At 65.8% G+C, this 57,298-nt stretch carries 50 protein-coding genes (2 of these 50 cut by a window edge); 23 read left to right on the top strand and 27 right to left on the bottom strand.

Annotation, left to right across the window (positions count from 1 at the left end):
• Positions 1-258: the 3' portion of an acyl-CoA thioesterase gene (locus BRX37_RS09805; RefSeq protein WP_004209127.1), read on the top strand. The gene continues 123 nt to the left of window position 1, outside the view; the window shows 258 of its 381 coding nt (coding positions 124-381); the start codon falls outside the window, past its left edge; the stop codon is at positions 256-258.
• A 5-nt stretch (positions 259-263) separates the two neighbouring features.
• Here the strand turns inward: BRX37_RS09805 and BRX37_RS09800 are convergent, their stop codons facing one another.
• The 6 genes from BRX37_RS09800 to hisS form a co-directional block, all read right to left on the bottom strand.
• Positions 264-1,814 carry a DUF4139 domain-containing protein gene (locus BRX37_RS09800; protein WP_125986617.1) on the bottom strand — a complete coding sequence of 517 codons (1,551 nt, stop codon included), beginning with the start codon at positions 1,812-1,814 and terminating at the stop codon, positions 264-266.
• Positions 1,815-1,827: 13 nt separating this feature from the next.
• The gene (locus BRX37_RS09795; protein ID WP_125986615.1) at positions 1,828-3,231 is read right to left on the bottom strand and encodes a DUF4139 domain-containing protein; all 1,404 of its coding nucleotides are present in this window, start codon (positions 3,229-3,231) and stop codon (positions 1,828-1,830) included.
• Between the two features lie 121 nt (positions 3,232-3,352).
• On the bottom strand, positions 3,353-4,120 hold the full coding sequence (locus BRX37_RS09790; RefSeq protein ID WP_125986613.1) for a DUF4167 domain-containing protein: 768 nt from the start codon (positions 4,118-4,120) through the stop codon (positions 3,353-3,355).
• 311 nt (positions 4,121-4,431) lie between these two features.
• The gene (gene prmC / locus BRX37_RS09785; protein ID WP_125986611.1) at positions 4,432-5,253 is read right to left on the bottom strand and encodes a peptide chain release factor N(5)-glutamine methyltransferase; all 822 of its coding nucleotides are present in this window, start codon (positions 5,251-5,253) and stop codon (positions 4,432-4,434) included.
• Complete coding sequence (gene prfA, locus BRX37_RS09780; protein ID WP_125986609.1) at positions 5,250-6,341, bottom strand: peptide chain release factor 1; 1,092 nt, start codon at positions 6,339-6,341, stop codon at positions 5,250-5,252. Before prfA ends, prmC begins: the two co-directional genes overlap by 4 nt.
• Positions 6,341-7,678 (bottom strand): histidine--tRNA ligase, encoded by a 1,338-nt coding sequence (hisS, locus tag BRX37_RS09775; protein ID WP_235654614.1) that lies wholly within the window; start codon positions 7,676-7,678, stop codon positions 6,341-6,343. Before hisS ends, prfA begins: the two co-directional genes overlap by 1 nt.
• A gap of 140 nt (positions 7,679-7,818) precedes the next feature.
• Between hisS and BRX37_RS09770 the strand changes: the two genes are divergently transcribed.
• Together BRX37_RS09770 and ppa are read left to right on the top strand one after the other, a co-directional pair.
• The gene (locus BRX37_RS09770) at positions 7,819-9,750 is read left to right on the top strand and encodes a M61 family metallopeptidase (RefSeq protein WP_125986607.1); all 1,932 of its coding nucleotides are present in this window, start codon (positions 7,819-7,821) and stop codon (positions 9,748-9,750) included.
• A 37-nt stretch (positions 9,751-9,787) separates the two neighbouring features.
• Positions 9,788-10,330: an inorganic diphosphatase gene (ppa, locus tag BRX37_RS09765; protein ID WP_004209136.1), complete on the top strand. Its 543-nt coding sequence runs from the start codon at positions 9,788-9,790 to the stop codon at positions 10,328-10,330.
• 69 nt (positions 10,331-10,399) lie between these two features.
• Here ppa and yczR read toward each other — a convergent pair whose 3' ends face one another.
• Positions 10,400-11,863 carry a MocR-like transcription factor YczR gene (gene yczR / locus BRX37_RS09760; protein WP_125986605.1) on the bottom strand — a complete coding sequence of 488 codons (1,464 nt, stop codon included), beginning with the start codon at positions 11,861-11,863 and terminating at the stop codon, positions 10,400-10,402.
• Between the two features lie 88 nt (positions 11,864-11,951).
• Between yczR and yczE the strand changes: the two genes are divergently transcribed.
• The 3 genes from yczE to BRX37_RS09745 all read left to right on the top strand — a co-directional run bounded on the left by yczE (position 11,952) and on the right by BRX37_RS09745 (position 14,413).
• The gene (yczE, locus tag BRX37_RS09755; protein WP_125986603.1) at positions 11,952-12,557 is read left to right on the top strand and encodes a membrane protein YczE; all 606 of its coding nucleotides are present in this window, start codon (positions 11,952-11,954) and stop codon (positions 12,555-12,557) included.
• Positions 12,558-12,696: 139 nt separating this feature from the next.
• On the top strand, positions 12,697-13,890 hold the full coding sequence (locus tag BRX37_RS09750; protein ID WP_125986601.1) for an NHL repeat-containing protein: 1,194 nt from the start codon (positions 12,697-12,699) through the stop codon (positions 13,888-13,890).
• Positions 13,891-13,906: 16 nt separating this feature from the next.
• A complete protein-coding gene (locus BRX37_RS09745) occupies positions 13,907-14,413 on the top strand; it encodes a DUF1993 domain-containing protein (protein ID WP_048938049.1) in 507 nt (168 codons plus the stop codon).
• Here the strand turns inward: BRX37_RS09745 and BRX37_RS09740 are convergent, their stop codons facing one another.
• The gene (locus tag BRX37_RS09740; RefSeq protein WP_048938048.1) at positions 14,414-14,893 is read right to left on the bottom strand and encodes a hypothetical protein; all 480 of its coding nucleotides are present in this window, start codon (positions 14,891-14,893) and stop codon (positions 14,414-14,416) included.
• Positions 14,894-14,978: 85 nt separating this feature from the next.
• Here BRX37_RS09740 and gyrB point away from each other — a divergent pair, with 85 nt between their 5' ends.
• The 4 genes from gyrB (at position 14,979) to BRX37_RS09720 (ending at position 19,464) form a co-directional block, all read left to right on the top strand.
• A complete protein-coding gene (gene gyrB, locus BRX37_RS09735; RefSeq protein ID WP_125986631.1) occupies positions 14,979-17,486 on the top strand; it encodes a DNA topoisomerase (ATP-hydrolyzing) subunit B in 2,508 nt (835 codons plus the stop codon).
• A gap of 121 nt (positions 17,487-17,607) precedes the next feature.
• Positions 17,608-18,165, top strand: coding sequence for a DNA-3-methyladenine glycosylase I (locus BRX37_RS09730; RefSeq protein ID WP_125986599.1), 558 nt, complete (start codon positions 17,608-17,610; stop codon positions 18,163-18,165).
• Complete coding sequence (locus BRX37_RS09725; RefSeq protein ID WP_125986597.1) at positions 18,141-18,668, top strand: membrane-like protein; 528 nt, start codon at positions 18,141-18,143, stop codon at positions 18,666-18,668. Before BRX37_RS09730 ends, BRX37_RS09725 begins: the two co-directional genes overlap by 25 nt.
• 52 nt (positions 18,669-18,720) lie before the next feature.
• Complete coding sequence (locus BRX37_RS09720) at positions 18,721-19,464, top strand: DJ-1/PfpI family protein (RefSeq protein WP_099233903.1); 744 nt, start codon at positions 18,721-18,723, stop codon at positions 19,462-19,464.
• 103 nt (positions 19,465-19,567) lie between these two features.
• On the opposite strand, the gene BRX37_RS09715 is transcribed toward BRX37_RS09720, so the two are convergent.
• Positions 19,568-21,979 (bottom strand): ligase-associated DNA damage response DEXH box helicase, encoded by a 2,412-nt coding sequence (locus BRX37_RS09715; RefSeq protein WP_125986595.1) that lies wholly within the window; start codon positions 21,977-21,979, stop codon positions 19,568-19,570.
• Between the two features lie 163 nt (positions 21,980-22,142).
• Here BRX37_RS09715 and BRX37_RS09710 point away from each other — a divergent pair, with 163 nt between their 5' ends.
• From BRX37_RS09710 to BRX37_RS09695, 4 genes are all read left to right on the top strand, one after another.
• Positions 22,143-24,500, top strand: coding sequence for an arylsulfatase (locus BRX37_RS09710; RefSeq protein ID WP_125986593.1), 2,358 nt, complete (start codon positions 22,143-22,145; stop codon positions 24,498-24,500).
• Positions 24,501-24,702: 202 nt separating this feature from the next.
• Complete coding sequence (locus BRX37_RS09705) at positions 24,703-26,043, top strand: cystathionine gamma-synthase family protein (protein ID WP_206434142.1); 1,341 nt, start codon at positions 24,703-24,705, stop codon at positions 26,041-26,043.
• Positions 26,043-26,975, top strand: a complete 933-nt coding sequence (locus tag BRX37_RS09700; protein WP_125986589.1) for a 2-hydroxyacid dehydrogenase — start codon at positions 26,043-26,045, stop codon at positions 26,973-26,975. The genes BRX37_RS09705 and BRX37_RS09700 overlap by 1 nt, the downstream gene beginning before the upstream one ends.
• A 67-nt stretch (positions 26,976-27,042) precedes the next feature.
• The gene (locus tag BRX37_RS09695) at positions 27,043-28,896 is read left to right on the top strand and encodes an AsmA family protein (RefSeq protein ID WP_125986587.1); all 1,854 of its coding nucleotides are present in this window, start codon (positions 27,043-27,045) and stop codon (positions 28,894-28,896) included.
• 4 nt (positions 28,897-28,900) lie between these two features.
• On the opposite strand, the gene BRX37_RS09690 is transcribed toward BRX37_RS09695, so the two are convergent.
• A complete protein-coding gene (locus tag BRX37_RS09690) occupies positions 28,901-29,575 on the bottom strand; it encodes an HAD family hydrolase (protein ID WP_164522441.1) in 675 nt (224 codons plus the stop codon).
• Between the two features lie 98 nt (positions 29,576-29,673).
• Here BRX37_RS09690 and BRX37_RS09685 point away from each other — a divergent pair, with 98 nt between their 5' ends.
• From BRX37_RS09685 to BRX37_RS09670, 4 genes are read left to right on the top strand one after another with little or no spacing between them, the layout of a single operon-like run.
• Positions 29,674-30,786, top strand: coding sequence for an MlaE family ABC transporter permease (locus BRX37_RS09685; protein ID WP_125986585.1), 1,113 nt, complete (start codon positions 29,674-29,676; stop codon positions 30,784-30,786).
• Complete coding sequence (locus tag BRX37_RS09680) at positions 30,786-31,661, top strand: ABC transporter ATP-binding protein (protein ID WP_004209157.1); 876 nt, start codon at positions 30,786-30,788, stop codon at positions 31,659-31,661. The genes BRX37_RS09685 and BRX37_RS09680 overlap by 1 nt, the downstream gene beginning before the upstream one ends.
• A 3-nt stretch (positions 31,662-31,664) precedes the next feature.
• The gene (locus BRX37_RS09675; protein WP_125986583.1) at positions 31,665-32,627 is read left to right on the top strand and encodes an MlaD family protein; all 963 of its coding nucleotides are present in this window, start codon (positions 31,665-31,667) and stop codon (positions 32,625-32,627) included.
• 11 nt (positions 32,628-32,638) lie between these two features.
• A complete protein-coding gene (locus BRX37_RS09670; RefSeq protein WP_010335754.1) occupies positions 32,639-33,253 on the top strand; it encodes an ABC-type transport auxiliary lipoprotein family protein in 615 nt (204 codons plus the stop codon).
• Between the two features lie 42 nt (positions 33,254-33,295).
• On the opposite strand, the gene pepN is transcribed toward BRX37_RS09670, so the two are convergent.
• The 7 genes from pepN to BRX37_RS09635 all read right to left on the bottom strand — a co-directional run bounded on the left by pepN (position 33,296) and on the right by BRX37_RS09635 (position 41,808).
• Positions 33,296-35,899: an aminopeptidase N gene (pepN, locus tag BRX37_RS09665; RefSeq protein WP_125986581.1), complete on the bottom strand. Its 2,604-nt coding sequence runs from the start codon at positions 35,897-35,899 to the stop codon at positions 33,296-33,298.
• Between the two features lie 81 nt (positions 35,900-35,980).
• The gene (locus BRX37_RS09660; RefSeq protein WP_125986579.1) at positions 35,981-36,910 is read right to left on the bottom strand and encodes a ParB/RepB/Spo0J family partition protein; all 930 of its coding nucleotides are present in this window, start codon (positions 36,908-36,910) and stop codon (positions 35,981-35,983) included.
• The gene (locus tag BRX37_RS09655; RefSeq protein WP_004209162.1) at positions 36,907-37,689 is read right to left on the bottom strand and encodes a ParA family protein; all 783 of its coding nucleotides are present in this window, start codon (positions 37,687-37,689) and stop codon (positions 36,907-36,909) included. The genes BRX37_RS09660 and BRX37_RS09655 overlap by 4 nt, the downstream gene beginning before the upstream one ends.
• Positions 37,686-38,327, bottom strand: coding sequence for a 16S rRNA (guanine(527)-N(7))-methyltransferase RsmG (gene rsmG, locus BRX37_RS09650; RefSeq protein ID WP_125986577.1), 642 nt, complete (start codon positions 38,325-38,327; stop codon positions 37,686-37,688). The genes BRX37_RS09655 and rsmG overlap by 4 nt, the downstream gene beginning before the upstream one ends.
• Positions 38,324-40,174: a tRNA uridine-5-carboxymethylaminomethyl(34) synthesis enzyme MnmG gene (mnmG, locus tag BRX37_RS09645; RefSeq protein WP_125986575.1), complete on the bottom strand. Its 1,851-nt coding sequence runs from the start codon at positions 40,172-40,174 to the stop codon at positions 38,324-38,326. Before mnmG ends, rsmG begins: the two co-directional genes overlap by 4 nt.
• An 89-nt stretch (positions 40,175-40,263) precedes the next feature.
• Entirely contained in the window at positions 40,264-41,550 is a 1,287-nt protein-coding gene (gene mnmE / locus BRX37_RS09640; protein ID WP_125986573.1) for a tRNA uridine-5-carboxymethylaminomethyl(34) synthesis GTPase MnmE, read from the bottom strand.
• Complete coding sequence (locus BRX37_RS09635; protein WP_004209166.1) at positions 41,551-41,808, bottom strand: DUF6489 family protein; 258 nt, start codon at positions 41,806-41,808, stop codon at positions 41,551-41,553.
• Positions 41,809-41,972: 164 nt separating this feature from the next.
• Between BRX37_RS09635 and BRX37_RS09630 the strand changes: the two genes are divergently transcribed.
• The 3 genes from BRX37_RS09630 (at position 41,973) to BRX37_RS09620 (ending at position 44,814) form a co-directional block, all read left to right on the top strand.
• Positions 41,973-42,674: a dienelactone hydrolase family protein gene (locus tag BRX37_RS09630; RefSeq protein ID WP_125986571.1), complete on the top strand. Its 702-nt coding sequence runs from the start codon at positions 41,973-41,975 to the stop codon at positions 42,672-42,674.
• Positions 42,674-43,645 carry a quinone oxidoreductase gene (locus tag BRX37_RS09625; RefSeq protein WP_318276653.1) on the top strand — a complete coding sequence of 324 codons (972 nt, stop codon included), beginning with the start codon at positions 42,674-42,676 and terminating at the stop codon, positions 43,643-43,645. Before BRX37_RS09630 ends, BRX37_RS09625 begins: the two co-directional genes overlap by 1 nt.
• A gap of 146 nt (positions 43,646-43,791) precedes the next feature.
• Entirely contained in the window at positions 43,792-44,814 is a 1,023-nt protein-coding gene (locus BRX37_RS09620) for a phytanoyl-CoA dioxygenase family protein (RefSeq protein ID WP_164522442.1), read from the top strand.
• Between the two features lie 39 nt (positions 44,815-44,853).
• On the opposite strand, the gene BRX37_RS09615 is transcribed toward BRX37_RS09620, so the two are convergent.
• Positions 44,854-45,573: a YjbE family putative metal transport protein gene (locus BRX37_RS09615; RefSeq protein WP_004209170.1), complete on the bottom strand. Its 720-nt coding sequence runs from the start codon at positions 45,571-45,573 to the stop codon at positions 44,854-44,856.
• Positions 45,574-45,689: 116 nt separating this feature from the next.
• Positions 45,690-46,946 (bottom strand): transcription termination factor Rho, encoded by a 1,257-nt coding sequence (rho, locus tag BRX37_RS09610; RefSeq protein ID WP_004209171.1) that lies wholly within the window; start codon positions 46,944-46,946, stop codon positions 45,690-45,692.
• A 278-nt stretch (positions 46,947-47,224) separates the two neighbouring features.
• Here rho and BRX37_RS09605 point away from each other — a divergent pair, with 278 nt between their 5' ends.
• Positions 47,225-48,190, top strand: coding sequence for a retroviral-like aspartic protease family protein (locus BRX37_RS09605; RefSeq protein ID WP_017499460.1), 966 nt, complete (start codon positions 47,225-47,227; stop codon positions 48,188-48,190).
• 9 nt (positions 48,191-48,199) lie between these two features.
• On the opposite strand, the gene BRX37_RS09600 is transcribed toward BRX37_RS09605, so the two are convergent.
• The 6 genes from BRX37_RS09600 to BRX37_RS09575 form a co-directional block, all read right to left on the bottom strand.
• Positions 48,200-50,293: a transglycosylase domain-containing protein gene (locus tag BRX37_RS09600; RefSeq protein ID WP_037519233.1), complete on the bottom strand. Its 2,094-nt coding sequence runs from the start codon at positions 50,291-50,293 to the stop codon at positions 48,200-48,202.
• A 190-nt stretch (positions 50,294-50,483) separates the two neighbouring features.
• Complete coding sequence (gene msrB / locus BRX37_RS09595; RefSeq protein WP_004209174.1) at positions 50,484-50,888, bottom strand: peptide-methionine (R)-S-oxide reductase MsrB; 405 nt, start codon at positions 50,886-50,888, stop codon at positions 50,484-50,486.
• A 43-nt stretch (positions 50,889-50,931) separates the two neighbouring features.
• Positions 50,932-51,960 carry a DNA polymerase III subunit delta gene (holA, locus tag BRX37_RS09590; protein ID WP_125986567.1) on the bottom strand — a complete coding sequence of 343 codons (1,029 nt, stop codon included), beginning with the start codon at positions 51,958-51,960 and terminating at the stop codon, positions 50,932-50,934.
• Positions 51,957-52,502 carry an LPS assembly lipoprotein LptE gene (gene lptE, locus BRX37_RS09585; RefSeq protein ID WP_125986565.1) on the bottom strand — a complete coding sequence of 182 codons (546 nt, stop codon included), beginning with the start codon at positions 52,500-52,502 and terminating at the stop codon, positions 51,957-51,959. The genes holA and lptE overlap by 4 nt, the downstream gene beginning before the upstream one ends.
• A gap of 64 nt (positions 52,503-52,566) precedes the next feature.
• Entirely contained in the window at positions 52,567-55,128 is a 2,562-nt protein-coding gene (leuS, locus tag BRX37_RS09580) for a leucine--tRNA ligase (RefSeq protein WP_125986563.1), read from the bottom strand.
• A gap of 103 nt (positions 55,129-55,231) precedes the next feature.
• Positions 55,232-55,678, bottom strand: a complete 447-nt coding sequence (locus tag BRX37_RS09575) for a DUF3576 domain-containing protein (protein ID WP_004209178.1) — start codon at positions 55,676-55,678, stop codon at positions 55,232-55,234.
• A gap of 234 nt (positions 55,679-55,912) precedes the next feature.
• On the opposite strand from BRX37_RS09575, the gene BRX37_RS09570 reads away from it, so the two are divergent.
• Complete coding sequence (locus BRX37_RS09570) at positions 55,913-56,641, top strand: hypothetical protein (RefSeq protein WP_004209179.1); 729 nt, start codon at positions 55,913-55,915, stop codon at positions 56,639-56,641.
• A 61-nt stretch (positions 56,642-56,702) separates the two neighbouring features.
• Here the strand turns inward: BRX37_RS09570 and BRX37_RS09565 are convergent, their stop codons facing one another.
• Together BRX37_RS09565 and BRX37_RS09560 are read right to left on the bottom strand one after the other, a co-directional pair.
• Positions 56,703-57,125, bottom strand: coding sequence for a putative quinol monooxygenase (locus BRX37_RS09565; RefSeq protein ID WP_318276651.1), 423 nt, complete (start codon positions 57,123-57,125; stop codon positions 56,703-56,705).
• Positions 57,109-57,298 carry the 3' portion of a carboxymuconolactone decarboxylase family protein gene (locus BRX37_RS09560; RefSeq protein ID WP_125986561.1) on the bottom strand. The gene runs 134 nt beyond the window's last position, so the window shows 190 of its 324 coding nt (coding positions 135-324); its start codon lies off the right edge, out of view; the stop codon is at positions 57,109-57,111. Before BRX37_RS09560 ends, BRX37_RS09565 begins: the two co-directional genes overlap by 17 nt.

Here is a 57,298-nt window from a genome sequence, read left to right as displayed (position 1 = left end):
GTCGCGGGCCGAATCGCCCAGGGCGCGGTGGCGACGGTCGCGATCGAGAGCATGAAGTTCATCTCGCCCATCCTGATGGGCGACCTGGTGTCGGTCTATGCGCAGGAAGAGAAGCGCGGCCGCACATCGGTGGCGATCCGCATCGACGTGGTGGCGACTCGCGGCGGCGGCGCGGAAACGGTGGCGCTGACCAGCGGCGTCTTCACCTTCGTCGCACTGGACGAGACCCACCGGCCCCGCCCCATTCCCGGCGACTGAGGATTTCAGCGCAGCTTCTGGTCGTAGCTGTAGCTGACCTGCCCATTGGCAGGGATGATGGCGCGCCACACCCAGCTATTGCCGCGGCGCTCCATCTGCGTCGGACGCGGCGCGATGTCGTGGGGAATGAGGATTTCCGCCGTCGCATCAAACGGCCGCGCATTGGTGAGGGTCAGCGTCCAGCGCCGCGCCCTGGACGACTGGCCGCCGATGAGCGCCATGATGCGAACGTCGGCGCTCTGGGCGATGTCATAATCGACCCGTTCCCCTTCCGCCTTGTCGCCAATGTCGGTTTCGCCCGCGAGCAGGCGCCGGCCATCGACGGTTTCGAACAGGGCGACCCGGCCCGAAGGCATGGCGAGCCCCAGACCGTCAGCCTTGCGATTCTGCAATCGCAAACGCAGCGTCATCGGGCGCGACCGGCCATTGCCGTCGCGATAGTCGAGGGTCGCGGCATAGAGGCGCTCGACCAGCACGTCGGGCTGGCGCAGCAGGGCGACCTGTTTCTGGCCTTTCGCCGCGACATCCACCGTCACCGGGACGCGATAGAGTTTGAGGTCGCCGACATCCTCCGGCGGTGGAGGAGGTGGAGGCGGCGGCGGGGGTGGCGGCGCAGCCATCATCGGCGCGGGAACGCGACGCGCGGTCAGCACGATCTCCTGCGCCGAATCCATCATCGCCTCGGCCTGTGGCATGTCGATCGGGAACAGCGCCCACTGCGGATGGGTACTGGTGATGTCCATCGGCCAGCAGCGCAGCGACAACGGACCGCCGGTCGGACGGGGTTGCACCTTGCGACCCTGTTTGTTGGGCTGGCCGGCGATGACGCTGAGCCGGGCGTCGGCAAAGCCGGTGACGCCGCCATTGGCCACGGTCAGCCAGGCCATGAGGTCGAGATGGCGGCCATCATCCTGCATGTCGGCGACATAATTGGCGGCCCAGTCGAAACCCTCGGCCAGATAGGTGAGTTGCAGCGTGACGCGGGCGGACCGGGCGCTGGTGGCGATCACCGATAGCGTCGGACGCGGCGACAGGTCGGTCGGCACGCGCGGATAGAGCATGCGTTCGGGCAGGCCGCTGCACCCCAGTGCCTCATAGCCCTGCGCCGTCTGGACGATGACGCCGCCCATCGGCCCGGCGCTGATGATCGCGTCCTGCTCGCTGACCTTGCCGGTCTTGCGATCGGTGCGGCGCAGGGTGACGCTACGCTTGAGATAAGCATCGACCAGGCCGGCGGGCGAGAGCAGCCGGGCATCGCGATTCTTCTCCCGCGCGCCCTGCGGCATGCCGGAGAGGATCGCGGTTTCGGGCATCAGTCCCTCTGCCACGCCCTCGAATCGCACCACCGTGTCGCCCTTCGGCAGGTCGATGATGCGAGTCTCGTTGATCAGCGCATAGCCGCCGGGCCATTTGGGATCGATCGCCCCTCTGACACGATCAGGCTGGCGATAGACGGTTACCGAGACCGAATCGGCCTTGGCCGAAACCACCGTCCCCGCCCGCGCTGGCGCGATGCCGAGGCAGAGCATAAGAAGGACAAGGACGCGCAGCAGCACGGCGCCGGCCCGGTCAGTAGCGCGAATCGAAGGTGACGCTGAGATCGACCGAGCCATTGGCCGGCACCGGCACGCTCCATTCCATCCGGTCGGCGGAGACGCGCCTGCCTTCGAGGCTTTGTGCAGTGACGCGGGTGTCACCCCACAGCCCCTGCTGGGCCAGGTCGACCGTCACCGCTTCGGGCCGGGCGTTGGTGAGCGTGTAGCGCATCCGCGTTTCCCAGCGCTGGCTGCCCTTCTTCGTGCGCTGCTCGACGGTCGGGCGCACCTTGACGTCGAATGCCTCACCGGTGCGCAGCGCCATGGAGGACCCCATCGGCGTATGGTCGATGCTGTTCTCGCCGATGAACTGCGGATCGCCCCGCGCGTCGCGCATGTAGACGCGGATCGTGCCGGCGGGCAGTTGATCGCCAAGGCCGCCCTGTTTCGAGGTCGAGAATTTGAGCACGCTCGACGCGCTCATCGGCTCGGTCGAACTGCCCATCCAGCTATTGAGATATTCATAGGTCGCACGCGCCGGGGCGCCCTTCACGTCGAGGAAGCTGACCTGCTTCTGCTGGGCATTGGCGATGGTCGTGCGATCGGCCAGCGGATAGAGATAATAGTCGCCCAGCCGCTCGCGCGGGCCGCTTTCGGTGCCGGCCTGGTCGATCGTCCCACTCGACGACTGCCACCAGTTATGCCTTCCGCCACCATTGGCCGGATTGCCGGCGACCAGGATGGTCTTCGCATTGGTGAAGCTCGTGCCCGTATTGTTGGTGAGCGTGACCCAGCCCTGCATGTCCATCGCGCCCTTGGCCGCGTCGAACAGCGCGACATAATCGGCGGTCCAGCCCAGATTGGGCGTCAGATAGGATAATCGGGCGGGCACGGTGCCGCCGCGCGCGGCCTCGATCGTCACCGACAGGGTCGGGCGCGCACGCAGATTGGGCGGCACCCGGTCGAAGATCACCCGGACCGGCAGGCCATCGTCGCGCAGCACCTCGATCCGCGAACCGATCTGCATGACGATGCCGCCATTGGCCGCGAGTATCTTGGCGCGCTCGCGCGTCTCGGCGCCGGTCGCGGGATTGGTGCGCACCAGCGTCACCTCCTGCCCCACCGCCTTGTCCATCAGCTTGTCGGGCGAGAGCAGGTCGAAATCGAAATTCTGTTCGACGATCGAGAAGCCGGGGCCGGACAGGTTCACCGTCTCGGGCCGGATGCGGGCGGACACGTCGGGAAATTCGATGCGGTTGCGGCCGGCATTGACGCTCAACTGCCGGTCATCCTGCACCAGCGACGGACCGCCATTATAGATGGTGACGGCGACATCGCCCTGGGCGGTGGCGCCGGTGGGATCGACAGCAGCGGTCTGGGCAACGGCGGCGGCCGGCAGCAGCAGCGCCAGACCGGTCAACAGGCGGACAGTCGTCATCAGGTCTGCACTCCCCTTATGTGACGATCTTCTGCCCCAAGCGGCTATATTTGCAAACAAAAAGGGGCGGCGCCGGGATGGCACCGCCCCTTTTGCTTTAGGGGTTGCTCGAAAGCCGCGCTTATTCGGCGGCTTCGGTCGCCGGACGGGCGCGACGGGTGCGCTTGCGGGGCGCTTCCTCGGTCACGTCCGTGTCGCTGTCATTATCGGCGCGGGCGATCGAGGGGGGCAGGATGCTGACATCCAGGCCTTCATTCGCTTCGGTCGGCGCGGCATCGGCCTTGCGCGGGCGACCGCGACGCGGCTTGGGCGCTTCGGCGGCCGGTTCGGCTGCGAGTTCTGCGGGCTGTTCGGCTGCCACCGGCTGCTGCTCGGTCGCGTCCTCGGCCACCGGGCGGTCGCGGCGATTGCGATCGCGACGATTGCGGTCGCCCCGGTCGCCACGATCATTGCGGTCACTGCGATCCTGGCGCTCGCCGCGCGGTTCGCGACGGTCATAATCGCGTTCGGCGCGCTCGGGCTGTTCGGTGCGGCCCTCTTCGGCGCCGTCCTCATTGCCCTCGAACTCTTCGCCCTCATCGTCGAAATTCTCGTCATTCCGGCGGAAGCGCTGCTGCTGCTCCTCCTGGCGCGAACGATTGTCGGCCAGCACGCGGAAATAATGATCGGCGAACTGCAGATAATATTCGGCGTTCACACGGTCGCCGGCCATCTGGGCATCGCGCGCCATATTCTTGTATTTCTCAAGAAGCTGGGCCGCATTGCCGCGGGCGCGGTTGTCGATACGGTTGCCGTTGTCGCCACCACCCCGGTTACCGCCATTGGGACGACCGTTGTTGTTATTATTCCGGCCGCGATTGCGGCGACCGGCCTGCCGGTTGTTGATCAAGACATGATCCTTGCGTTCGCTATGATAATATTCACTGAAAACACTGTTCAGCTGCTATCCCCAAGCACCGCCCCTTCCGTGGGGCCGGATGTGGCTCCGCCAGACATGATCCGAACCGGACCACGCCCTCAGCCACCAGAGGCGCTTGCGCAGCAGCGCCATCTTGACTTTCAGGAGCAGGAAAATGCCTTATCCATCAATGGCCTGATAAGGCCATGTCGCCGGAATGACGGTTTTCCTGATCCCGATGTAATGGCATTCACGCGATAAACCAAGCAATTTTCGCTGTGGTGGCGTGAAATCCCGCCTTCTTATTCGCCCGGCGTGGCGACGAGGCAGCGATCATGCCCCGCAAGGTCACGGCGCAGCGAGACGCCCAGCCCCTGTGCCCGCAGCAGCGCCGACACGCTTTGCCCCTGATCATAGCCGATCTCGATCGCGGCCATGCCGCCCGGCGCGATCAGCGCGGGCAGTTGCGGCGCGATGCGGCGATAATCGTCCAGCCCATCGGCACCGGCGAACAGGGCGCTGGCCGGATCATGCAGCACATCGCCGGCGAGCGGCGCGTCGGTCGCGATATAGGGCGGGTTGATCAGCAGCAGGTCGAACGGCCCGGTCACGCCGGCCGCCCAATCGCCCAACTGGAAGCGCGCGCGGCTCGCCATGCCCAGCCGATCGGCATTCCCCTGCGCCACCGCCAGCGCGGCGGCCGATGCGTCGATGCCCAGCCCTGTCGCATCGGGCCACTGGTCGAGCGCGGCGAGCAGCAGCGCGCCCGATCCGGTGCCCAGATCCAATATGGTCGTGGGCGACCGGTCAAGGAAATGATCGACCGCCGCCTCGATCAGCGTCTCGCTGTCCGGGCGCGGGATCAATACGTCGGGCGTGACGGCCAGGCTGATCGTCCAGAAATCGCGACTGCCCAGAATATGGGCGATCGGCGCACCCGCCAGTCTTTGCCCTAGATGGACAGCGAAAGTGACAGGCACATCCAGTTCACGCTGGCGCAGCAACAGGTCGTTGCGACCGATGCCCAGTGCATGGGCCATCAGCAGTTCGGCGTCGAGCCGGGGGGTGTCGCTGATCGCGGCTAAGCTGACAGTGGCGTCGCGCAGCGCATCGGCGACGCTCACGCCACCCCGTCCAGCTGGGCGAGGCGCGCGGCCTCATCCTCGGCCACCAGCGCGTCGATCACTTCGGCAAGGCCCGGCCCTTCGAGAATCTCCGGCAGGCGATGCAGGGTCAGGTTGATGCGATGGTCGGTCACGCGGCCCTGCGGGAAATTATAGGTGCGAATGCGCTCCGACCGGTCGCCCGATCCGACCATCGCCTTGCGTGCGCCGGCCTGTTCGCTCTGGGTGCGCTCGCGCTCCGCTTCATAGATGCGGGCACGCAGCACCTGCATCGCCTTGGCCTTGTTCTTGTGCTGCGAACGCTCATCCTGCTGGGTCACGACGATGCCGGTCGGCAAATGGGTGATGCGCACGGCGGAATCGGTGGTGTTGACGTGCTGACCGCCAGCGCCCGACGCGCGATAAATGTCGATCTTCAGGTCGCTATCGGCGATCTGGACATCGACCTCCTCCGGCTCGGGCAGGATCGCAACGGTCGCGGCGCTGGTATGAATGCGGCCGCCGCTTTCGGTGACCGGCACGCGCTGCACGCGATGCACGCCGCTCTCGAACTTCAGCTTGGCGAAGACGCCGGTGCCGTTGATGCTGGCCACCACTTCTTTGAAGCCGCCCTGTTCCGAGGCGTTGGCGGAGATCATCTCCATCTTCCAGCCCTGGGTATCGGCATAGCGCTGATACATGCGGAACAGGTCGCCGGCGAACAAAGCCGCCTCGTCCCCGCCGGTGCCGGCGCGGATTTCCAGCATCGCCGGGCGGGCATCGGCCGAATCCTTGGGCAGCAGCTGCAACGCCAGCGCGCGCTCGGCATCGGGCAACTGCCCCTTGAGCAGCTGCATTTCCTCCTGCGCCATTTCGCGCATCAGCGGATCGGCGTCGCTCTCCTCGCCGCCGGCCATCTGTTCGAGCGCGCGCAGCTCCTGACGCAGCCGGCGCACTTCATGCGCGGCCCGCGCCACCGGCTCGATCTCGGCATATTCCTTGGACAGTTTCACGAACGCATCGGGCGCGAGGTCGGCGCGCGTCATCGACGCCTGCACCTCGTCCCGGCGCGCCTCGATCTGCGCGATGCGTTCGGCGGAGATGTGCATCAGAGCTGAAACGGCTCTTGGACAACGACACCATCGGCGTTCGTCGTTACCGCATCTGGAAACTCATTCCGCATCACCTGCGCCCACATGGCGTCGGTAAGGCCGGCGAGAGCAGCCGTTGCTTGTGATCCTTGTTCAAGATCTTTGATGGCCACTTCGCCCCGCGCCAGCTCGTCATCGCCGAGGATGATCGCATAGCGAGCGCCTGACGCATTGGCGCGCTGCATCCGCTTCTTCATATTGCCGCGATAGCCCATGTCGCAGGCGATGCCGGCGCGGCGCAGATCGGCGATGATGCCGGTCGCCTTCGCCTCGGCCGCCTCGCCCATCGGGATCAGCACGACCTGCGGCTTGTCGATCGCCGGCTGGTCGATCAGCATCGCCAGCCGCTCGATCCCCGCTGCCCAGCCGACCGCCGGGGTCGACGGACCGCCCAGATTTTCGATCAGACCGTCATAGCGACCACCGCCCAGCACCGTGCCCTGTGCGCCGAGCCGGTCGGTGATGAACTCGAACGCGGTGTGGCGATAATAATCGAGCCCGCGCACCAGCCGCGAATTGCGTTCCCATGCGACACCGGCAGCGTCGAGGCCGCTCGTCACCTTGTCGAAGAAGCTGCGCGCCTCGTCGGTCAGATAGGCGTCGATGTCCGGCGCGCTGTCGGCGATCGGGCGGTCGCGCGGATCCTTGGAGTCGAGGATGCGCAGCGGATTCTTCGCCAGCCGGTCGATGCTCTCTTCCGACAGCTCGCCACGATGCGCCTCGAAATGGGCGATCAGCGCGGCGCGCCAGGCTTCGCGGCTTTCCGCGTCGCCCAGCGTGTTGAGGTTCAGGGTCACGCCTTCCGACACGCCCAGTTCACGCAGCAGCTGATCGGCCAGCACCAGCAGTTCGACATCGGCTGCCGGCTCGCCCGCGCCCAGGATTTCGGCATCGAGCTGGTGGAACTGGCGGAAGCGGCCCTTCTGCGGGCGCTCGTAACGGAACAGCGGACCATGGGTCGCGACCTTGAGCGGCGCATATTGCTGCCAGCCCTCGGTAATATAGGCGCGCGAAATGCCGGCGGTGAATTCGGGGCGCAGGGTGATGCTGTCGCCGCCGCGATCCTCGAACGTGTACATTTCCTTCGACACGACGTCGGTGCTTTCGCCCAGCGAACGGGCGAACACCGCGGTCGATTCAAAGACGGGCACTTCAACCCGCTGGAATCCATAGAGTTTGCGCACCCGGTCAAAGGTGGCGACGACATGGGCGAAGCGTTCCTGAAACGCCTCCGCCGTGCCGCCCAACATGTCCTGCGTTCCGCGCACCGGGCGCGGCGTTTCGATCTTCGCCATGGGGCAGCGCCTTTAACGATAATCGCGGCCCAAGGAAACGCGCTTTTTATGGCGGCATAAGGGGTGGACGCGGGCGATTCGCCCCGCCATGCTTGGGACAGACGGGCCGTCCGGCCCCCGTTCCTTTTCTGGAGACCGTCATGATCCGCAGCCTTGCTGCCGCCCTTTGCCTTTCGACCGCGATTGCCAGCCCGTTGCTGGCGCAGGATGTCATCCGTTCCAAGCCGACCGCCCTGCCCGTCGACAGCGCCAAGCCGATGCCCAAGGATGTCCCCTATCCGGGCGGCACGATCCGCCTTGACGTCGACGCCACCGACACGATGCAGCGCATCTTCCGCGTGAAGGAAACCATTCCCGTCGCGGCGAGCGGCCCGATGACCCTGCTGATGCCCGAATGGCTGCCAGGCAATCATGCCCCGCGCGGCCCGATCGAGAAGCTGACCGGCCTGACCTTCACCGCCGACGGCAAGCCGATCAGCTGGAAGCGCAATCCGCTCAACGTCTATGCGTTCGAGATCGACGTGCCGGCCGGCACCAAGCAGGTCGTGGCGCAGTTCCAGTTCCTGTCGGCAACCGCGACCAACCAGGGCCGCGTCGTCGTGACGCCCAAGATGCAGAATATCCAGTGGGAAGATGTCTCGCTCTACCCGGCCGGCTATTATACCCGCCAGATCCCGGTGCAGGCCAATGTCACCTATCCCGCCGGCTGGCAGGCGGCGACCGCGCTGCGCGGCAAGCGCAGCGGCGACACCATCGCCTATGACGTGATCGACTATGAGGCATTGCAGGACTCGCCGGTCTTTGCCGGCACCCATTTCAAGGCAGTGGACCTGGGCCACAACGTCACGCTGAACATCGTTGCCGACGATGCCGACGAACTGGTGTTCAACACCGACCAGATCGCCAAGCACAAGAAGCTGGTGGCCGAAGCCGGCGCCGCGTTCGGCACCTATCATTTCGACCATTATGATTTCCTGCTGTCGATCACCGACGAGATGGGCGGCATTGGCCTGGAGCATCATCGCTCGTCCGAGAATCAGGTCGAGCCGGGCTATTTCAAGAAGTGGGATTCGGGCGAGGCGCTGCTCGACCGCAACCTGCTGCCGCATGAATTCACCCATAGCTGGGACGGCAAGTTCCGCCGCCCCGACCTGCTGTGGACGCCCAATTTCGACGTGCCGATGCAGGACAGCCTGCTGTGGGTCTATGAAGGCCAGACCCAGTTCTGGGGCTATGTGCTGGGCGCCCGTTCGGGCATGTTCTCCAAGCAGGAGACGCTGGACGCCTATGCCCAGATCGCGGCGAAACTGGACACCACGCGCGGCCGCGAATGGCGCCCGATGGTGGACACGACCAATGATCCGATCATCTCGGCCCGCCGTCCCAAGGGCTGGGCCAACTGGCAGCGGTCGGAGGATTATTATAATGAAGGCCTGATGATCTGGCTGGAGGTCGATGGCATCCTGCGCCAGCAGACCAGGGGCGCCAAGGGCATCGACGATTTCGCCAAGGCCTTTTTCGGCATCAAGCCGGGTGACTGGGGCCAGGTCGTCTATAATCGCCAGGACGTGATCGACACGCTGAACGGCGTCGCCCCCTATGACTGGGCCGGCCTGTTCCACAAATATGTCGACAGCCCCACCACGGAAACACCCAAGGGCGGCTTCACTCTGGGCGGCTACAAGCTGGTCTATACCGATACGCCCAATGCCATCACCAAGGCGGCCGAAGGTGCGCAGAAGACGGTCGACCAGAGCTTTGGCGTGGGCCTGACGGTCAAGAATGACGGCGATATCGCGGCGGTGATCTGGAACAGCGCAGCATTCAAGGCCGGTCTTGCGGTAGGATCGAAGATTATTGCGGTGAACGGCAATGAATATTCGAGCGACGCATTCAAGACGGCGCTGACCGAGGCTAAGGACGCGAAGAAGCCGATCCAGCTTATCCTAAAGCAGGACAAATATTATCGCACCCTGACCCTCGCTTATTCGGATGGCCTGCGCTATCCGCACCTCGAAAAGACCGGCACCGGCGAAGGCAGCCTCGACAAGCTGCTGCAGCCGCGCACCTGAAGATTTCCAAGCAACCGCATGTAAAAGGCGAAGATGCATGAATATTGACCTGATCCCCGTCGGCGAAGATCCGCCAAACAGCCTGAACGTCATCATCGAGGTGCCGGTTGGCGGCGAACCCGTGAAGTACGAGTTCGACAAGGCCTCGGGCGCGCTGTTCGTCGATCGCATCCTGCACACGCCGATGCGCTATCCGGCGAATTACGGCTTCGTGCCGCACACCCTGTCGCCCGATGGCGATCCGCTCGACGCGCTGGTCATCGCCCGCTCGCCGTTCGTGCCCGGCTCGGTCGTGCGCGCACGCCCGATCGCCGTGCTGAACCTGGAAGACGAAGCCGGCGGCGACGAGAAGCTGGTCTGCGTGCCGGACAACAAGACCTTCCCCTATTATAATAATGTCGGCGAGAAGGACGATCTGCCCACCATCGTGATGGAGCAGATCGAGCATTTCTTCACCCACTATAAGGATCTGGAAAAGACCAAGTGGGTGCGCATCGGCACCTGGGGTGGCGCGGAAGACGCCAAGCGGATCACGCTGGAAGCGATCGAACGCTATCAGGCCGAGAAGAAGAAGGGCTGAGTCCCTTCTCGGTATAGCCGATTGAAAAGGGCCGCGCGGTGATGTTCCGCGCGGCCCTTTTCTTATGGGTCAGATCAATCGGTCGGCCTCCAGGGCGAGGGCCAGCGGATCGCGGCCGCGCGGGGTGCGGGCGTGAAGCCGGGCATCCGCCTCCACCAGCCGGGCGACGCCCATGTCGAGCTGCGCTTGCGGCAGGGTGAAGGGCAGGCGCAGGAAGCGCTCGAACGCGCCATTGACGCCGAAGCGCGGCCCCGCCGCAATGCGCACGCCATGATTGCCCGCCAGCGCGGCGAGCGCGCTCGCCTCCGCGCGGGGCAGTTCGGCCCAGAGCGACAGGCCGCCGGCCGGCGATTCCACCCGCCAATGCGGCAGATGTTGTTCCAGCTGCGCCAGCAGATGGTCGCGCCGGTCGCGCAGCATCGCCGCGCGTGGTCCCAGCCCTTCGTCCGCGTCCATCAACTGGGCGACGGCCAGCTGCTCCACCACGGGGCTGGCCATGTCCATCGTCGTGCGGATGCGGCCGAGCGCGGCCACGGTCTGCGGATCGGCGCGGATCCAGCCAACCCGAAGCCCGCCCCAGAAGATCTTGCTGGCCGACCCCAGGGTGATGACATGGCGGCCGGACGGATCATGGCAGGCGACCGGCGGCGGCGGCGATCCGTCAAGCCCCATTGCCACCATCGTCTCGTCGATCACCAGCGGCGTGTGGGTGCGCGCCGCCACCGCCACCAGCGCGCGACGGGTCGCCGGGTCCATGCTGCGTCCGGTGGGATTGTGGAAATCGGCGATGATATAGGCAAAGCGCGGCGCGGTCTGGCGGAAGGCCGCATCCATCGCGTCGATATCCCAGCCATGGACCGGCAGGCCGACCGGCACCGGCACGACATTGGCCCGCTGCAACGCCTGGATCGCATTATGATAGGTGGGATGGTCGATCACGGCCCGGTCGCCCGGCCCCGCCAGCCATTGCAGCAGCAACGAGAATCCCTGCTGCGCGCCGTTGGTGATCATGATCTGGTCGGGATCGGTCGGGCAGCCGCGCCGCTCATAATGGGCGGCGATCGCCCGGCGCAGCACCGGCAGGCCAAGCGGATCATAGCCAAGGTCGCCCAGATAGGCCGGCAGCGCCTCGACCGCATGGGCATAGGCCAGGCCCACGCCGGGCGCGGCCGGCAGCGCGGCATGGGTCCAGTTGAGCAGATTGTCGCCGGTGACCCCGTCGATGTCGGGCGTCGGCGTTTCGACCCGGCCGGGTGGCAGGCGGGTGACGCTGCCCGACCCCTGCCGGCTTTCCAGATAGCCCTCGTCGCGCAGCCGGTCGAAGGCAGCGGCGATGGTGGTGCGGCTGAGCCCCAGCGCGGCGGCCAGCTCCCGCTCGCCCGGCAACCGGACATTGAGGCCGATCCGCCCGTCCAGCACCAGCATCCGCAGCGCCTGCGCCAATTGGCGATAGGCCGGCTCGGCACTGTCCTGCGCGCGCCAGGCGCCCAGCAACCGCAGCAGCGAGGGGGGCCGAAGGAAGGAAGTGGACATGGCGATCAATCCAATCAGAGAGATTTGAAGGCCACTTACGCGCCATTGGTCCTTTTGTAAAAGGCCAATTCAACTACCCCTGATGCCCATGATGATGACCCGCCGCCTCTTCCAGCTCTTCTGGGGCCTTGTGCTCTACGGCTTTGCCATGGCGCTGATGCTGCGCGCCAATCTGGGGCTCGATCCCTGGGATGTGCTGCATCAGGGGCTGGCGCCCAAGCTCGGCCTCAGCTTCGGCATGACGGTCAACCTGGTCGGCGCGGTCGTGCTGCTGCTCTGGTGGCCATTGCGGCAGCGGCCGGGGATCGGCACGGTCTGCAACATCTTGGTGATCGGCACGGCGGTGGACATCAGCCTGTATTTCCTGCCGACGCCGGACGGCTATGCGATGCGCGCCGCCTGGCTGGGCGCGGGGATCCTGCTCAATGGCATTGCCGGTGGCGCCTATATCGGCGCCGGTCTTGGGCCGGGGCCGCGCGATGGATTGATGACGGGCCTGTGCCGCCGCAACGGCTGGCCGGTCAAATGGGTGCGCACCGGTATCGAGATCGCGGTCCTGGCGACCGGCTGGATGCTGGGCGGCACCGTCGGCATCGGCACCATCGTCTATGCCGCGACGATCGGCTGGATCGTCCACCATGCCCTGCCCTTCTTCACGATCACAGCGCCCGAGCGCCCGGCGATCGCGGGATAAGTTGCCCCCTGACCGGCCGACAGGAACCCGTCGGCCGGTCCTTTTCCTGTTGAAAATGCGTTGCATCTTCCTTGACCGGACCGGGCAGTCGGGCATGATCCCGCCTCCGCCATTCCCGACGATCAAGGAGTCCCCGCCGATGCGCGCCTTCCTCGCCGCTGCTCTCGCCCTGCCCTTCGCCGTCGCCGCCTCCGCTGCGCCGCCGGAACAGGCGCTCGCTCCCCTCGCCTTCGAACAGATTGCGCCCGCCGGCACCAAGATGCCGCGCTTCAAGGTGGATGCCGCCTGGCCGGCCATGCCCGATGACCTGCTGCTGGGTCAGGTCAGCGGCGTTGCGGTCGGTCCGGACGATTCGGTCTGGGTCGTGCATCGGCCGCACAGCCTGACCGCGACTGACACCGGCCTGGCCGAATCGCCCGCCACCGCCGTCTGCTGCAAGCCGGCCCCGCCGGTGGTGCGCTTCGCCCAGGATGGCCGCTATCTGGGCGGCTGGGGCGGCGCCGACAGCGCGCCCACGGTCGACGGCGTCAATCAATGGCCCGCCAGCCTGCACGGCATCTTCGTCGACAAGGCCGGCAGCGTCTGGTTCGGCGGCAATGGCAAGGGCGACCATGTCGTCATGAACTATACGCCGGAGGGCAAATATATCCGCAGCTTCGGCCGGCGCGAGAAGACCGGTGGCAATGACGCGACCGACCAGCTCGGCAACCCGTCCGACGTCAATCACAGCGACGGCATGGTGCTGATATCCGACGGCTATGTGAACCGACGGGTGATCGGCTTCGACGACCGGACCAATAGCTACAAGGGCCGCTGGGGCGCCTATGCCAAGCCGCCGAGCGGACCGGTGCTGCAGGGCACGTTCGACCAGAGCCATGCCGTCGATCCCAGCCGGGTCGCCGATCCCAAGTCCGCCATCTTCAACAGCATCGTCCATTGCGTGGTGCCGACGAAGGACGGCCACCTCTATGTCTGCGACCGCAACAATAACCGCGCGCAACTGTTCAAACGCGAGAAGGATGGCGGCCTGACTTTCGTGCGCGACCTGGCGATCGCGCCGGAGACCGGCGGCACCCATACGGTAACCGACATCGCCTTCTCGCCCGATCCGGACCAGACCTATCTCTATGTCGCCGACATGATGAACGGCCGCATCTGGGTGCTGGAGCGCAAGACCCACACCGTGCTTGGCGCCTTCGGCCGGATCGGGCGGCAGGCCGGGCAATTCACCTGGCTGCACAGCATTGATACCGACAGCGCCGGCAATATCTATGCGACCGAGGTGAATACCGGCCGCCGCGTGCAGAAGCTGGTCTTCACCGGCATCGAGTGAAGGGAATCCTCCTCACGTGGCGACCGAACTCTACGACCTGACCGTCCCCGCCTTCCTGCGTGGCCTGCGCGTCCTCTCCACCCTGCTGGACAAGGGCGCCGCCTTTGCCGCCGAACAGGGGATCGATCCCGCCACGCTGACCGACGCCCGCCTGATCGAGGATATGCGCCCGCTGACCGCGCAGGTGCAGCTTGCCACCGACAGCGCCAAGGGCGCGGTCATCCGCATCGGGGAACTGGAACCCTTCCCCCTGCCCGACACGGAAGAGACGTTCGCCGACCTGCAGGATCGCATCGCCCGCACCATCGCCTTCCTGGAATCGGTGCCACGCGACCGGATCGACGGGCGCGAGGAGGCGACCGTCATCCTCAAGACCTCGCGCGGTGAATTTTCCTCCACCGGGCGCAGCCATGTGCTCACCTTCTCGCTGCCCAATTTCTATTTCCACCTGACGACCGCCTATGCCCTGCTGCGTCAGGCCGGCGTGCCGCTGGGCAAGCTGGACTATCTGGGCGGGCTGTAATCAGCCCGCCACCAGCCGGACATAGGCGCTGGAGACCCAGCCGCTGGTGCAGGGGCCAGCATAGGCCTGCTTGCGGTCGACCGGTTCGCGCACGCCGCAATCGGTCGGTGCCGCGCCTTCAGTCACTGGCGGCGGGATCACCACGCCCAGCCATTTCTGATCGATGCTGCGGGTGCAGACATGCACCCGTGCGCCTTCGGCCAACTGCGCCAGCGCCTTCGCCTCGGCAAAGGGGGCGGACCGGACGCTCAATCCCTGCGGCCCGACACGGGTCGCCTGCCCCATCGCGCCGCAGGCATCCAGCCGGGGGCCATCCTCGCCGATCGTCACCGGCCGGGCGAGGGTCGCCTCGATCCGGGTTTCGGGCATCGCTTCGCGCGGGGCGCCGGCCAGCGAGCTGTTGGGCAATTCGTCGGCCACTTCGCTGCTGCGCGAGCAGGCGGAAAGCAGCATCAGGGCAAGGATCGGGACAACACGCATGAGCGCCTGATAAACCGCCCCAAAGCCGGGTGGAAGACGCCATGTTTCGCTTTAGTTTCGAGGCGCCATTCCCTATATGCTGGGTATGAGCGACGAACAGCAGAACAGCCCCAACAGCAATGAATATGGCGCCGACAGCATCAAGGTGCTGAAAGGCCTCGACGCCGTGCGCAAGCGGCCCGGCATGTATATCGGCGACACCGACGACGGGTCGGGCCTGCACCATATGGTGTTCGAGGTCAGCGACAATGCGATCGACGAGGCGCTGGCCGGCCATTGCGACCGGATCGTCATCACGCTCAACCCCGACAACAGCGTCAGCGTCGAGGATAATGGCCGCGGCATCCCGACCGGCATCCACAAGGAAGAAGGCGTGTCGGCGGCCGAGGTCATCATGACCCAGCTGCACGCGGGCGGCAAGTTCGAGAACACGTCGGACGACAATGCCTATAAGGTATCGGGCGGCCTGCACGGCGTGGGCGTATCGGTGGTGAACGCCCTGTCCGAATGGCTGGACCTCAACATCTGGCGTGACGGCAAGGAACATTGGATGCGCTTCGCCTATGGCGATGCCACCGCGCCGCTCAAGGTGATCGGCGATGCGCCCGAGGGGAAGAAGGGCACGCGCGTGACCTTCCTTGCCTCGACCGAGAAGGTGCCGGGCGATGGCGGCACGTTCAAGAACCAGACCGAATATGATTTCGACAAGCTGGAGCATCGCTATCGCGAGCTGGCTTTCCTCAACAGCGGCGTGCGCCTGTTCCTGGTCGATGCGCGCCATGAGGAAAAGAAGGAAGTCGAGCTTTATTATGAGGGCGGCATCGCGGCCTTCGTCAAATATCTCGATCGCAACAAGAATGCGCTGATGCCCGATCCGATCGCGATCGCCGGCACCCGCGACGATGTGACCATCGACGTCGCGCTGGAGTGGAACGATTCTTATTATGAGAACGTCCTCTGCTTCACCAACAACATCCCGCAGCGCGATGGCGGCACGCACCTGGCCGCATTCCGCGCGGCGCTGACCCGCACCCTCAACAGCTATGCCGAAAAGACCGGCCTGCTGAAGAAGGAGAAGGTGAGCCTCACCGGTGAGGATATGCGCGAAGGCCTGACCGCGATCGTCTCGGTCAAGCTGCCCGATCCCAAATTCAGCTCGCAGACCAAGGACAAGCTGGTCAGCTCCGAAGTGCGCCAGCCGCTCGAAAGCCTGATGGCCGACAAGATGGCCGAATGGCTGGAAGAAAATCCCGGCCATGGCAAGATGATCGTCCAGAAGGTGATCGACGCCGCCGCCGCCCGCGAGGCGGCCAAGCGTGCGCGCGAACTGACCCGCCGCAAGGGCGCGATGGACATCGCCTCGCTGCCCGGCAAGCTGGCCGACTGTCAGGAACGCGATCCCGCCAAGTCCGAACTCTTCCTGGTCGAGGGTGACTCGGCCGGTGGTTCGGCCAAGCAGGGCCGCAACCGCCACAATCAGGCGATCCTGCCGCTGAAGGGCAAGATCCTGAACGTCGAGCGCGCACGCTTCGACAAGATGCTCTCGTCCAAGGAAGTCGGCACGCTGATCCAGGCGATGGGCACCGGCATTCGCGACGATTTCAACCTGGACAAGCTGCGCTACCACAAGATCGTCATCATGACCGACGCCGACGTCGACGGCGCGCATATCCGCACGCTGCTGCTGACCTTCTTCTATCGCCAGATGCCCCAGATCATCGAGGCGGGCCATCTCTTCATCGCCCAGCCGCCGCTCTACAAGGCGAGCCGGGGCCGGTCCGAAGTCTATCTGAAGGACGAAGCCGCGCTGGAGCAATATCTGGTCGACAATGGCGTTGACACGATGGCGCTGGAAACCACCGGCGGCGCCCGCACCGGCGACGATCTGCGCAGCCTGATCGACCATGCCCGCCGCATGCGCGCGGTGATGCGCTATGTGCCGCGTCGCTACGACCCGGCGATCATCGAGGCGCTGGGCCTGACCGGTGCGCTTGATCCCGAACTGTCCGAAACACAGCTGGCCGAACGGCTGGCCACGGCGGTCGCGTGGATCGCATCGCATGATCCCGAGGGCAAGTGGACCGGCCGCATCGCCGAGGGCGGCGGCTTCCATTTCGAACGGCTGTGGCGCGGCGTGACCGACCATCATGTCATCGAACATGGCTTCCTGGGCTCGGCCGAGGCGCGCAAGCTGCACGGCACTGCCAGCGAAGAGGCGGAAAGCTATGCCAGGGGCAGCCGCCTGGTCTCGGCCAAGGCCGTCGCCGCGCAGGACGAACTGGGCGAGGACGAACTGCCCGCCGTGTCGGCCAAGGGCGTCAACATCTCGCGGCCCAGCGAATTGCTGGAAGCGATCCTGACTGCCGGCCGCAAGGGCCTGTCGATCCAGCGCTACAAGGGTCTGGGCGAAATGAACGCGGAACAGCTGTGGGAAACCACGCTGGACCCGGACAATCGCTCGATGCTGCGCGTCGAGGTGGAACAGGCCGACGTCGCCGACGAAATCTTCACCAAGCTGATGGGCGACGTGGTCGAACCGCGCCGCGAATTCATCCAGGACAATGCGCTGAACGTCGCCAATCTGGACGTCTGATAAGGATGACGATGCCAGCCCGCACCCCCACCCGGCCACCCAATCAGGATAATCTCTTGGGCGGCCGAGTGGGGGCGCGGACCGGTGCGGCGCCGTGCGCCGTCAGGCGCACCCAAAACCGATGACCGATTTGCCACGCTGCAGCTGGGTAGGGCCGGACCCGCTCTACCGGGATTATCATGACGCGGAATGGGGCGTACCCCAGCATGATTCGCGCATGCTGTGGGAAATGCTGATGCTGGAGGGGTTCCAGGCGGGGCTCAGCTGGATCACCATATTGCGCAAGCGCGAGGGGTTTCGCGTCGCCTTTGCCGGCTTCGATCCGGACAAGGTCGCCGCCTTCGGTCCCGACGATGTCGAGCGGCTGATGGCCGATCCCGGCATCGTCCGCGCCCGCGCCAAGATCGAGGCGACGATCAGGGGCGCGCACATCTATCGCGCGATGCGTGACGCCGGTGAGGATTTCGCCGCCTATGTCTGGTCCTTCGCGCCCGACGGGCCGATCATCGGCGACGGCAAGAGCTTCCCGACCCAGACGCCGCTGTCGGAGGCGATCTCCAAGGATCTCAAGAAGCGCGGCTTCAAATTCGTCGGGCCGACCATCGTCTATGCCTGGATGCAGGCGATCGGCATGGTCGACGATCATGCCGTCCATTGTTTCCGGCGGGCCGGCGCGTGAAAGTGACGGCGATGGTGACAGGGCTGCTGGCCCTCACCGCCTGCTCGGGCGATCCGGTGCCGCCGAACAGGGTCGACAATGTCATCGCCAACGCCGCGCCGGCGCTCAACCAGGCGATCGTCGCCAATGAAAGTGCCGCGCCCGAACCGGCCCCTGCCCCGGCTGCGCAACCGGCACCCGCCACTGTTTCCCGTGAAACACCCGCCGCCCCTCCTCCCCCTGAGGAGTATCGCGCGATCGGCACCGAGCCTTTCTGGGCGGTGACCGTTACCGGATCGGTCGCGACCTTGCAGCGGCCCGATCATCGTCCGCTGCGCTATCCCGTCACCCGCACCAATGATCCCCGCGCCATCCGCTTCATGGGCGATGGCTTCGCCATGACCGTCACCGAAGGCCCGTGCCGCGACGGGATGAGCGACGCCATCTGGTCCGACCGGGTGCAGTTTTCCTTCGGTGAAGGCGTGCTGAAGGGCTGCGGCGGTATCAAGGACGGCGGCGAATAGGCGGGATCGCCGCCATCGCTCGTCTAACCCGGCAAACAGGGAGCATGTGACGATGAGCGACCAGCCCAAAGCCGATGTTGCGCGGCGCAACTTTCTCCTGACCGCCGGAATCGCGCTCGCCGCGACCGGCACGACTGTATCCGCGCAACTTTCCGTCCAGCCGCCCGTGCCGCCAAGCGGGCCGAAGAAGAAGCTCGGCATGGTGTTGTTCGACGGGTTCGAACTGCTCGACGTGTTCGGCCCGCTGGAAATGTTCGGCATGCTGAAGGACCGGGTCGAGATTGTCATGATCGCCGACAAGGCCGGGCCGGTGCGCAGCGGCGCCGGGCCGCAGACGATCGCCGATCATGGCTTTGCCGATGCCCCCAAACTCGACATCGTGATGATCCCCGGCGGCCTTGGCACCCGGCGGGAGGTCAATAATCCCGACTTCCTCGCCGCCGTCCGCACGCTGGCACAGGATACGCCGCAGGTGGCGACCATCTGCACCGGATCGGGGCTGCTGGCGAAGACCGGGCTGATCGACGGGGTGAAGGCGACCAGCAACAAGATGGCCTGGGCCTGGGCGACGGCGCAGGGGGCCAAGGTCGCCTGGATTCCCCATGCGCGCTGGGTGGAGGATGGCAAATATATCTCCTCCTCCGGCATTTCGGCGGGAACGGACATGGCGCTGGGCCTGATCGCCAAGCTCTATGGCAAGGAGATGGCCCGCTGGGTCGCCAACCGCACGGAGTATCGCTGGCAGGAAGATGCGAGCGACGATCCCTTTGCCAAGCTGAACGGGTTGCCGGGGTAAGCCATCTTCCATTCCGTTCGGGCGGAGCGAAGTGCCCTCCCTTCGGTCGGGTGAGCCCTTCGACTTCGCTCAGGGCGAACGGTGTTGGGACGGTCGCCCCCCCTCAATCCGCGCGCATGGCCTCCGCCACCAGCGCCTCGGCCTCGATCAGCAGCGCGTCCTCGGCATCGCGCTGCGCCACCTGTTCGCGGCCGATCAGGATCAGGAGCGGCACCGCGAGCGGGCTGACCCGGTCGAGCGGCACATGCAGCATGGTCGATGCCGCCCGGTCGATCAGGTCGCCCAGCCGCCCGACATCGGTCATCCGTGCCCGCGCATCGGCCCAGGCGGCTTTCAGCAGCAGATGGTCGGGCTGATATTTGCGCAGCACATCATAGATGAGGTCGGTGGAGAAGGTGACCTGCCGCCCGGTCTTGCGCTTGCCGGGATGCTGGCGCTCGATCAGGCCGGAGATCACGGCGACATCGCGGAACGCGCGCTTCAATAGGCTCGACTGCTCGACCCAGTCGACAAATTCATGGTCCAGGATATCGGCGGAAAACAGGCTCTGCGGATCGGTCATGGGCTTGAGGCCATAGACCGCCAGCGCATAATCGTTCGACACGAAGCCCAGCGGCATCAGCCCTTGGCTCTCCATCCGCCGGGTCAGCAACATGCCGAGCGACTGGTGCGCGTTCCAGCCCTCGAAACTGTAGCAGACCATATAATGGCGCCCCTCATGCGGGAAAGTTTCGACCAGCAATTGCCCCGGCTGCGGCAGGGCGGAGCGGGCGCGCTGCACCTCCAGCCATTCGCGCACATCGTCGGGGAAACGGTGCCAGGCGTCGGGTTCGACCAGGAAATGGCGCACCCGGTCAGCCAGCCGCGTCGACATCGCCATGCGGGTGCCGCCCCAGCTGGGGATGCGCGCGCTCTTGCTCGTCGCGCGGACCACCAGGTCGCTGGTGTCCATCCGCACCACTTCCAGCGCCATGCCGGAGAAGAAGAAGCTGTCGCCCGGCCGCAAGGTGGCGGCAAAGCCCTCCTCCACCGTTCCGAGCTTGCGCCCATTGGCGAAGCGCACCGCCGGCGCGGGCTGATCGACGATGATGCCGGCATTCATCCGGTGCTGCTGGATGAACTTCGGGTGCGACACCCGCCATGTACCATCGGATTCGCGCACCAGCCGCTTGAACCGGTCATAGGCGCGCAGCGCATAGCCGCCCCCCTCGATGAAATGCAGCACATGGGCAAAGCCCTCGTCGGTCAGCGCGCTATAGGGGGTGGCGGAGCGGACCTCCGCCAGCAATTCCTCCTCGCGGAACGGCCCGGCACAGGCGATCGCCATCACATGCTGGGCCAGCACGTCGAGCGCGCCGGGGCGGAAATCATCGGCGTCCCGTTCCCCCGCCTCGACCGCGTCCAATGCCGCCCGCGCCTCCAGATATTCGAAGCGATTGCCGGGGATCAGGATCGCCTCCGACGCCATGTCGAGCCGGTGATTGGCGCGGCCAATGCGCTGGAGCAGGCGCGAGCTGCCCTTGGGCGCGCCCATCTGGATCACGCAGTCGACATTGCCCCAGTCGACACCGAGGTCCAGCGAAGCGGTCGCCACCAGCGCGCGCAGCTTGCCCGCCGCCATCGCCGATTCGACCTTGCGCCGCGCCTCGATCGACAGGCTGCCATGATGGATGGCGATCGGCAGGTTCGCGTCATTGACCGACCATAATTCCTGGAAGATCAGCTCGGCCAGGCCGCGCGTGTTGCAGAAGACCAGGGTCGTCTGCCGCACCGCGATCTCCGCCATCACCTGGCTGGCGGCATATTTGCCCGAATGGCCCGACCAGGGCACCCGCCCCTCCGGGATCAGGATAGTGACGTCGGGCTCCGCCCCCGCCTCCCCCAGCACCGGCGTCACCGCATCGATATCGCCATCAGGCGCCAGCCAGGCGCGATAGGCATCGACATCGGCCACCGTCGCGGACAGCGCCACCCGGCGCAGGTCCGGGTTGATCGCCTGCAACCGCGCCATCGACAGGTTGAGCAGGTCGCCGCGCTTCTGCGTGGCAAAGGCATGGACCTCATCGACGATGACGGTGCGCAGATGCTCGAACAGCAGCGCACCGTCGGGATAGCTCAGCAGCAGCGACAGGGATTCGGGCGTGGTCAGCAAGATGTGCGGCGGCCGCACCCGCTGCCGCGCCTTGCGGTCGGACGGGGTGTCGCCGGTGCGCGTTTCCACCCGGATGGGTAGCCCCATCTCCTCGATCGGCGTCAGCAGGTTGCGCCGCACATCGACCGCCAGCGCCTTCAAGGGCGAGACATAAAGGGTATGCAGCCCGTCGGCAGGATTGGCGATCAGGTCGGCGAGCGTCGGCAGGAAGCCCGCCAGCGTCTTGCCCGCCCCGGTCGGCGCGACCAGCAGCGCATGTTCCCCCCGCTGCGCCGCCATGAGCATGTCACTCTGATGCCGCCGCACCCGCCAGCCGCGCGATGCGAACCAGTCGGTGAGGATGGAGGGAAGAACCGGCGGCATTGGGGGAGATGTAGGGGCTGTGGCGGATGGGGGAAAGTGGTGCATGCGTTCACCCCGCGCACCGGACATCAGGCATCGGGCATCGGGGGAAACCCCAATAGCCAATATGGCCGCCCCGACTAGGCTTCGCTCCATCACGTCCATCGCGAACGAGGATAGCAGCATGTCGACCCGCAAGAGCCCGCCCGAACTCAATCGCTATGTCCTGCCGATCCCCGAGCGCGTGCCGCCGCACGACACGCCGATGAACGCCAAGGAAGCGCAGAGCCCGCCGGCCAAGGAGTTTCTGCGCCCGCCGGCCGGCGCCCCCAATGTGCTGATCGTGCTGATCGACGATATGGGCTTTGGCGCCAGCAGCGCCTTTGGCGGCCCCTGCCTCATGCCGACGGCCGAACGAGTCGGGAAGGAAGGGATACGCTTCACCCGTTTCCACACCACCGCCCTCTGCTCGCCCTCGCGCCAGGCGCTGCTGTGCGGGCGCAATCATCATACGGTGAACATGGGTGGTGTTACCGAGGTTGCCACCGCCATGCCGGGCAATACCGGCCTGCGCCCGGACACCTGCGCGACCGTCGCCCAGATCCTCAAATATAATGGCTACAGCACCGGCGCCTTTGGCAAGATGCACCAGACGCCGACCTGGGAAACCAGCCCGTCCGGCCCGTTCGACCATTGGCCGATCGGCGACGGGTTCGAGAAATTCTATGGCTTCCTGGGCGGCGACACCAATCAATATGCCCCGCCACTGGTCGATGGCGTGACGCCGATCGAGCCGCCCAAGACCATCGAGGAGGGCTATCACCTGACCGAGGATCTGGTCGATCAAGTGCTCAACTGGACCGGATCGCTCCAGACCTTCACCCCGGACAAGCCCTGGTTCGCCTATCTCTCCTTCGGCGCCACCCACGCGCCGCACCATGTGCCCAAGGAGTGGGTCGACAAGTATAAGGGCAAGTTCGACCATGGCTATAACAAGCAGCGGGAGATCACCTTCGCAAAGCAGAAGGAACTGGGCGTCATCCCCAAGGATGCGGAACTGACCGCGCCGACCGAATGGCTGCCCGAATGGGACGAACTGACCGACGATGATCGCAAGGTTTCCTGCCGCCTGGCCGAAACCTATGCTGCCTTCGCCACCCATACCGACCATCATGTCGGCCGCCTGCTCGACACGCTGGAGGCACGAGGCGTGCTGGAAGACACGCTGGTCATCTATATCCTGGGCGACAATGGCGCCTCGGCCGAGGCCGGCCCCTATGGCACCTTCAACGAACTGGCCTATCAGAACAGCATCGGCATGACGACGGCGGACATCCTGCCGCGGCTCGACGAGATTGGCGGGCCCAATTCCTTCAACCATATGCCCTCGGGCTGGGCCCATGCGATGAACGCCCCCTATCAGTGGAGCAAGATCGTCGCATCCCACTGGGGCGGCACCCGCGTCGGCATGACGATGCGCTGGCCCGAGAAGATCAAGGCCAAGGGCGAATTGCGCCACCAGTTCCACCATCTGATCGACGTCGCGCCGACCATCCTCGAACTGGCCGGGGTGCCCGAACCCGATTTCGTCAACGGCATCCAGCAAAAACCGCTGGAAGGCGTCAGCATGGCCTATCTGTTCGACGAGGCCGAGGCGGATGACCGGCACACGACCCAATATTTCGAGATCGGCTGCAACCGCGGCATCTATCATGACGGCTGGACCGCCATGACGATGCATCGCCTGCCCTGGCCCGACAAGCGCGAGACGGTGGGCGAGATCGAGGATGATACCTGGGAACTTTATGGCCCGGACGACTGGACCCAGGCCCATAATATCGCGGACCAGAATCCCGACATGCTGCGCAAGTTGCAGGACCGCTTCCTGATCGAGGCGGCCAAATATAATGTCCTGCCGCTCGACCCGCGCCAGCGCGAACGCTTCGACGCCCGCGTCGCCGGCCGGCCCGACCTGCTCAACGGCCGCACCTCCATGACCTTCCTGCCGGGGATGACCCGGATGAACGAGAATACGGTCCCGAACGTCAAGAACACCAATTTCACCGTCACCGCGAAGGTGGAGCTGGGCGCGGAGCCGGCCAATGGCGCGATCATCGCCCAGGGCGGCAAGTTTGGCGGCTGGAGCTTCTACATGAAGGACGGCGTGCTCGCCTATGCCCATAACTGGGTGGGGCTGGAAACCTTCATCGTGCGCGCGGACGAACCGCTGGGCAAGGGCAGCCACGACCTGCTGCTCGACTTCGCCTATGATGGCGGCGGCGCCGGCAAGGGCGGCACGGTGACCTTCACCGCGAACGGCAAGGCGATCGGCTCGGGGCATATCGAAAAAACCGTGCCGGCCATCTTCTCCTTCGACGACTTCATGGACATCGGCCACGACAATGGCGAACCGGTGGTGGAAGATTATGGCCCGACCGGCGGCACCTTCACCGGCGCGATCGAAATGGTCCGGATCGACCTCAATGGCGAATCCCACCATGACCATGATCTGTCGCTGAAGGCGAAATACGCCAAGCAATAAGGGGCGATGCCCGCGCACGGGGACATGCGGCCCCGTGCGCCGGTGCCTTGACGGACCGAGATTCCGTCGATCTCGTTCGAAACAATCATACCCCGACAAGAAAGATTATATCACTCTCCGCTGGCCCCCAGCCCCGATCCTGCGTTACACTCCCGCCATCCATGAGCGGCACAGCAGAGGCCGCCAGATGCAGGAGAATGACATGACCGGCGAAACCCCGCCCCCCGTCACCGAAGCCGACCTGACCGGCGTCGAGCCGACCCATAATCGCCGCCGTCCCAAGGCGCCGATCCTGGAGATTGACGGCCGCAAGCTGAAGCCCGCGACCCTGATGATGGGCCATGGCTATGACCCGACCCTGTCGGAAGGATCATTGAAGCCCCCGATCTTCCTGACCTCCACCTTCGCCTTCGAGAGCGCGGCCGCGGGCAAGCGCCATTTCGAGGGGGTGACCGGCATCCGCCCCGGCGGCGCCGAGGGCCTCGTCTATTCGCGCTTCAACGGCCCCAATCAGGAAATCGCCGAGGATCGGCTGTCGGTGTGGGAGGAAGCGGAGGATGCCCTGCTCTTTTCCAGCGGCATGTCGGCGATCGCCACCACCCTGCTCGCGCTGGTGCAGCCGGGTGACGTCATCGTTCATAGCGCCCCGCTCTATGCCGCGACCGAATCGCTGATCGGCCGCATCCTCGGCCGCTTCGGGGTGCAGTGGCTCGATTTCCCCGCCGGCGCGACCGAGGAAGAGATTGGCGCGGTGATCGAGAAGGCCAAGGGGCTGGGCCGGGTCGCCATGCTCTATCTGGAAAGCCCGGCCAATCCGACCAATGTGCTGGTCGATCTGGAGGCGGTGGTCGCGCGCCGCGATGCGCTGTTTGCGGGCGAGGATCATGTTCCGCCGATCGCGATCGACAATACCTTCCTGGGGCCGCTGTGGCACCGACCGATCAACCATGGCGCCGACCTCGTGATCTACAGCCTTACCAAATATGCCGGCGGGCATAGCGATCTGGTCGCCGGCGGCGTGCTCGGCTCCAATGCGCTGATCAACAGCATTCGCCTGATGCGCAACACGATCGGTACGATCCTCGACCCGCACAGCGCCTGGATGCTGTTGCGGTCGCTGGAGACGCTGGAATTGCGGATGAGCCGCGCCGGCGAGAATGCGGAGAAGGTCTGCACCTGGCTGAAGGACCAGCCGCAGGTGGAGAAGGTCGTCTATCTCGGCTTCCCCGAGACCGAGCGGCAGGCCGACATTTATCGCCGCCACTGCACCGGCGCCGGCTCCACCTTCTCGCTCTATCTGAAGGGTGGCGAGGCGGAGGCCTTCGCCTTCCTTGACGCGCTCAAGATCGCCAAGCTGGCGGTGAGTCTGGGTGGCACCGAGACGCTGGCCAGCCATCCCGCCGCGATGACCCATTTGTCGGTGCCGGCCGAGCGCAAGAAGGCGCTGGCGATCGGCGACAATATGGTGCGCATCTCGATCGGCTGCGAGGATGCCGACGATCTGATCGCCGACTTCGCCCAGGCGCTGAAGGCGATAGGATAATGGAGCGCCTGCGCCCGGTCATCCTGATCGCCCAGCCCCATCTGGCGCCGCTGCTGCCGATCCTGGCGATGCAATATGACGTCATGGGGCTATGGGAGGAGGCCGGGCGCGCCCGCCTTGCCGAGGCGGAGATAGTGGTGACAGCCGGCGAGTTCCGGCTCGATCCCGCCATGCTGGCGGCGATGACGCGGCTGCGGCTGATTGCCTGCTTCACCGTCGGCTATGACGGGGTGGACCTCGACTGGGCGCGGGCGAACGGCATCGCCGTCAGCCATGCGGGCGACGCCAATGCGGAGGATGTCGCCGACCATGCGATCGGCCTCATCCTCGCCCATCGGCGGCAGATCGTCAGCGGCGACCGGGCCTTGCGCGCGGGCGAATGGCTGCCCGGCGGCAAGACCATCACCCGATCGGTCGCCGGCGCCCGGCTGGGCATCGTCGGCATGGGCAGCATCGGCATCGCCATCGCGGCGCGCGCCGATGTGCTGCGCATGACGACCCGGTGGTGGGGGCCGCGCGACAAGCCCGGCCTTGCCTGGCCGCGCAGCGAGAGTTTGGAAGCGCTGGCGGCAGAGAGCGACATATTGGTCGTCGCCGCGCGCGCGACCGACGACAATCGCGGCATGATCTCCGCCGCTATCCTCGATGCGCTCGGCCCGAATGGCCTGCTCGTCAATGTCGCGCGCGGGCAATTGGTGGACGAGGATGCGCTGATTGATGCCTTGCGCGCCGGGCGGCTGGGCGGCGCGGCGCTCGACGTCTATGCGCAGGAACCGACCGATCCGGCGCGCTGGGCCGATGTCCCCCATTGCATCCTGACCCCCCATACCGGCGGCGCGACCGACGCGGCGGTGGCCCAGATGGCGCAGATGCTGCTCGCCAATATCCGCGCCTTCGTGGCGGAAGAACCGCTGCCCAATCGCGTGCTCTGAACCAAGCCGCAACGCCGCGCGTTGAGCGCCGACACGGCCGATCGGGCCGGACGGGAGAGCGACAGGGATGGCCAGCGGGGCAAAACGATGGGCGGTGCGCGGGCTGGTAAGCCTGATCCTGCTCTGTGCGATCCTGCTGCTGGTCCTCGCCGCCTTTCCCTGGGGCTGGATGAAGGGGCCGATCGAGCGCCGCCTGTCCGACCGTATCGGCAAGCCGGTGACGATCGGCGCGATGGCGCGGGCGGATAGCCTGTCCTTCCACCCTATCGTCACCCTGCGCGACCTGCGCGTGCCGCAACCCGGCTGGGTGAAGCCAACCCTGCCCGACCTGGCCCGGATCGGCGAGATCCGCGCCGGTTTTTCCGTCTGGGGCCTGCTGACCGGCGGGCCGGTGCTGGAGCGGCTGGAAGCGCGGCGCGCCCGGCTCCATTTCTATCGCGACGCGCAGGGCCGCGAAAATTGGAGCGGCGAGCGCAGCAAGGGCAGCGACAGGCGCGGCGGCCGCCCGGCGCTGCACAGCCTGATCGTTACCGACAGCCGCATCGCCTATCGCGATGACAAGCGCGGGCGATCGGTCGATGCCGCGCTGACCGTCGATCCGCGCGGCCTGCGCCTGTCGGGCAGCGGCAATGTGCGTGGCCATCCCGTGATCGTCACCGCGACCGGCGGCCCGATCCTCGACAGCCGGCCGGGCCAGCGCTGGCCGTTCGACGCGGCGATCAGCGGCGACGCGGTCGGCTTCACCCTCAAGGGCACGATGGATGGCCCGCTCGACATCGGCCATCTGCGCGGCGAAGCGACCGCCCATGGCGCCGACCTTGCCCTGCTCGACGCCATCATCGAGGCCGGCCTGCCCGGCACCCAGCCGGTCAGGCTGACCGCGCGGGTGACACGCGAGCGGCCGGACTGGATCGTCGAGGGGCTGAAAGGCACGATCGGCTGGTCCGACATTGCCGGCCATGCCACCATCCGCAAGCGTGACGGCCGCACCCGGATCGACGGCGCGCTCAGCGCCGACCGCTTCGATTTCGACGATCTGTCGAGCAATGCCGGCAAGGCGAAGGCGGCGGCCAAACGCGCACAGCTCGGACCGCGCCTGATCCCCGATACGGCGATCGACCTCTCCACCGTCGATCGCACCGACGGCAAGTTGGACCTCAAGGTGCGGCAATTGCTGTGGCCCGGCCCCAGCCCGTTCCGCTCGCTCACTGGCACGATCAGCCTGGAGCGCAGCCGGCTGTCGGTCGAGCCGCTGACGCTGGGCCTCACACGCGGCACACTGTCCGGCCGGATCGGCATCGACCAGCGCGACGGCGGGCCCCTGCTCGACATCGCCATGGCGATGCGTAACGCACGGCTGCTCGATTTCTTCCCCGACGCCCGGATCGACGGCGCTCTGATCGGACGGGTCGCGATCAAGGGACGCGGCAGAACCATCCGTCAGGCACTGGGCACGTCGACCGGCACGATCGCGCTGGTCGCCCGCGACGGCCGCATCCCGGACCGCACCGCCGCGCTGATGGGGCAGGATGTCGGCCGCGGCCTGACCCTGTCGAAGCGGAAGGAAGCCGTCCTGCGCTGCATCATCACCCGGCTGGATGTGCGGGACGGTATCGCCCGGCCGGGTCCGGTGCTGATCGACACATCCCGCGCCCAGACCCATGCCACGGGCACGATACGCCTGTCGGACGAGCGGCTGGCGCTGGCGCTGAGCGGCGTGCCCAAGCAGGACAGCCTGTTGCGGCTGAAGGGCAGCGTGCCGGTCGCCGGCACGATCAAGACGCCCGATATTCAGCTGCCCAAGGACGCCCGTTCGGCCAAGGGCATAATCAGGATGATCGGCGATGCGATCGGCGGCGAGAAGCAGCCGACCGTGGGCGACGCCGATTGCGACGCGCTCGCCCGCACCGCGATGCGCTGATCCCTTAGCTCCAGTCCACCCGCGTCCAGCCGCGCTCGGCCGCCATCTTGGCGAGCGGCGGGTGCGGGTTGGACGCGAAGGCCTCGTCAGCAAATTCCAGCATCGGCGCGTCCGACACATGGTCGGAATAGGCGCGGATATGCGCCTGGCTGCGGTCGATCGCCTCGGCCGCCATCCACGCCTTGATCATCCGCAGCTTGCCGGTGTCATAGCAATTCTCGCCGGAAATCTTGGCACGGACATAGGGCAGATCCTGCCCGACATGGTCGGTCGCGATCACCGTGTCGAAGCCCAGCCGCCGTGCGATCGCCTCGACATAGAGGCGATAGGAGGCGGTGGCGAGCACCAGCCGATAACCCGCCGCGCGATCCTGCGCGATCTGCTCCAGCGCGCCGGCGCGGACATTCTTCGCCATCACCTTGTCGGCATAGCTTTCGATATGCGGCTGCAGCTTCGCCCGGTCGGCGCGGCCGCCGATCATCAGCCACTGGTTGGTTTCCTTCAGCGTCTGGCGGCTGATCAGCTTCACCACATAGGCCAGCATGACGAAGGGAATGAGCGGCAGGAAGATCAATCGCCAAGGCGCCATATGGGCGGCCACATGGATGAGAAAGCCGGTATAGGTGCCCGAAAAGGTCACCGTGCGGTCCATGTCGTAAATCGCCAACCTGTATGTCATGCCGTGTCCGAAACTTTTATCCCTGCCCGTCGTTCTGTCTGGCGGATGGGCCGTTTCGGCTTGCCGCGCAACCGATAATGGACCACTAATCCCTCCACATGAACAAAGCCGCTGATCTCGTTGAGGAAAGCCGCGACGACGGCGGCAAGGTCATACGCCTGTCCGGCACCTGGTCGATCGCCTGTTTGCACGACATGCCGAACCGGTTGGACGCCATTTCCGGCCCCATCGCCTGCATCGACGTCGCCGATATCGACCATATGGACACGATCGGCGCCTGGACCATCCATCGCACCGCCAAGCGGCTGGAGACGGAAGTGTCCGGCGGCAGCACGGACTGCAAGCGACTGATCGGCGCGGTCGGCAAGATCGACGAACCGGTGGATATCCGCCCGACCTATGTCTCCCCCATCAACCGGGTATTGGGCCAGATCGGCGAGGCGGTGATCAATTCCGTCAATACGCTGGTCGGCCTGCTCGGCTTCTTCGGCGGCGTGCTGGTCACGGTCTGGGGCCTGATCCGTCACCCCAGCCGCTTCCGCATCAACGCCGTGGTCCAGCGGTTCGAAGTGGTCGGCGTCTCGGCGCTGGGCATCATCGGCCTGATGAGCTTCCTGATCGGCATCGTCATTGCCCAGCAGGGCGCGGTCCAGTTGCGCCAGTTCGGCATGGAGATGCTGACCATCAACCTGGTCGGTCGCCTCACCTTCCGCGAACTGGGCGTGCTGATGACCGCGATCATGGTGGCGGGTCGCTCCGGCTCGGCCTTCGCGGCCCAGCTCGGCACGATGAAGCTGACCGAGGAGGTCGACGCGATGCGCACCATCGGCGTGTCGCCGATGGAGGCGCTGGTGCTGCCCCGCACCCTGGCGGTGGTGGTGATGATGCCGCTGCTCGGCTTCTATTCCTCGATCATCGCGATCATCGGCGGCGGCTTCCTGTGCGCCGTGTCGCTCGACATCCCGCCGATCACCTTCGTCCAGCGCCTCCGCGAAGTGGTGCCGATCCACGATCTGTGGGTGGGCCTGATCAAGGCGCCCGTCTTCGGCCTCATCATCGGCATCAGCGGCTGTTTCCAGGGCATGCAGGTCAAGGCCAATGCCGAGGAAGTCGGCCTGCGCACCACGGCGGCCGTGGTCCAGGCGATCTTCCTGGTGATCGTGCTCGACGCCTTCTTCGCCGTCTTCTTCACCTGGGTGGGCTGGAACTGATGACCACCGATGAACGCCAGGCCAAGGAAGAGCGGATCGAACGCGCGGTCGCGTCCGACGACATCGCCATTTCGGTGCGCGGCCTGAAAAACAGCTTCGGCGACCAGACCGTCCACGAAAATCTCGACCTCGACGTGCGCAAGGGCGAGATATTGGGCGTGGTCGGCGGATCGGGCACCGGCAAGTCGGTGCTGATGCGGTCGATCATCGGCCTTCAGGTGCCCGACGAGGGCGAAGTCCATGTCTTTGGCGAAGACATGGTCGGCCGCCTGGACGATGACGAGGCACTGGCGATCCGCAAGCGCTGGGGCGTGCTGTTCCAGGGCGGCGCGCTCTTCTCGACCCTGACCGTGGCCGAGAATGTCGAAGTGCCGATCCGCGAATATTATCCCAATATCGGCCCGGTGCTGCGCGACGAGATCGCCGCCTACAAGATCCGCATGACCGGCCTGCCGGCCGAGGCCGGCCCCAAATATCCGGCCGAACTGTCGGGCGGCATGAAGAAGCGCGCCGGCCTGGCCCGCGCCCTGGCGCTGGACCCGGACCTCTTGTTCCTCGACGAGCCGACCGCCGGCCTCGACCCGATCGGCGCGGCCGCGTTCGACGACCAGACGCGCAAGTTGCAGGAGACGCTGGGCCTCACCGTCTTCCTCATCACCCATGATCTCGACACCCTCTATTCGATCTGCGACCGTGTTGCGGTGCTGGCCGACAAGAAGGTGATCGCGGTCGGGACGATCGACGAATTGCTGGCGCTCGATCACCCCTGGATCCAGGAATATTTCAACGGTCCGCGTGGCCGCGCCGCAACCGCGGCGGTCACGCGCGAACGCGGCAAGGCCGCTGCCGAAAAACAAGCGGACGGAAGGCAATAGGATATGGAAACCCGGTCCAATCATGTGCTGGTCGGCGCGGTCACGCTGCTGCTGCTGGCCGCCATCATGGCGGCGGCCTTCTGGTTCTCGCGCCTGTCGCAGGGCGACAACAAGGAATATGACATCTTCTTCAAGCAGTCGGTGAACGGCCTCGCCAAGGGATCGGGCGTCAATTATTCCGGCGTTCCCTCCGGCCAGGTCGAGAAGATCGAACTGTGGAAGCGTGATCCCAGCTTCGTGAAGGTCCGCATTTCGGTGAAGGACGGCACCCCGGTGCTGCAGGGCACGACCGCGACCATCGCTGGCGTCGGCTTCACCGGCGTCAGCGAGATCGTGCTGGACGGCGCGGTCAAGGGCGCGCCGCCGATCGTCTGCCCCGCCGACAACAGCCAGTCCGCCTGCCCCGACGGCGTGCCGGTGATCCCGACCAAGCCGGGGGCGCTGGGCGAACTGCTCAATAATGCGCCGCAGCTGCTGGAGCGCCTGTCGACCCTGACCGAGAAGCTCACCGAGCTGCTCAATGACAAGAATCAGCAGTCGATCGCCGGCATCCTCGCCAATCTCGACCGCGTGACCGGATCGCTGGCCGATCGCAGCCCGGAAATCGCCGCTACCCTGGCCGAAGCGCGCATCGCGGTGCAGCGCACCGGCGTCGCCGCGCAGCAGATTGGCGAGCTGGCCGCGACCACCAATGGCCTGATCAATGACGAAGGCCGCCCGCTGATGGCCGACCTGCGCAAGAGCGTCGCTTCCGCCAGCCGCAGCATCGACACGCTCGACAAGACCATCGCCGAGGCCCAGCCCGGCGTGCATGCCTTCAGCAACCAGACCATGCCGGAAGTGAACCGCCTGGTTCGCGACCTGCGTGAAATGTCGCGCGCCTTCCGCGGCGTTGCCGAAAAACTCGACCAGCAGGGCGCGGGCTCGATCGTCGGATCGCCCCAGCTGCCCGACTATAAGCCATGAAAGGGAGCCGGATGATGGTCCACAAGAAACTGGGTGGCGCATCGCTGGCGCTGGCCGCTGCAATCGCCCTGTCCGGCTGCGTCTCGATCGGCAGCAAGCCGCCGCAACAACTGCTGACGCTCGACGCCGCGCACAAGGTGCCGACCGGCGCGCAGAGCAATGCCGGCGGCGGCCGCAGCCTGATCATCGTCGATCCCGAAGCTGCGCGCGTCATCGACACGGTGCGCGTGCCGGTGCAGGTGACGCCGACCTCGGTCGCCTATGTCACCAAGGTGCAGTGGGCCGAAACGCCCCGCCATCTGTTCCGGCGGCTGCTGGCCGAAACCGTGTCGGCCACCACCGACCGGATCGTGCTCGATCCCGGCCAGTTTTCCGGCGACGGCGGCCAGCGCCTGAGCGGCGAGCTGATCAGCTTCACCATCGACCAGGCCAGCAATAATGCGGTCGTCACCTTCGACGCGGCGCTGATGACTCCAGCCGGCGTCGCCATCGCGCGCCAGCGCTTCACCGCCAGCGCGCCGGTCGGCGGCAAGATCGACGCCGGCAGCGTCGGCGCGCCGCTTAACAGCGCCGCCAACAAGGTGGCGACCGACGTGGCCGCCTGGGTCGCGGCGCAAAAGGACTGATCGGCCGGCCGAGGTTTGAACGCCCCGGCCGCCGCCTTTCCCTTATCCCTCCAGGCTCTTGCTCGCCTGCTCGGTCACGTCCTTGGACAGGCCGGGCTCATTCAGGATGCGCTGCAGTTCCGCCCGCATCAGTGCGGCGCGGCCTTCATCGAAGCGCTTCCAGCGGCCGAGCGGCGGCACCAGCCGGGCGGCGGTCTGCGGATTGAGCTTGTCCAGCGCGATGATGCAGTCGGCGACCAGCCGATAGCCCTTGCCCGACTTGTGGTGGAAGGCCCACTGGTTGCCGGCAAAGGCGCCATAGAGCGATCGCACCCGGTTCGGGTTATTGAGCGTGAACGCCTTGTGCTGGCCCAGCTGCGCAACCAGTTCCACCGTATCGGGATGGAAGGCGAAGGCCTGGGTCTGGAACCATTTGTCCAGGGTCAGCGCATCGTCGCTGTAGCGATTATAGAAAATGTCGAGCGCCGCCTCCCGTTCCGGGCTGGTGCCGCTTGCCAGCGTTGCCAGCGCCGACTGGCGCTCCGTCATGTTGTCGGCCTCGCTATACTGGGCATAGGCGATCGCCGGCCCGTCCTCCGCGCCCGAGGCGACCAGATAGAGCAGCGCGACATTGCGCAGCTTGCGCGCGCCCTTGGCGGCCGGAGAGACCGCAAAGCCGTTCGCCTTGGTCCTGGCATGAATATCGCGCCACAGCGGCTCCAGATCGGCGCCCAGGCGCGTCTGGAGGGCATCGCGGGCGGCATGGATCGCGTCCGGGTCCACCTGCTTCATCTGGTCGCCCAGATAGGCTTCGCTCGGCAGGCGCACCGCCTCCGCGACGAAAGCCGGATCGAGCAGCGGATCGGTGATGGTGTTGCGCACCGCGTCGACCACTGCGGCCACGTCGACGCTCTGGCCCGCCACCTGGCCGACCAGCACATTGACCATCAACTGCTGCATCGCCTCATAACGGGCGAAGGGATCGTCATCATGCGCCGACAGGAAGGCGAGATCCGCCTGGCTACGATTTGTCTCGACGATCACCGGCGCGGAAAAGCCGCGGTTGATCGACAGGATCGGCAGGCTGGCGAAATTGTCGAACGTGAAACGCTGCTGCGCCTCCGTCAGCATCAGCAACTGGTCGCCATGATGGCTGCCGGTCGCCGGATCATAGAGCGCGACGCGCAGCGGGATCGCCATCGGCCGCTTGTCGGGCTGGCCCGGCGTCGGCGGCACGCTCTGTTCCAGTAGCAGCTCGGCGGTGCGGCTGACCGGATCATGGCTCAGCAGCGCGCGGACATGGGGCGTGCCCGCCTGCTCATACCAGCGGCGGAACTGGCCAAGGTCGATCTCGCCGCCCTCCTCCATCGCGCGGACGAAATCCTCGCAGGTCGCCGCCTCGCCATCATGCCGGTCGAAATAGAGGTCGGTGCCGGCGCGGAACCGCTCCGCGCCCAGCATCAGCGCCATCATGCGGATCAGCTCGGCGCCCTTGTTATAGATGGTCGCGGTGTAGAAGTTGCTGATTTCCATATAGGATTCGGGCCGCACCGGATGCGCCAGCGGGCCTGAATCCTCCTGGAACTGGGCCGCGCGCAGAATGCGCACATCCTCGATCCGCTTGACCGCATGGCTGCCCATGTCGGCCGAAAAATTCTGGTCGCGAAAGACGGTGAAGCCTTCCTTCAGCGACAGCTGGAACCAGTCGCGACAGGTGACCCGATTGCCCGACCAGTTGTGGAAATATTCATGCGCTACCACGCCCTCGACACCATCATAGTCGATGTCGGTCGCGGTCTCCGGATCGGCCAATATGTAGCGCGAATTGAAGATGTTGAGCCCTTTGTTCTCCATCGCGCCGAAATTGAAATCGGCGACCGCGACGATGTTGAACACGTCCAGATCATATTCGCGGCCATAGACGCGCTCGTCCCAGGCCATGCTGTTCTTGAGCGCCTGCATCGCATGGTCGGTGCGCGGCAGGTCGGCCTCGCGCACCCAGATGCCCAGCTCCACTTCGCGCCCGCTCATCGTCACGAAACGGTCGGCGTTACAGGCGAGGTCGCCGGCCACCAGCGCGAACAGATAACAGGGCTTGGGGAAAGGATCATTCCACAGCGCCCAGTGGCGGCCGTCCTCCAGATCGCCCTGCTCGACCGGATCGCCATTGGCGAGCAGGATCGGGTAGCGCGCCTTGTCCGCGGTCAGCTTCACGCTGTAGCGCGACAGGATATCCGGCCGGTCGGGGAAGAAGGTGATGCGGCGGAAGCCCTCCGCCTCGCACTGGGTGCAGAGCAGGCCGCCGCTGGCATAAAGGCCCATCAGCTTGCTGTTGCTCTCCGGCGCCAGCTCGACCAGCACCTCCACCTTGTGCGTCGCACCGCCGAGGGGGACGACCAGCGCGCCGGCCTCCAGCGTCCATTCCGTTTCGTTGAGGGTGCGGCCGTCGACCTTCACCGCCAGCGGCACCAGCCCGTCACCGTCGAGCCGCAGCGGCCGGTCATGGTCGCCATTGCGCGCCACCGACATGTCGGACCAGACCCGCGTCCGCGCGGCATCCAGGTCGAAGTCGAGGGCGATGTCGGGGATCAGCCAGTCGGGCACGCGATAATCGGCGCGGCGGATGATGGCGGGAGCGGCGGCTTGGGTGGATTGGATATCGGCCATGGCACCAGCCTAGTGCCTGATTCTGTGAGGGGGAAGCGCTTTGCACGCCCCCTCATCCAGAACCGAACCGACGCGGCTTTTTTAGATCCGCTCGCCCGACAGGCGCTGGCACAGCATGTCGAGCTGGTCGAGCGTCGAATAGCGCAGCGACAATGTGCCTGGCCCGTCACCGCTGTCGGCAATCTCGACCTTCAGGCCCAATATATCGGCCAGATGCTGCTCCAGTGCCGCGATATCGGCATCCTTGCCGCCGGGAGTTGCGCCGCGCGACTTGGACTCGGCATCCTCGCCCTTCTTGGTCTTGCGCACCAGCTGCTCGGTCTCGCGGACCGAAAGCCCCTTCTGCTCGACCATCAGCGCCATCGATTCGCAGCCCGGCACGCCGATCAGCGCGCGGGCATGGCCCATACTGATCCGCCCGTGCGACACCGCCTGCTGCACCGGATCGGGCAGGTCGAGCAGGCGCATCAGATTGGCGATATGGCTGCGCGACTTGCCGACGATGCGGCCCAGCGCTTCCTGGCTATGATGGAATTCGCCGATCAGCTTGCGATAGGCCTCGGCTTCTTCGATCGGGTTGAGATCCTCGCGCTGGATATTCTCGACCAGCGCGATTTCCAGCGTTTCCTGCTCGTCGAAATCGCGCACGATCGCCGGGATGCGATGCAACTGCGCCTTCTGCGCCGCGCGCCAGCGCCGCTCGCCCGCGACGATCTGGAAACCGCCGCCATGGGGACGGACGATGATCGGCTGGATCACGCCGCGCTTGGCGATGCTGTCGGCCAGCTCCTGCAGCGCGTCCTGGTCGAAATGACGACGCGGCTGTTCGGGGTGCGGCTGGATCAGCGCGACCTCGATATTCTGCACCGCCTTGCTCGACGGCGCAGCGCTGTTGGCGCTCGCCGCCACCGGCTCTTCCCGGCTGACATCGCCCAGCAGCGCCGACAGGCCGCGGCCCAGACCGTGCGGCCGCTTTACCGGCTTCTGCTTTTCCCCAATCTCGTCGCTCAAGCCGCTACCTCCTGTCGGGGAAGACGCGCGATCAGTTCGCGCGCCAGACGCATATAGGCTTCCGACCCCGAACAGCGGAAATCATAGATGAGCGCCGGCACGCCATGGCTCGGCGCCTCGGACAGGCGCACATTGCGCGGAATGACGGTGGTGAAGACGAGGTCGCCCAGCACGGCGCGCACATCGTCGGCGACTTGATCGGTCAGCCGGTTGCGACGATCATACATGGTCAGCGCCACGCCCAGGATCGACAGGCCGGTGTTGAACCGGCTGCGGATACGCTCGACCGTCTGCAAAAGCTGCGACAGCCCCTCCAGCGCAAAGAATTCGCACTGCAACGGCACGAGCAGCGATTGCGCGGCAACCATCGCATTGACCGTCAACAGGCCAAGCGAGGGCGGACAGTCGATCAGGCAGATGTCCCAGCGCCCGGCGGGCGCCTCGGCCAGCACCCGTTCCAGCCGGTGGGTGCGCTGCTCATAGTCAATCAGCTCGATCTCCGCCCCGGACAGATCCTGGGTCGCCGGGATCAGGTCCAGCTTGGGCACGCGGGTGGTGACGACCGCCTCGTCCAGTTCGCAATTGCCGACCAGCAGGTCATAGCTCGACCGTTCGCGATCGGCATGATTGACGCCCAGCCCGGTCGAGGCATTGCCCTGCGGATCGAGATCGACCAGCAGCACGCGCAGCCCCGTCGCGGCCAGGCCGGTCGCCAGATTGATAGCCGTGGTGGTCTTGCCGACTCCGCCCTTCTGATTGGCGATGGCGATACAAATCATCCTCGACCCTTCTTTTTGACAGGTTTGACGGATCGCGCGACGATGATGGCGCTGTCGGCGTCGGTCACGCTGCGTTCCACATGAAACGCACCTTGCCATGCCGGACGCGCTGTCTCCAGTTCATTCTGCGCATTTCGTCCCTTGGGCAGCACCCAAATCGTCTTTTCATCGGACAGATGTTGGGCCGACTGGAGCAATTTGGGCAGCGGCGCATAGGCGCGGGCGCTGATAACGGCCGACTTGGTCGCCGTCGCGACCTCGACCCGACCGCCAAAGACGGAGGCGTTGGTCAGTCCCAGCTCCGCGATAACATCATTGAGGAAGTCGATCCGCTTGCGGCGCGATTCGACCATGATCAGCGGCCGGTCGGACATGCTGGCGACGACGATGCCGGGCAGGCCTGCGCCCGAGCCCAGGTCCATCCAAGGCCCCTCCCCCGCATCCTTGGCGTGCAGCAGCAGCTGGGCCGAGTCGACGATATGCCGTGCCCAGACATGGGGCCGGGTCGATTCGGCGATCAGATTCTGCTCGTCCATCGCGGACAGCAAAAGCGACACATAGCGCTCCAGCCGATCCCATGTTTCACGTGGAACATCAAAATGGGCGTCGAGCCAGGCCCGCGCTTCGTCTTCGGTCATGCTGCCTTCCGCCGCACATGGACAAGGATGGCGGCGAGCGCCGCCGGGGTGATGCCGCGGATACGGCCCGCAGCAGCCAACGTGTCGGGTCGTGCCCCGTCGAGCCGCTCGATCATCTCGCTCGACAGGCCGCCGACGCTGGCAAAGTCGAAGTCCGCCGGGATGGCCACGCGCTCGTCCCGACGCAGGGCGGCAATCTCCGCATCCTGTCGTTCGAGATAGGGCGCATAATGCGCGTCCTCCAAAATCTCGGCGCGCAGGTCCGCTGGCCCCGCTGCCAGGCTCGGCGCCAGCGTCACCAGCAGATCGGCTTGCACCTCGGGAAAGCGTGCCCATTCGAACAGGCTGCGCCGCGCGCCATCCTGCCGTACACTCGCCCCTGCCCGCGCCATCTCGGTCGCGGTATAGGGCCGGGCCAGTTCCGCCTCGATCGTAGCGCGCGCACTGGCCCGTGCGGCGAAGCGCGCCGCCCGATCCGGACCAATGATGCCATGGGCCAGGCCGATATCCCCCAGCCGCGTCTCGGCATTGTCGGCACGGAGTCGCAGTCGATATTCGGCGCGCGCGGTCAGCATGCGATAGGGTTCGGTCACGCCCTGCAACACCAGGTCGTCGATCATCACGCCGATATAGGAACTGGCCCGGTCGAGGATCATCGGCGCCTCGCTTCGTGCCCGCGCCGCGGCATTGGTGCCGGCAACCAGCCCCTGGGCCGCCGCCTCCTCATAGCCGGTCGTGCCATTGATCTGTCCCGCACAGAAGAGGCCGGGCAATGCCCGCACTTCCAGGCTGGCATCCAGCGCGCGCGGATCGATATGGTCATATTCGACCGCATAGCCCGGCACGACAATCTCCGCCTGCTCCAGTCCGCGCATCGACCGTATCATGGCCAACTGCACATCAGCCGGCAGCGAGGTGCTGATGCCATTGGGATAGATCAGCGCATCGTCCAGCCCTTCGGGCTCCAGGAAGATCTGATGGCCGTCGCGATCGCCGAAGCGGATCACCTTGTCCTCGATCGACGGGCAATAGCGCGGCCCCCGCCCCTCGATCGCGCCACTGAACAGGGGCGATCGCCCCAGCCCTTCGCGGATGATCGCATGGGTCCGTTCATTGGTGCGGGTGATGGCACAGGCCAGTTGCGGCAGCGGCCGATGATCGGACAGCGGCGACATGGTCCAGCCTTCGCCGTCCGACGCCTGCTCCTCCAGCACCGCCCAGTCGATGGTGCGGCCGTCAATGCGCGGCGGCGTGCCGGTCTTCAGCCGGCCGATCGGCAGGCCCATCTCGCGCAACTGCACGCCCAGCGCGGTTGCCGCCCGCTCGCCAGTGCGGCCGCCGACATCCACATCCTCACCGCGGAACAGCTTGCCGCCCAGGAAGGTGCCGGTCGCCAGCACGACCGAGGGCGCTGCCAGCGTCCGGCCATCGGCCAGCGCCAGACCCGCCACCGCGCCCTCGCGGACGATCAGGCCTACCGCCTCGCCCTCGACGATCTCCAACCCCGCCTGGACATCAAGCATCTGGTGGATTGCCGCCTTGTAGCGCTTGCGGTCCGCCTGCACGCGCGGCCCCTGCACCGCAGCCCCCTTGCTGCTGTTGAGCATGCGATAATGGATCGCCCCGGCATCAGCGGCGCGGCCGATCAAGCCGTCCAACGCGTCGACCTCACGGACCAGATGACCCTTGCCCAGACCGCCGATCGCCGGGTTGCAGGACATGGCGCCCACGGTCGCCCGTTCGAAAGTCAGCAGCGCCACCGCCGCCCCTTTGCGCGCTGCCGCAGCGGCCGCCTCGCAGCCGGCATGGCCGCCACCAACCACGATCACATCATAGCTTGTTCGCATGGCGGCCCCATATCAGATTCAGGGGCCTGCGGTCAAAAGCGTTCCACGTGGAACATCGCACTATCAGCCATCACTCGCGCTAATTTCGCTTACTTACCGATGCAGAATCCCGAGAAGAGACGATCGAGCATATCCTCGGTCCCCGCCTGTCCGGTCAGCGCGTCGATCGTCCGTCGCCCCAGACGCAACTCCTCCGCCAGCACCAGCAGATCGCGGGCCGCGCCTGCCGCGAGCAGATGATCGTGCAGTTGGCGCACGCCGTCCCGCTGCCGCGCATGCAGCGCATAGTCGCCCTCACCCGGCAGCAGCGTTGCCGCCCGATCGAGCAGCATCGCCACCAGCGCATCCATCCCCTCGCCCGTCCGCGCTGACAGACGCAGACCAGGCCGGTCAACCTCGAACAGCACGACATCGCTCTGCGCCGCGATCAGCAGCGCATCATCGCGCGGTGCCTCGGCCGGGTCGCCCAGCCACAGGATGATGTCCGCCGCCTCCAGCGCGGCGCGTGCGCGGTCGATGCCGATCGCCTCGATGGCATCGCCGGTCTCGTCGCGCAATCCGGCCGTGTCGGTGAACAGGAAGGCGGTGCCGCCGATCGCGGCGGGCACCTCGATCCGGTCGCGGGTGGTGCCGGCAATGTCGGACACGATCGCCGCCTCGCGTCCCACCAGGCTATTGAGCAAGGTCGACTTGCCGGCATTGGGCGGCCCGGCCAGCACCACCCGGATGCCGTCGCGCAGCCGCTCGGCCGAGGGCGCCGCCAGCAATGCACCGACATCCTGCGCCAGCACCATCACCCCCTGCCCGATCCGCGCCTCGATATCGGCGTCGGGCACATCATCCTCGTCGGAAAAGTCGAGCGCGGCCTCTGTCATCGCCGACAGGTCGAGCAGCCGCATCCGCCAGCCGTCGATCCGCTGCGAAAAATGCCCCTCCATCATCGCCAGCGCCGCACGCCGCTGTTGCTGCGTCTCTGCCGCCAGCAGGTCGGCCAGTCCCTCGACCTCGTTCAGGTCCATGCGGCCATGGGCAAAGGCACGGCGGGTGAACTCGCCGGGAGTTGCGCGGCGCAACTGTGGCATCGCCCCCAGCGCCGTCTCGACCGCCGCAATCACCGCCCGACCGCCATGGCAATGCAACTCGGCCATATCCTCGCCCGTCACGGTGCGCGGCCCCGGCAACCACAAGAGCAGCGCCCGGTCGAGCGGCGCGCCGTCGCGCGGATCGCTCAGCAGCGCCAGGCTCGCCATGCGGGGGGTGGGCAGTCGCCCGGCCAGCGCCTGCAGCGCCGCGCCCGCCATCGGGCCGCTGACGCGCACCACGCCAATCCCCGCCGGCGGAGCGCCGCTCGACAGGGCAAAGATCGTCTCGCTCACTTAATCCTTCTTGTCGCCATTCTTGCCCGCCATGCCGGACAGGCCAATATCCATCATCTGCTTGAACAGCCGCACGCCGGCATCGCCCATCGGCGAGAAGCTCTTGAACAGCGTCTCCATCTGCTCGACGCTGCCAATGCCGTCCATGCTGTCGAGCATCGTCTTGATATATTTGTCGTGGATGGGGCTGACGTCCGGCAAGCCCAGAAAGGCGCGCGCCTCGGCCGGGGTGCAATCCACGTCGACGGTCACTTTCATCTGTTGCCCTTCCCTGTCGCGGTCATCCGCCTGTCGCTCCATCTCATGCCGCAAACAGGCCGGCGATGGCAAACTTTTTGGGCGTGACAGCGCGCTTGCACCCCTCGCCCAAGGCGCCAATATGCGCCTCGACCTAACAGACTCCCAAGGCGGAAGGATATCCCATGGCAGACTATATTCCGATCAAGACGCTGGAAGGCGACGGCCAGTTCGACGCCTATGTCGCCACGCCGGACAGCCCGGCCAAGGCCGCGATCATCGTCATCCAGGAGATTTTCGGCGTCAATGAGGGCATACGCCGCAAATGCGACAGCTGGGCCCGCGCCGGCTATCTGGCGATCGCGCCCGACCTGTTCTGGCGCATCGATCCGCATATCGAGCTGGACGCTGACATCCCCGAGCAGATGCAGCAGGCGCTCGACTATATCCCCCGCTTCAACCAGGATCAGGGCGTCCGCGATATCGAGGCAACCATCCGCGCCGCGCGCGCGATGCTGGAAAGCCCGGCCAAGGTCGGCGTCGTCGGCTATTGCCTGGGCGGCCGCGTCGCCTTCATGACCGCCTGCCGCACCGATGGCGATGCCTTTGTCGGCTATTATGGCGTGGGCATCGACGGACTGCTGGGCGAACAACATGCCATCGGCAAGCCGACCATGCTACATATCCCGACCAATGACGGCTTTGTCGCCGCCGACGTTCAGGCCAAGATGCATGACGGGCTGAAGGACAACCGCCACGTCACCCTGCATGATTATGAAGGGCTGGATCATGGCTTCGCCGCCGAGATGGGCGATCGCCGCGTCGAGGAAGCCGCGCAATTGGCCGACCGTCGCACCGCCGACTTCTTCGCGCAAGCGCTCGCCTGATGTCGGGCGAAGCATGGCGGATGATCGTCCGCGCCCATGGCGGGCCCGAGGCGATCGAGCGCGAGAATTTCGATCCGGGCACGCCCGGTGAAGGCGAGGTGCTGATCGCGCAGGATGCGGTCGGCCTCAACTTCATCGACACCTATTATCGCACCGGCCTCTACCCCGCCCCCCTGCCCCTAACACTGGGATCGGAGGGTGCGGGCCATGTCGTCGCGGTTGGTGCGGGCGTCAGTGGCATTGCCGTGGGCGACAAGGTCGGCTGCGCCGCCGGCTTGGGCGCCTATGCCACCCACCGCATCGTCCCGGCCGATCGCATGGTGCGCATCCCCGATGCGGTCAGCACCCGCGATGCCGCCGCAATGATGCTCAAGGGCATGACCGCCTGTTATCTGGCCGAGGACATGATCGACCTGCTGCCCGGCGATGTGGCGCTGGTCCATGCCGCCGCCGGTGGTGTCGGATCGGTGCTGGTGCCCTGGCTGCGCGACAAGGGCGTGGTCGTGATCGCCCATAGCGGATCGCCCGAAAAGGCGGCCAGGGTCGATGCCGACCACAGCCTGTCCGGCCCGCTCGACGATCTGGCGGCACAAGTGCGCGACCTGACCGACGGTAAGGGTGTCGCCGTTGCCTATGATGGCGTCGGCAAGGACAGTTGGGCCGCCTCGCTCGCCAGCCTGCGCCGCCGCGGTCTGCTGGTCAGCTATGGCAATGCGTCGGGCGCGGTGCCGCCGATCAGCCTGCTCGATCTCAGCCGCAACGGCTCGCTCTATGTCAGCCGCCCGACCCTGTTCGACTATGTCGCGACGGCGGAAGATCTGGCCAACACCGCCGAACGCCTGTTCGATCGGATGGCGCGCGGGATCGTGTCAGCGCAGATCGGCCAGAGCTTCGCTCTCGCCGACGCTGCGGACGCCCATCGCGCACTGGAAGGGCGCCAGACCACGGGCAGCACCATCCTGATCCCCTAAGCCTCTGGCTCATCTACATAATCCTATCGGGGGCGGCATTACACATGCCGTCCCTTTTTTTGTGCAGGCGGTCTGCCCGCCCTTCCCTATTGATCGCCATTTGCAGTATTCGATGAGAGATGCTGCCGTCCCGGAAGAACAAGAACATGTCCCGATTGGCCAAGCTGATCCTGCTGCCATGGTGGACCGTGCAGCTGGCGACCGGCGCCAAATCCTTTCTCGACAATCCGCTGATCGGTTCGTCCCGGCTCAATGCGCTGGGCCTCCATGTCGGGCGCGTCAGGTTGGCCCAGTGGATGACCGCTCGGCGTCGCTCGCGTCTCGCCGCAGATCTTTCCGCAGCCGATCGTCATGCCTTTGATCGCGACGGTTTCATCGAGATCCGCGACTTCCTGCCGCCGGAGCAGTTTGCTGCCCTGCGCGAGCAGATTGCGGCCTATCAGGCTGTTCCACGTGAAATGGTGCAGGGTCATACCATCACCCGTCGTTACGCGCTGGACGGGGCTGCCCGGCGCGCCATGCCCGCTATGGCCCGCTTTCTCGATCATCCCCGCTGGCGCGCGCTGGCGCGCTATGCCGCCGGCTTCAACGTCGAGCCGCTGATCTACATCCAGACCATTCTCACCCATCGTCGGGACGGCGCGCCCGATCCGCAGACCCAACTGCACGCCGATACCTTCCATCCCGCGATGAAGGCCTGGCTGTTCCTGGAGGACGTCCCGGCCGAAGGCGGCCCCTTCACCTATGTGCCCGGATCGCATCGACTGACCCCCGCGCGCGCGGCGTGGGAGAAACAGCGCAGCCTGACAGCGCGAGATGGCGATTGCCGTCTGTCGGCGCGCGGCTCGCTGCGGATCGACGAAGCGGAACTGGCCGGTCTTGGCCTCCCGCCGCCGCGCCAGTTTCCGGTCCCAGCCAACACATTGGTGATCGCCGACACTTTCGGCTTCCATGCGCGCGGCGAAGCGGCGCAGCGTTCCACCCGCGTCGAACTCTGGGCCTATGGCCGGCGCAACCCCTTCCGCCCGCTGGTGGGGCTCGACATTTGGAGCCTGCCCGGAATCACCGAACGGCGCATCAACCTGCGCTGGGGGCTGCGCGATGCCGTGGCACGCTGGATCGGCCACCCCTGGCGGCCCGCAGGCATGAAAAGGCCCGCCGACGACTGAGCGTGGGCGGGCCGATTGCGATAGCGTCGATCAGATCGATCAGAAGAGCGTCAATATGCCCACCGACCGATCCATGATGCCGTCATAGATCATCGAGCAGGCAACATAGACGATCACCGCCAGGCCCAGATAGGCCAGCCAGCGGAAGCGTTCGATATATTTGGCGATGATGTTCGCCGCGATGCCCATCATCGCCACCGACAGGATCAGGCCGATGATCAGGATGCCGGGATGCTCCCGCGCGGCACCGGCCACGGCCAGCACATTGTCCAGGCTCATGCTGACGTCGGCGATCGCCACCGACCAGGCGGCGGCGGCAAAGCTCTTGGCCGGGCGCACGCCCGATACATCATCGTCGCTCGGATCGTCAGGCGTATGCGCGCCGGCATTGGGCCGCAATTCGCGCCACATCTTCCAGCTGACCCACAGCAGCAGCAGGCCGCCGGCCAGGATCAGGCCGACAATCTGCATCAATTGGCTGACCACCAGCGCAAAGCCGATGCGCAGCACCAGCGCAGCGATGATGCCGATCAGGATGACCTGCTGGCGCTGCTTGGGCGGCAGGCCGGCGGCCAGCGCGCCGACGACGATCGCATTGTCGCCCGCCAGCAGGATATCGATCATCAGCACCTGGCCAAAGGCGGCCAGGGCGCTGGGCGTCCCGATATTGCTGAAGTCGTTGACGATATGCTGCCAGATATCCGCCGGGGAACCGAGCCCCTGGGCGGCCGAAGCGGCGGTGGCGATAAGGTCGAGCATGACGGCCTAACGTCCCTGTATGTGAAAATGAAGAAAGCCGGACCATATACATGGCCCGGCTCTCACCGCAAAATATATGGCAGGGTGGCTGCACATCCGCGCAGCCGCCACCGCGCTTACTGGTTCATGGTCGCGAAGAAATCCTCGTTGGTCTTGGAATCCTTCATCTTGTCGAGCAGGAATTCCATCGCATCGACCGTGCCCATCTGCATGAGGATGCGGCGCAGCACCCACATCTTGCTGAGCGTCGGCTTCTCGACCAACAGCTCTTCCTTGCGGGTGCCGGACTTGCCGACGTCCAGCGCCGGGAAGATGCGCTTGTCCGCAACCTTGCGGTCCAGCACGATTTCCGAGTTGCCGGTGCCCTTGAACTCTTCGAAGATGACTTCGTCCATGCGGCTGCCGGTGTCGATCAGCGCGGTCGCGATGATCGAGAGCGAGCCGCCCTCCTCGATGTTGCGCGCGGCGCCGAAGAAGCGCTTCGGGCGCTGCAGCGCGTTGGCGTCGACACCGCCGGTCAGCACCTTGCCCGACGAGGGGACGACAGTGTTGTAGGCGCGGCCGAGGCGGGTGATCGAGTCGAGCAGGATGACGACATCCTTCTTGTGCTCGACCAGGCGCTTAGCCTTCTCGATCACCATTTCGGCGACCTGGACGTGGCGGGTGGCAGGCTCGTCGAAGGTCGAGGAAACGACCTCACCCTTCACGCTGCGCTGCATGTCGGTGACTTCTTCCGGGCGCTCGTCGATCAGCAGGACGATCAGGAAGACTTCGGGATGATTGTCGGTGATGGCCTTGGCGATGTTCTGCAGCATCACCGTCTTGCCGACGCGCGGCGGCGCGACGATCAGCGTGCGCTGGCCCTTGCCCTGCGGCGAGACGATGTCGATGACGCGGGCCGACTTGTCCTTGATGGTCGGGTCCAGCGTGTCGAGGCGCAGCTTCTGCTCGGGATAGAGCGGGGTCAGGTTGTCGAAATTGACGCGATGGCGGACAACGTCCGGATCATCGAAATTGACCGACAGCAGCTTGGTCAGGGCGAAATAGCGCTCGCCATCCTTGGGCGCGCGGATCTCGCCCTCGACCGTGTCGCCGGTGCGCAGGCCGAAGCGACGGACCTGGTTGGGCGAGACATAGATGTCGTCGGGGCCGGCCAGGAAATTCGCCTCCGGGCTGCGCAGGAAGCCGAAGCCGTCCGGCAGCACCTCGATCGTGCCCTCACCCATGATCTGCGCGCCATTTTCGGCCTCGGCCTTCAGGATGGCGAACATCAGATCCTGCTTGCGCAGGGTCGATGCGCCCTCGACGCCCAGTTCTTCCGCCATGGTGACGAGGTCGGCGGGAACTGTCTTCTTGAGGTCCTTGAGATGCATTGCGAGTCGGTCCGATGGAGTGAGGGATAGAATAGCCGGGTAAGAAAGGAGATTTTGCCCGGTCAATGTCTCGGGAAAGCCTCGCGCCGGACGGGCGAGGGGAATAGTCGGCGTTTAGCGAGCGCCCGGCCCTCAAGTCAAGCGAGGACATTTCCCTATTCCGCCTGAAATCATGGGCGATCCGGGGATTTTCGACAGGTGGTGCCCCATCTGCGGCGATGGACGACATATCCTGCCCCATGATATGATGAGACATAAAATATCGGAAGGATGAGGAAATGCGTTATTTCCGTGCCCTGATGGCGATCGCCACGGGCGCGCTCACCGCGCTGCCACTCGCCGCGCAGGACAGCCCCCCGCTCGATCCCGACATACCCCCCACCGTCGTCCGCACCGGCCCCTCGCTCGACGACCGAGTCACCATTCCCATCAATATCGACGGCAAGGGGCCGTGGAACTTCGTGATCGACACCGGCTCCCAGCGCACGGTCATCGCCCGCGACCTGGCCGACCGGCTCGCCCTGCCCAATCGGCGGATCGTCACCATCCTCAGCATGACCGGCAAGGCGGAAGTGCCGACCGTCGCCGTGCCCCGGCTCGGTTTCGGCGCGACCACGGTGGACGATATAGAGGCGCCGGTGCTGAACGGCGAGCATCTGGGCGCCGCCGGCCTGCTCGGCCTCGACAGCCTGCATGCCAAGCGGGTGCTGCTCAATTTCCGCACCGGCCGGATGGAAATCAGCGAAAGCCGCCGCCTGCCCCCGCGCGATCCCGATGCGATCATTGTCGAGGCGCGCCGGCGCAAGGGACAGCTGATCCTGCTGGATTCCGACGTCAACGGGATGAAGGTGAACATCATCCTGGATACCGGCGCCAATTTCAGCGTCGGCAATCTGGCGCTGCGCGACAAGCTGGTGCGCAAGAAGCGCGCGCCCGCACTGCTGCAGGCCAGCCTGATCAGCGTGACCGGCGACACGCTGACCGGTGATGTCGGGCGACTGGATTTCGTGCGCATGGGTCGGGTCAAGCTGACCGGCGTGCCGGTGCTGTTCGCCGAGGCCAGCCCCTTTGCCGAGCTGGGCCTGGCCGACAAGCCGGCGCTGATGCTGGGGATGAACGCGCTGCGGCTGTTCGACCGGGTGGCGATCGACTTCGGCCGGGGCAAGGTGGACTTCCTGCTACCCGATACCGGCGCGCTCGATCCAGTCCGGCTGGCCGCCTCAGCGCCTCGTCAGGGACGCTGAGGCACCGGATCAGGGATTATCGGGTCGCTGCTGCTGGGCCGGCTGGCGCTGGCGCGGCGTACGGCCCAACACATTGTCGATCCATTGCTGGTCCAGGCGCGGCGGCGCCGGGCGATCGGCCGGATCGGGCTGAGCCATATCCTCGCCATCCTCCGCCTCGCTGCCGGCCGGCCGGGCACGGTCGATCGGCAGGCCATTTTCATCGACCATCATGCCGCCTTCCATGCCGTTATCCGGCTGGCCGTAATAGGCTTCCTCGTCCGGCTCCAGCTGCCATTCGGGCAGGGTGACCTGGGTCTCGAACTGCTCCACCGGCCGCTTGGCGACGGCGACCTTCATATAATCGGCAAAGGCGTGGGCCGGCGCGCGACCGCCATAGAGCGAAGGCACCGCCTTGGCGTCATCGCGGCCGACCCAGACGCCGGTGGTGATGCCGCTGGAAAAGCCCAGGAACCAGCCATCCTTGCCGCTGTTGGTGGTGCCGGTCTTGCCCGCGACCGGGCGTCCGATCTGCGCCGCCTTGCCGGTGCCGGTGCTGACCGCCGTCTGCATCAGGTCGGTCATGCCCGCCGCGACCCAGGGCGCCACCAGCACGCGGCTGGTATCGTCCTGATGCTGGTAGAGCATCCGCCCGTCGGCGGTCGTCACCTTGGTGATGCCATAGGGGGTGACCGCCACGCCCTTGCGCGCGATCGAGGCGAAGGCGCGGGTCATGTCGATCAGCCGTACGTCCGACGTGCCCAGCACCATCGAGGGGTGGGTGTTGATCGGCGTGGTGATGCCGAAGCGGCGCGCCATGTCGGCGACGGTCGGGAAACCGACCTCCACGCCCAGCTTCGCCGCGACCGTGTTGATCGAATAGGCAAAGGCGGTGCGGATATCGATCGCACCGGCAAAGCGGCCATTGCTGTTGCGCGGGCTCCAGCCATTGATCGTCACCGGCTCATCGGTAACGCCGGTATCGGGCGTATAGCCTGCCTCCAGCGCCGCCATGTATACGAAGATCTTCCAGGCCGAACCGGGCTGTCGCACGGCGGTCGTCGCGCGGTTATAGTTGGAGGTCACATAGTCGAGCCCGCCGACCATGGCGCGCACCGCGCCGTCGCGATCCAGGCTGACCAGCGCGCCCTGCATGCCGTTCGACACGTTTGCCTTCACTGCAGCGGTCGCTGCATTCTGCATGCCAAGGTCGATGGTCGTATAGACTTCCAACGGCTCATTGGGCTCGTCGATCAGCGTGTCGAGCTGCGGCAGCGCCCAGTCGGTGAAATAGCGCACGCTGTTCTGCGGCGGCTCGGGCGCCATGCGCACGCCAGCCAGATTGGCATTGGCATGATCGGCAGCGCTGATCTTGCCATTTTCCTGCATCAGGTCGAGCACCACGCCGGCGCGGCCGATCGCGGCCTCGGCATCGGCGGTGGGCGAATAGCTGGACGGCGCCTTCACCAGGCCGGCGATGATCGCCGCCTCGGGCAGGTCCAGGCTCTGTGCGGGATGGCCAAAAAATTTGCGGCTGGCGGCGTCGATGCCATAGGCGCCGCCGCCGAAATAGACCTTGTTGAGATAGAGTTCCAGGATCTGCTGCTTGGAGAATTTGCGCTCCAGCGCCATCGCCAGCACCATCTCGCGGACCTTGCGGCCCCAGCTATAGCTGTTGTTGAGGAAGATGTTGCGCGCGACCTGCTGGGTGATGGTCGACGCGCCCTGCCAGCGCCGGCCGCTGCCGCGCCGTTCCAGCGCGACCCAGGCCGCGCGTGCCATGCCGACCGGATCGACGCCGGGGTGCATGTAGAAACGCCGATCCTCGGTCGACACCATCGCATCGACCATGACCGAGGGAATCTGGTCATAGCTTAGCCAGCGGCCGAAGCTCGGCCCCAGGGAGACGATGACCGATCCGTCCGCCGCATGGACGCGGATCATCTGGCCATTGGGGGAGGATTTGAGGCTGTTATAGTCGGGCAGCGACTGCATCGCGATGAACACGGCGACGCCGATCGCGACCAGACCGGCAAAGGCGCCGACCAGACCGATCTTTAGCCCGCGCACCAGCCATTTCTTCGCCTTGCCCGGCGCCTTCTTGCTCTTGTCAGATCGTGCCATTTGCCGCCCCGGATACGCGCTATTACCGGCCCGGACCAGCGCAAATCAGGGCGCTCGTCCGGAAAACTCCCCGGTCTGTAAGGATGATGCGGCTTTACCCGCGATGAATATTATCGGGAGACGTTCCCAAGCACCGGGCCGGGCAACACATTGCGCCCCCGCCCCGCACCAGTCCGTCCCTATGACGCTCTTATTCCGCGTCGTCGCGCGACTTGAAATCCAGCGACGCGCTGTTCATGCAGTAACGCAGGCCGTTGACGCCGGGGCCATCAGGGAAAACATGGCCCAGATGCCCCTCGCAGGTGGCGCAACGCACCTCGGTGCGGATCATGCCATGGCTGGCGTCGCGAATTTCCTCGACCGCGTCGATATCAACCGGCGCGGTGAAGCTGGGCCAGCCTGACCCGCTGTCATATTTTTCCTCGGCATCGAACAGCTCCGCGCCGCAACCGGCGCAATAATAGACGCCGTCGGCCTTGTTGCTGTTATATTTGCCGGTGAAGGCCCGTTCGGTGCCCGCTTCGCGCAGCACATGATATTGTTCGGGGGAAAGGCGCGCACGCCATTCGGCTTCGCTCAGGTCCAGCTTTTCCATGGCCGCAATATGGCGTCCGCCGAAGCCCTTATCAAGTCCGCGATCAGGCCCGCTCGCGCGCCGCCTGTCGGGCGATCGCCAGCAGCTCGTGCCGCACCAGCAGGTCGCCCAGCCCCTTGCCGCCGCGGCTGGACCGTTCGGCCTGAGCCAGACGCTGGATGACGCGGGCGATGCCGGTCGCGTCCCACATCCGCACCTGGCGGGTGACCAGCCCCTTCTCCTTCCAGAAGACCGCCTTGCCGGCCGATTCCACCGCCGCCTCCAGCCGCCCGCTGCTGTCGAAGTCCGCGCGGATATTGGCGATCAGCATGGCGCGGGTCAGCAGCGGCCGGATCACCGACGCCATGGCCGCGCCGATCTCCGCCAGATTGTTGAGTTCCTTGTGCATCGCCCTGAGGTCGCCGCCCAGCACCGCGTTGACCAGCGGCGCGGCATCGGAATCGGGATTGTCGGCCGACAGCGCGTCCAGCGCCTCCGCCGTCGCCTCGCGCGGCTGTTCCGGCGCGGCGTCGAGATAGAGAACCAGCTTCTCGATCTCGATTCCCATCAGCGCCCGGTCGCCATTGGCCAGGTCGACGATGCGGCGCGCCAGTTCCTGCGGCAGGCGCAGGCCGTTCTCGCGCGCGGTCGCCATCGCGATCTGCTCCGCCTCGCGGGCATCGGGCTGATAGGAGATGAAGGCCATGCAGCCCTTATGGTCGAGCGCCAGCTTGACCAGCTTCGACGTCGCCTTGAGCGCACCGGCGATCGCGATCACCGGATTGCCCGCCGCCTCCGCCTCCAGCAACGCCGTCACCGCCGGCAGCGATTCATCGCCCATGCCGTTGATCCGCACCCAGCGCTTGTCGCCGAACATGGAGAAGGACGCCGCCTCGTCGGCCAGCCGTGCCGGATCCTCGCGCAGCGTGGCCACGTCCAGGTCAACCCGCTCGGCCCCCGGCCCCATCGCCCGCTCCAGCCGCCTGGCAAGCGCCGTGCTGCCCGCCTCGTCAGGACCATAGAGCAGGAAGAAGCGAATATCCGACGGCGGCGCGTCGAGCGCCTTTTCTATCTGGCCGCGATTGGCTTTCACTGGCCGGTCGACGCCGCCGGCGATGGCGCCGACGAGGACGCCGCCTGGGCGCCCTCCTTGCGCGTCGCATACAGCGCCAGGCGGGTGACGATCTGGTCGGCCACGATCTCCGACAGCCGCTCCAGCGCCGTATCTTCGGCCGCGATCGTCGCATATTCGCTCGACGTCGCGTTGATGCCGGCGTCCGACCCGGCGCTATCGTCCAGCACCTGCGCGCCGGTCGCTTCATCGATCAGCTGATAGCGCGCCCGCAGCGTGCGCCGCTCACGGGTGATGGCCGCGTCGGACCGCAGACCGAAGCCGCTGATCTGATCGTCCAGCTTTACCACCAGCTTGTAGCTGGGGCCGGAACCGTTGCTGATCGCGCCAAGCCGGTCGTTGAGCGCGTTGCGCATCAGCCAGCCGCCCTTGCCCGCAATATCCTGCACCTCGACATGGCCCAGCCCCTGCGCCACCGCGCCATGGCTGCCGCCGCCATAGACCGGGCGCAGCCCGCAGGCGGTAAGAAAGGTCAGGGCGACGAGGGGAAGGATGCGCTTCATGGGCATGATCCTTATCCCGTCACCCCGCCCTTGTCGAACCAAAGGTCGGGGTGACGGGCACAGGTCAGATGACCAGATTGACCAGACGGTCGGGCACCACGATCACCTTCTTGGGGGTGGCGCCATCCAGCGTGCGAACGACGTTCGGCGCCGCCAGTGCCAGCTTTTCCAGCTCGTCCTTGGGCGTGCCCTTGGGCACGGTGATGGTGTCGCGCAGCTTGCCCATCACCTGGCAGGCGATGGTCACTTCATCCTCGACCAGCAGCGCCGGATCGACCGCCGGCCAGGCGGCTTCGGCGATCAGGCCCGGCTGCGCCATCTCGGCCCAGCCCTCTTCGGCCAGATGCGGGGTCATCGGCGCGACCAGCAGCGCCAGCGCGCGGATCGCCGCGGTGCGGCTGGCCGACGGCTTGGCCTTCTCGATCGCGTTGACCAGCTCATAGATCTTGGCGACGGCCTTGTTGAAGCCCAGCGCCTCGATATCCTTGGCAACGCCGTCGATCGTCTGGTGCAGCTTGCGGTCGAGCGCCTTGTCCTGGCCTTCCGCCGCCGCATCCGCTTCGCCGAACAGGCGCCAGACGCGGTTGACGAAGCGCCAGCTGCCCTCGATGCCAGCCTCGGTCCAGGGCAGGTCGCGCTCGGGCGGGCTGTCCGACAGCATGAACCAGCGCACGGCGTCGGCACCATATTGTTCGATGATGTCATCGGGATCGACGACATTCTTCTTCGACTTGGACATCTTCTCGACGCGGCCGATCATCACATCGGAGCCATCAGTAACCGCTGTCGCTCCATCGGGCGTCTTACGAATTTCAGTCGGGCTGAAATACTCTTTGCCCATGACCTCGGTATGAAGCACGTCTCCCTTCATCGTCTCAACGGTCTTGAGCCGATAGTAGGTCTCGTGGGTCACCATGCCCTGAGTGAACAGGCCGGTGAAGGGCTCGGCAAAGCCCAGCTGACCCATATGCTGCAGCGCGCGGGTCCAGAAACGGGCGTAGAGGAGATGCAGGATCGCATGTTCCACGCCGCCAATATACTGGCCGACCGGCAGCCACTGCTCGACGGTCGCACGATCGAACGGCTTGTCGTCGGGCTGGCTGGCGAAGCGTATGAAATACCAGCTCGAATCCGCGAAGGTGTCGAGCGTGTCGGTCTCGCGCCGCGCCGCCTTGCCACAGGTGGGGCAATCGACATGCTTCCAGGTCGGGTGACGATCCAGCGGGTTGCCGGGAATGTCGAAGGTCACATCCTCGGGCAGCTTCACCGGCAGCTGGTCCTTGGGCACGCCCACCACACCACAATCATCGCAATGGATGACCGGGATCGGGGTACCCCAGTAACGCTGGCGCGACACGCCCCAGTCGCGCAGGCGGAACACGGTCTTGCCCGCGCCCCAGCCTTCACCCTCGGCGCGGGCGATGACGGCGGCCTTGGCGGCTTCGACCGCCATGCCGTCCAGGAAGCGCGAGTTCACCAGATTGCCGGGGCCGGTATAGGCCTCGTCATGGATCGGCTTGTCGGCTTCGCCATCCAGCGCGACGACACGCTCGACCGGCAGCATATATTTGCGCGCGAAGTCGAGGTCGCGCTGGTCATGCGCGGGCACGCCCATGACGGCGCCGGTGCCATAGTCCATCAGCACGAAATTGGCGATGAAGACGGGCAGGTGCCATTCCGGATCGAACGGATGCGCGACCGTCAGGCCGGTGTCGAAGCCCAGCTTCTCCGCCGTTTCCAGCTCGGCGGCGGTGGTGCCGCCTTCCTTGCACTTCTCGATGAAGGCAACGGCATCGGGATTGTTCGCGGCGACGGCCTGCGCGACCGGGTGGTCGGCCGCGATCGCGACGAAGCTGGCGCCGAAGATGGTGTCGGGGCGGGTCGAATAGACCTCGATCTCGCTGTCGAACGGCGCGACCGGCTTGAAGCTGAACTGCAGGCCGACCGACTTGCCGATCCAGTTTTCCTGCATCAACCGCACCTTGTCGGGCCACTGGTCGAGCGTCTGGAGGCCCCCCAGCAGATCGTCGGCAAACTGGGTGATCTTGAGGAACCACTGGTTGAGCTTGCGCTTCTCGACCAGCGCGCCCGAACGCCAGCCGCGCCCGTCGATCACCTGCTCGTTCGCCAGCACGGTCATGTCGACCGGATCCCAGTTGACCTGGCTTTCCTTGCGATAGACCAGGCCGGATTCCAGCATGTCCAGGAACAGCGCCTGTTCATGGCCATAATAGTCCGGCTCGCAGGTGGCGAGTTCGCGGCTCCAGTCGATCGCGAAGCCCAGCTTCTTCAGCTGCGCGCGCATATTGGCGATGTTGGACCGGGTCCATTCGCCCGGATGCACCTTCTTTTCCATCGCCGCATTTTCGGCCGGCATGCCGAACGCGTCCCAGCCCATCGGATGCAGCACTTCATGGCCGGTCATCCGGCGGAAGCGCGCCAGCACGTCGCCCATCGAATAGTTGCGGACATGACCGATATGGATGCGCCCCGACGGATAGGGGAACATCTCCAGCACGTAGCTGCGCGGCTTCGTAGAGGCATCGTCCGCCTTGAAGCTCTGCTTCTCGTCCCAGACGGCCTGCCAGCGGGCGTCGGCCTCCAGCGGGTTGAAGCGCCTTTGCATGTCATGTCCTTACAAATGCAAGCGGGCTGGGCTCTGTGAAAGCCCAGCCCCGATGGTTTGAAAACAGGGCGTTACCGTATCAGTCGCGCCCGAAAGGGGTGGTTCAGCCGATCGCCATGCGGCGCAGGTCGCGCGCCTTGGTCAGGATGATCTCTTCCAGCTTCTGCACCGTCGCGGCCTGCACCGGGGCATCGACCCACTGGCCATTCTGGTTGACCTGGCGGCTGGCGGCCACGCGCAGCGCGTCGGCGCGCAGATCCTGGTCCAGGATCGACACGGTGACCTTCATCCGCTCACTCGGCGTGTTGGGATTGGTATACCAGTCGGTGACGATGACGCCGCCGTTGGAATCGGTCTGCACCATCGGCATGAAGGACAGCGTGTCCAGGCTGGCGCGCCACAGATAGGCGTTGACGCCGATGGTGGTGACCTTCGACGCGGCCAGATCGGCCTTGGGCCGTTCCTTCGCGCCGCCCCCGCATGCGGCAAGCGGCAGGAGCGCAGCCAGCAGAAGACCGGAGGAAAGGGTAACGGGAAGGCGACGGACCATCAGGCATGTCCTAGCTTGAAAAAGACGAAAAACGCCCCGCTTCTATAGTCGACGCGCGCCATTGGGCAAGGGGGCGCGCGGGTCCGACACGCCACGGATCGTCGCAACCCGTCCTCGGAGTCTGTGTGCTCTGTGCAACAGCTCAGACAAAAAGCGGATGGCGCCTCTGGTCAATGGCGCTTTTTGGTGTCTAATGCGTCTTGAAAAATAACCGGTGGGGAAGAGATTCGAATCATGCGCGTGAAACGGGGACATTTGGCATTGGCAGGCTCGGCGATCGCCGTCGCTGGCTTCATGCTGTCGCCCGCTTTTGGCGCTGCAACCGATCTCGTCCGCATGCGTGAAGAAGCTCCTGTGTCGCTCGGCGCGCTGGGCAGCATTTCTTCCTTCACCCCCACGACCAAGGATTCGCGCCTGGCTGCGGCCTATGCGAAGATCGCCGCCTCGGCCGGTCGTCAGAATTTCCGCTTCACGCCGACCAGCGGTTCGCTCAGCGGCCAGCGCTCGATCACCGTCATGGTCCGCGCCAGCGACGTCGATCGCGTTGCCGCCAACCGCTCGGTGGTCCCGGTCAACATCGCGCCCGTCAGCTTCAGCCTGAACGGCGAGCATGGCTGGCGCAAGTTCGCCCTGCCGGAAAATACCGGCCGCAAGGCGCTGGACCCGGTGCCGGTCGAAACCATGGTCGATGCGAAGAATTTCTCGCTGGATGACGGCAAGAAGGATCGCTTCAGCACCAAGGTGCTGCTGGAAAGCCGCCGCGAGCCGACGGCGACCGTCCGCAACCCGAGTGCGGACAAGGATTATTCGCTGGATCTGGCCAGCTCCTATTCGCTGACCCGCAACCTGAACGTGACGGCGGGCATCCGCTACAACAACAGCGTTGCCGGCCGCCTGACCCCGATGACCGACGAGCGCCAGGACAACCAGGCCGTCTATCTGGGCACCATCTTCAAATTCTGATCGCCTGAAAGGGCAGGGATACGCATGATCGCCATCGCCTGATGCCGATCGCTCCAACGCGTCAACAGTAACTGCCGCCACCCTTGGCGCAGAGCATGACCGGCTCCGTCTCGATCAGGCGCAATGACTGCACCATGTCGGCAGTGCCCTGCTTATATTTCAGGAAATGCGGTGTCTTGAGATGCGCCTGATAGGCCGCGTCACTGGCATAGACTTCCAGCAGGCGGATGCTCGCAGGCTTTCCGGCGATCGCCACCGCCGACAGCGACAGCACACCCGGCTCCTGCGCCACCGATGCGGCAATCTCCTCGCGCAGATAGGCCTTATACTGCTCGATCCGGGCCGGATCGATCTCCAGCTCCGCGATCCGCACGATCGGCTTTTCCGGCGCGGCCTGCGCCTTGGCCTGTCGCCCGGCCCCGACGCCCAGCATGAAGGCGGCCAGCGTCAATGCGCCCATCGCTGCCTTAATCCTGCGCATCATCGAACAGCTTGCGGGCGATCCCCAGTGCGGTCATCGCTGGCGGCCAGCCGGCATAGAAGGCCAGATGGGTGATGGTCGCGATGATCTCCGCGCGCGTCAGCCCATTGTCCAGTGCCCGCTGCAGGTGAAAGGGCAGCTCATTGCCGCGATAGAGCGAGATGAGGCTGGTGATG

The organism is Sphingomonas sp. S-NIH.Pt3_0716 (assembly GCF_003950715.1).
GTDB classification, from domain to species: domain Bacteria; phylum Pseudomonadota; class Alphaproteobacteria; order Sphingomonadales; family Sphingomonadaceae; genus Sphingobium; species Sphingobium yanoikuyae_A.
The sequence above is the reverse complement of the archived record's forward strand: the minus strand, read 5'-3'. Positions and strand labels throughout refer to the sequence as shown.

What these genes read in the sequence shown, in the direction of transcription:
- BRX37_RS09795 (WP_125986615.1), bottom strand. Translation starts at nt 3,231, where the DNA reads ATGACGACTGTCCGCCTGTTGACCGGTCTGGCGCTGCTGCTGCCGGCC.
- prfA (WP_125986609.1), bottom strand. Translation starts at nt 6,341, where the DNA reads ATGCACATCTCCGCCGAACGCATCGCGCAGATCGAGGCGCGCCGGGAC.
- hisS (WP_235654614.1), bottom strand. Translation starts at nt 7,678, where the DNA reads ATGGCGAAGATCGAAACGCCGCGCCCGGTGCGCGGAACGCAGGACATG.
- BRX37_RS09770 (WP_125986607.1), top strand. Translation starts at nt 7,819, where the DNA reads ATGATCCGCAGCCTTGCTGCCGCCCTTTGCCTTTCGACCGCGATTGCC.
- ppa (WP_004209136.1), top strand. Translation starts at nt 9,788, where the DNA reads ATGAATATTGACCTGATCCCCGTCGGCGAAGATCCGCCAAACAGCCTG.
- yczR (WP_125986605.1), bottom strand. Translation starts at nt 11,863, where the DNA reads ATGTCCACTTCCTTCCTTCGGCCCCCCTCGCTGCTGCGGTTGCTGGGC.
- yczE (WP_125986603.1), top strand. Translation starts at nt 11,952, where the DNA reads ATGATGATGACCCGCCGCCTCTTCCAGCTCTTCTGGGGCCTTGTGCTC.
- BRX37_RS09750 (WP_125986601.1), top strand. Translation starts at nt 12,697, where the DNA reads ATGCGCGCCTTCCTCGCCGCTGCTCTCGCCCTGCCCTTCGCCGTCGCC.
- BRX37_RS09740 (WP_048938048.1), bottom strand. Translation starts at nt 14,893, where the DNA reads ATGCGTGTTGTCCCGATCCTTGCCCTGATGCTGCTTTCCGCCTGCTCG.
- gyrB (WP_125986631.1), top strand. Translation starts at nt 14,979, where the DNA reads ATGAGCGACGAACAGCAGAACAGCCCCAACAGCAATGAATATGGCGCC.
- BRX37_RS09730 (WP_125986599.1), top strand. Translation starts at nt 17,608, where the DNA reads ATGACCGATTTGCCACGCTGCAGCTGGGTAGGGCCGGACCCGCTCTAC.
- BRX37_RS09720 (WP_099233903.1), top strand. Translation starts at nt 18,721, where the DNA reads ATGAGCGACCAGCCCAAAGCCGATGTTGCGCGGCGCAACTTTCTCCTG.
- BRX37_RS09715 (WP_125986595.1), bottom strand. Translation starts at nt 21,979, where the DNA reads ATGCCGCCGGTTCTTCCCTCCATCCTCACCGACTGGTTCGCATCGCGC.
- BRX37_RS09710 (WP_125986593.1), top strand. Translation starts at nt 22,143, where the DNA reads ATGTCGACCCGCAAGAGCCCGCCCGAACTCAATCGCTATGTCCTGCCG.
- BRX37_RS09705 (WP_206434142.1), top strand. Translation starts at nt 24,703, where the DNA reads ATGACCGGCGAAACCCCGCCCCCCGTCACCGAAGCCGACCTGACCGGC.
- BRX37_RS09700 (WP_125986589.1), top strand. Translation starts at nt 26,043, where the DNA reads ATGGAGCGCCTGCGCCCGGTCATCCTGATCGCCCAGCCCCATCTGGCG.
- BRX37_RS09695 (WP_125986587.1), top strand. Translation starts at nt 27,043, where the DNA reads ATGGCCAGCGGGGCAAAACGATGGGCGGTGCGCGGGCTGGTAAGCCTG.
- BRX37_RS09690 (WP_164522441.1), bottom strand. Translation starts at nt 29,575, where the DNA reads ATGACATACAGGTTGGCGATTTACGACATGGACCGCACGGTGACCTTT.
- BRX37_RS09685 (WP_125986585.1), top strand. Translation starts at nt 29,674, where the DNA reads ATGAACAAAGCCGCTGATCTCGTTGAGGAAAGCCGCGACGACGGCGGC.
- BRX37_RS09680 (WP_004209157.1), top strand. Translation starts at nt 30,786, where the DNA reads ATGACCACCGATGAACGCCAGGCCAAGGAAGAGCGGATCGAACGCGCG.
- BRX37_RS09675 (WP_125986583.1), top strand. Translation starts at nt 31,665, where the DNA reads ATGGAAACCCGGTCCAATCATGTGCTGGTCGGCGCGGTCACGCTGCTG.
- BRX37_RS09670 (WP_010335754.1), top strand. Translation starts at nt 32,639, where the DNA reads ATGATGGTCCACAAGAAACTGGGTGGCGCATCGCTGGCGCTGGCCGCT.
- pepN (WP_125986581.1), bottom strand. Translation starts at nt 35,899, where the DNA reads ATGGCCGATATCCAATCCACCCAAGCCGCCGCTCCCGCCATCATCCGC.
- BRX37_RS09655 (WP_004209162.1), bottom strand. Translation starts at nt 37,689, where the DNA reads ATGATTTGTATCGCCATCGCCAATCAGAAGGGCGGAGTCGGCAAGACC.
- rsmG (WP_125986577.1), bottom strand. Translation starts at nt 38,327, where the DNA reads ATGACCGAAGACGAAGCGCGGGCCTGGCTCGACGCCCATTTTGATGTT.
- mnmG (WP_125986575.1), bottom strand. Translation starts at nt 40,174, where the DNA reads ATGCGAACAAGCTATGATGTGATCGTGGTTGGTGGCGGCCATGCCGGC.
- BRX37_RS09635 (WP_004209166.1), bottom strand. Translation starts at nt 41,808, where the DNA reads ATGAAAGTGACCGTCGACGTGGATTGCACCCCGGCCGAGGCGCGCGCC.
- BRX37_RS09630 (WP_125986571.1), top strand. Translation starts at nt 41,973, where the DNA reads ATGGCAGACTATATTCCGATCAAGACGCTGGAAGGCGACGGCCAGTTC.
- BRX37_RS09625 (WP_318276653.1), top strand. Translation starts at nt 42,674, where the DNA reads ATGTCGGGCGAAGCATGGCGGATGATCGTCCGCGCCCATGGCGGGCCC.
- BRX37_RS09620 (WP_164522442.1), top strand. Translation starts at nt 43,792, where the DNA reads ATGTCCCGATTGGCCAAGCTGATCCTGCTGCCATGGTGGACCGTGCAG.
- BRX37_RS09615 (WP_004209170.1), bottom strand. Translation starts at nt 45,573, where the DNA reads ATGCTCGACCTTATCGCCACCGCCGCTTCGGCCGCCCAGGGGCTCGGT.
- rho (WP_004209171.1), bottom strand. Translation starts at nt 46,946, where the DNA reads ATGCATCTCAAGGACCTCAAGAAGACAGTTCCCGCCGACCTCGTCACC.
- BRX37_RS09605 (WP_017499460.1), top strand. Translation starts at nt 47,225, where the DNA reads ATGCGTTATTTCCGTGCCCTGATGGCGATCGCCACGGGCGCGCTCACC.
- BRX37_RS09600 (WP_037519233.1), bottom strand. Translation starts at nt 50,293, where the DNA reads ATGGCACGATCTGACAAGAGCAAGAAGGCGCCGGGCAAGGCGAAGAAA.
- msrB (WP_004209174.1), bottom strand. Translation starts at nt 50,888, where the DNA reads ATGGAAAAGCTGGACCTGAGCGAAGCCGAATGGCGTGCGCGCCTTTCC.
- lptE (WP_125986565.1), bottom strand. Translation starts at nt 52,502, where the DNA reads ATGAAGCGCATCCTTCCCCTCGTCGCCCTGACCTTTCTTACCGCCTGC.
- leuS (WP_125986563.1), bottom strand. Translation starts at nt 55,128, where the DNA reads ATGCAAAGGCGCTTCAACCCGCTGGAGGCCGACGCCCGCTGGCAGGCC.
- BRX37_RS09575 (WP_004209178.1), bottom strand. Translation starts at nt 55,678, where the DNA reads ATGGTCCGTCGCCTTCCCGTTACCCTTTCCTCCGGTCTTCTGCTGGCT.
- BRX37_RS09570 (WP_004209179.1), top strand. Translation starts at nt 55,913, where the DNA reads ATGCGCGTGAAACGGGGACATTTGGCATTGGCAGGCTCGGCGATCGCC.
- BRX37_RS09565 (WP_318276651.1), bottom strand. Translation starts at nt 57,125, where the DNA reads ATGATGCGCAGGATTAAGGCAGCGATGGGCGCATTGACGCTGGCCGCC.